This window comes from Pseudomonas sp. Sample_11 (assembly GCF_004307505.1).
Lineage (GTDB): Bacteria > Pseudomonadota > Gammaproteobacteria > Pseudomonadales > Pseudomonadaceae > Aquipseudomonas > Aquipseudomonas atacamensis.
Genome location: NZ_RCOD01000027.1, coordinates 1 through 57,671, shown reverse-complemented (window position 1 = coordinate 57,671; position 57,671 = coordinate 1). Strand labels below are relative to the sequence as shown.

Here is a 57,671-nt window from a genome sequence, read left to right as displayed (position 1 = left end):
GTACTTTGGCAACGCTGGCAGAGACGGTGGTTTTGCTGTTGCTGTTCGTTTTTCTGAGTACCAATGTGGCGGTGCTGGTACTTCGGCGGGACAGGGTAGAGGAAGACCACTTTCGCGTGCCGACCTTCGTTCCGGTGCTTGCGATCATGTCGTGTCTGGTCCTGCTCAGTCAGCAGGGGTGGGAAACGTGGTTGCGGGCGGGGGCGCTGATCATTGTCGGGATGTTGCTGCATGGCTTTTCTCGTATCAATTTTTCTGCGATCAGTAAGGCCGGGTAGTGCAGGAGCTTGGGGAATTGGTGTTGTTTGGGCGGGCGTATTCGCGAGCAGGCTCGCTCCCACAGTGGATGGGTGGTGGTTTTCAGAATGAGTCACACGTTGTCAGTCGGCGGGCGGGTGAGTAAGCTGCCGACATGAATCAATCCTCAGTTTCCCCATCCTTCCCCGGCCCGCGTGGGCCAGTCGATCATGACATTCGTGATCAGATTGTCGCGGCGGCCAACGAGCATTTCAGCCAGTACGGCTACGCCAAGACCACGGTGTCCGATCTGGCCAAGGCCATCGGTTTCTCCAAGGCGTACATCTACAAATTCTTCGATTCCAAGCAGGCGATTGGCGAAGCCATCTGCGCGAATTGTCTAGGGCAGATCGTTGCGGCGGTCGAGCAGGCGATAAACGAAGAAGACCTGACGCCCACCGAGCGTTTCCGCCGGCTGGTAAAAACCGTGATCGCCACGGGTGTGAATCTGTTCTTCAACGATCGCAAACTCTACGACATTGCCGCGTTTGCAGCGGGTGAGAACTGGCCGAGTGCGCAGCGTTACGATGCGCAGATCAAGCGCTTTATCACCGACATTGTCCGTGAAGGGCGCGAGGCCGGTGAGTTCGAGCGCAGGACGCCGCTGGACGAGACGGTCGAGTCGATCCACTTGGCGCTGCGGCCCTTCGTCAATCCACTGATGCTGCAACACAATCTGGATTTCATCGAAGTGGCGCCCACGCTGACTTCGAACCTCATCTTGCGCAGCTTGATGCCTTGACCCTCTGCTGATCCGAGGAGTCGGATCAGTCGCCCCAACCCAATCCTGTTCCTGACGCAACGACATTTCCGCTGTCCTGATGGTGACTCTTGACTGGTATGGTCACTATGGAAACATGGCCGCCGCAGTTTGGTTATTTCAGTGCTGCGTACCAGGGTTCGTACAGCGCGAAATACAAGAACAGCGCCAGCGGGCTCGGTACTTCTGTCAGCTATCGCTTCTGATTCAGCGCTGAACATCGGGCCGGTGACTCTGTGACTGTTGACGATATCGGTCACACGACCGAGAATATGATGATCATCCTATTTTCAGTAAAAGAATTCCATGCGCCGGCTCCGACCTTTCCCCCTCGCGGTATGTTTGTTGCCCTTGGCCCTGACGGCGTGCGGGGATTCCTCCAGCGCAAAAGATCCACGTACCTTGGCGCCGATTGTCAGATCGGCAACGGTGCAACCGGCAGAAAATGGGTCTCGATCATTCACCGGCGTCGTCGCTGCGCGCACCCAGGCCGATCTGGGCTTTCGCGTTTCGGGCAAGGTACTCGAGCGTCTGGTTGATACCGGGCAGACGGTCAAGCGCGGCCAGCCACTGATGCGCCTCGACCCGATCGACCTCGGCCTGCAGGCGCGAGCTCAGCAAGAAGCGGTGAGCGCCGCTCGCGCCCGAGCCATACAGACTGCCGGTGACGAAGCGCGCAATCGCAAACTCGTCGCCGCCGGCGCTATTTCGGCATCGGCCTACGATCAGTTCAAAGCCGCAGCCGACACCGCCAGGGCGCAGCTCAATGCCGCTGTGGCGCAAGCGGACGTAGCGCGCAACGCCTCGGGTTACGCGGTTCTGGTGGCGGACGCTGATGGCGTGGTGGTGGAAACCCTCGCCGAACCCGGGCAAGTCGTCAGTCCGGGACAACCGGTGGTGCGGCTGGCGCGGGCCGGTCAGCGGGAGGCCATCGTCCATCTGCCCGAAACCTTGCGCCCCGCGCCGGGCTCAACCGCTCAGGCAAAACTGTATGGCGATACGTCGGCTGCCGTGAGCGCAAAACTGCGTCTGCTTTCCGATTCGGCCGACAGCACAACTCGTACTTTCGAGGCGCGCTATGTGCTCGAAGGCAAACTGGCCAATGCGCCGATCGGTTCGACAGTCACCCTTGATATCGCCCAAGGTTCTGCACCAAAACAGGCGCTTAAGGTGCCCGTCGCCGCGATCTACGACCCGGGCAAAGGCCCCGGCGTGTGGGTCATCGCCGGCACTCCGGCGACAGTGAGCTGGCGCCCGGTCGAGGTGCTGGGCTTGAGCGATGACTCGGCCCGTGTCGCTGGCCAGCTCAACGTCGGTGAGCCGATTGTCGCGCTGGGCGCGCATCTGCTGCGCGATGGCGAAGAAGTGCGCTTGCTTGCCCGCGACGATGGCCAGGTTGCCGGGAGTCGTCCATGAGCGAGGGCCGGTTCAACCTTTCCGCCATCGCCGTGCGCCAGCGTGCGATCACGGTGTTTCTTATTTTTCTGATCGCCGTTGCGGGCGTCCTGTCGTTCTTCAAATTGGGCCGGGCGGAAGATCCGCCGTTCACGGTCAAGCAGATGACGGTGATCACTGCGTGGCCAGGGGCGACCGCGCAAGAGATGCAGGATCAGGTCGCCGAACCCCTCGAAAAGCGTCTGCAGGAATTGAAGTGGTACGACCGCACGGAAACCTACACGCGTCCGGGACTGGCATTCACCATGGTTTCGTTGCTCGACAGCACACCGCCGTCGCAAGTGCAGGAAGAGTTCTACCAGGCACGCAAGAAGCTCGATGATGAAGCGATCAGGCTGCCGGCGGGTGTTATCGGGCCGATGGTCAACGACGAGTTCTCCGACGTGACCTTCGCGCTGTTCGCCTTGAAAGCCAAGGGCGAGCCGCAGCGCTTGCTGGTGCGCGACGCGGAAACTTTACGCCAGCGCCTGTTGCACGTGCCGGGGGTGAAAAAGGTCAACATCATCGGCGAGCAGGCCGAGCGGATATTCGTTTCGTTTTCCCATGATCGGCTGGCGACGCTGGGCTTGTCGCCGCAGGACATTTTCGCCGCGCTGAACAACCAGAACGTATTGACGCCGGCCGGGTCGGTCGAAACCAAAGGGCCGGAGGTTTTTCTGCGCGTCGATGGCGCGTTCGATACGTTGCAGAAAATCCGTGACACGCCTGTTGTCGCTCAGGGCCGAACACTCAAGCTGTCTGACGTGGCCACGGTCGAGCGCGGTTACGAAGACCCGGCAACCTTCCTGGTGCGCAACAACGGCGAAGAAGCGTTATTGCTCGGCGTGATCATGCGCGAGGGCTGGAACGGTCTCGACCTGGGCAAGGCGCTGGATGCCGAGACAGTCAGGATCAACGAAGAAATGCCCTTGGGCATGACCCTGTCGAAAGTCACCGATCAGGCGGTGAATATCGACTCGGCGGTTGGCGAGTTCATGGTCAAGTTCTTTGTCGCGCTGCTGGTGGTCATGCTGGTGTGTTTTCTCAGCATGGGCTGGCGTGTCGGCGTGGTGGTTGCGGCGGCGGTGCCGTTGACCCTGGCGATCGTATTTGTGGTGATGGCGGCGACCGGCAAGAACTTTGACCGGATCACCCTCGGCTCGCTGATTCTGGCGCTCGGCTTGCTGGTCGATGACGCGATCATCGCCATCGAAATGATGGTGGTGAAGATGGAGGAGGGCTACGACCGCATCAAGGCCTCCGCTTATGCCTGGAGTCACACGGCAGCGCCAATGCTGGCCGGTACGCTGGTGACGGCGATTGGCTTTTTGCCCAACGGATTCGCGCAATCAACGGCGGGCGAATACACCAGCAACATGTTCTGGATTGTCGGCATCGCGCTCATTGCGTCGTGGGTCGTCGCCGTGGCTTTCACGCCGTACCTGGGCGTGAAGCTGTTGCCGGACATCAAGAAAGTCGAAGGCGGGCACGCGGCAATCTACGACACGCCGCGCTACAACCGTTTCCGGCGTGTTCTGGCATGGGTGATCACGCGCAAATGGCTGGTGGCCGGTGCGGTGGTCGCGCTGTTTGCCGTTGCGATTCCGGGCATGGGGCTGGTGAAGAAGCAGTTCTTTCCGACCTCTGACCGTCCCGAAGTGATGATCGAAGTGCAGATGCCCTACGGCACGTCCATCGAGCAGACCAGCGCGGCGGCGGCCAAAGTCGAAGCCTGGCTGCAAAAGCAGGAAGAGGCCAAAATCGTCACCGCCTATATCGGTCAGGGTGCACCACGGTTTTTCCTGGCAATGGCGCCGGAGTTGCCGGATCCATCGTTCGCCAAAATCGTTGTGCTGACCGACAGCCAGGACGCCCGTGAAACTCTAAAGTTGCGTTTGCGCGAAGCGGTCGCCGAAGGACTTGCTCCAGAGGCGCGGGTTCGGGCGACGCAGATCGTATTTGGCCCGTATTCGCCATTCCCGGTGGCCTACCGAGTAATGGGGCCTCATCCGGCTAAATTGCGCGACATCGCCGAGCAGGTCAGGGCGGTCATGCAGAACAGCCCGATGATGAGAACCGTCAACACTGACTGGGGGCCGCTGACGCCGACCTTGCATTTCAACCTGGATCAGGACCGCTTGCAGGCGGTGGGGCTTACGTCCAGCGCGGTCGCCCAGCAGTTGCAATTTCTGCTCAGCGGCGTGCCGATCACGGCGGTGCGCGAGGACATCCGTTCCGTGCAGGTCGTTGGCCGTGCGGCGGGCAATATCCGCCTGGACCCGGCACAGATCGAAGGCTTCACCCTGGTCGGCGCAGCGGGGCAGCGCATCCCGCTGTCGCAGATCGGCCAGGTCGAAGTGCGCATGGAAGACCCGATCCTGCGCCGCCGCGATCGCACGCCGACCATCACCGTCCGTGGCGACATCGCCGAAGGTTTGCAGCCACCGGACGTTTCCGGCGCGATCATCCAGCAGTTGCAGCCGATCATCGAAAACCTGCCTTCCGGCTACCGGATTGAACAGGCGGGCGCCATCGAAGAATCCGGCAAGGCCGGCAAAGCGATTCTGCCATTGCTGCCGATCATGATCGCCATGACCTTGCTGATCATCATCGTCCAAGTACGCTCGATTTCGGCCATGATCATGGTATTCCTCACCTCGCCATTAGGCTTGATCGGTGTGGTGCCGACGCTGCTGATCTTCAACCAGCCGTTCGGCATCAATGCGCTGGTCGGGTTGATTGCGCTGTCGGGGATTCTGATGCGCAACACGCTGATTCTGATCGGGCAGATCCATCACAACGAGCAGGAAGGGCTGGCGCCGTTCCATGCCGTGGTCGAAGCGACAGTGCAACGTGCGCGGCCAGTGTTGTTGACCGCGCTGGCGGCGATTCTCGCGTTCATTCCGCTGACCCACTCGGTGTTCTGGGGCACGCTGGCGTACACGCTGATCGGCGGCACGTTTGTTGGCACCATCATCACGCTGGTGTTTCTGCCGGCGATGTATGCGATCTGGTTCAGGATTCGGCCTGAGAACAGGGGGCAGGTTCAACCCTCGCGTTCGGTATAAGGTCAGGTTTGAAAGAGGCCCGTCAATGACGGGCCTTTTGCTATCCGCGACTAACTCTCTCTCTTGGCTATTGGAGATTTTCAAGTGTGCGGAGTTGACCCTCGTCATTAACCAGGTCCGCCGCTTATACAGGATGTGATTAATAAGCCTCACAGTTGTTTGCGAATTTTGCGGATCAGATTTTCCCATCATTGAAAGAAGGCGTTTTGCTGTGGCTAACTTGCTGAAATATAAGTGCGAAAATTCATTTATATCTGTTTGAAATAATGCGCCTGATGTTTTGCGCGACTTTCTCTTAAGAAAAACAGTTTTCATTGGCAAACAAGCTGTTAGGCGGCCATTTATTTTTTAAATTGACGCGGCGTAGATGGCGGGGCTAGTTTTTCCTCCAACTTGCTGCGCTGCTTTCTACGTTATTGCGTATCGCATGATCGAATCTTGTTCGAATGCCATGGCGAATTTAATTTGCCTGGGTATTGGACTTTGTTCGCTCTAAACTTTTTAAAGGGAGAGACAGTCGTCATGGATTGTTTAAAGGAAACACGTGTTGGCAATGTTCTATCGGGATGGAATCACTTGTCGGTAGTCGGGCCGATAAATGTGCAGAATACCGCCGGCGCGCGCGTTCAGCTGTCATCGGGCGAATGGCGCGATGATTATATTATGGGCTGGGGATCCTGCCTGTTGGGGCACGATAGTCCGGTCATCAAAAACTCCATTCTCAAGGCACTGGAGCGGGGCTTTCTTCAGCAGTATGAGACCGATGAACATCGTCTGTTGAGTGAGCGGTTCTGTGCGGTCGTCCCCTGCGCCGAAAAGTTGCGGCTGGTCAACTCCGGACTGGAAGCGACCATGTATGCGACGCGTATCGCCCGTGCCGTTACCGGTCGACGCATCATCATCAAGTTCGAAGGGCATTTTCATGGGCTTAATGACTCTTTGACCTGGAACGTGGATTCTTCACCGCGCTCTGGCGCGTTATTGGCGGGAAGAGAACTGGAACGTTTATCGGGCACTGTGGGAATTCCTGACGAATTCGGCAACTTGACGGTTTCGGTTTCATGGAATGATCTGGAAGCGCTGGACAATGCTTTTGAAAAATACAAGGACGATGTGGCAGGGGTGATCCTGGAACCTGTTGCATTGAATATCGGATGCATCAGACCGGATGAAGGTTTTCTGCAAAATGTGCGTGCGCTGACCAGTCGCAAGGGTGCGCTGCTGATCTTCGACGAAGTGCTCACCGGTTTCCGCGCAAACATTGGTGGTGCGCAAAAGGACTTCGGTGTCGTACCCGACATCGCCGCGTTCGGCAAGGCGTTCGGCTGCGGCATGCCGATCGCGGGTATTGCCGGTAAAGCCGAATACATGGACGTAATCGCACCACGCGGTCCTGTTCAGGTCAGCGGGACCAATACGGGGCGATACCTGTCCGTGTCCGCCGCGCTTGCCGCCATCGAGCATTTGCAGGATGGAACGGTGCACCGGCACATCGCCGCGCTGGAATCGCGCTTGAAGGCCGGGCTTAGGGACGTTTTCGATAAACACCACATACCCTGTCATATCGATGGATACGGCGGTCGAATCGGCGTCCACATCGGAACCTCCGAACGTCCTCGAACCATGAGGGAGATAGAGCATTTCTACCCGATCGACTTTGCCCAGAAGTTGTTCGCCCTGCTATCCCGTGAGTACAACTTGTATGGCTTTTTGATGCCCCTCAGTTATTGCCCAGAGCCTGTCACCCTGAGTGCATCGCATACGACTGAAATGTTGGCGGACGCCTGTGAGCGGCTGGATTCGGCACTCAAGAGGGTTCAGTACCATGCCAAATGAACCTGTTACGAAGATTCGCCTGCGCCGATTTGCAAAGGCGGACATGGAAGCTGTTCTGGGGTTGGTCGCCCAGATTGCCTCTGGCGAGGATCTTACCGAGTCTGCGGGTCAGCAATTTGCCAATGAACTTGCCAATCCTCAATTTGAAGGGGGGCGATTTGTCGCCACAGTAGACGGACGGGTGATCGGGACGATGGGCTGCGCCGCAGGTCCGATCCCCTCGAAGTATGTCCTGTGGGCAGACTGGTTGATTGTTGATAGCGAATACCGTCGATACGGGGTGGCTTCGTTGTTATATGACGAAATTGAAAAGTATGCTCTGGCACATGAAAAGACATGGTTATGTCTGGATATAGGAAATATTGACAAAGAACGTGCAGCCTACCGTTTTCATTTACGCAATGGTTTTCAAATCGTCGGGCAGCTTCCCGATTACTGGGGAGAACTTGAACACCTGAACATCATGGCTAAATCTCTTATCTCAAAGGAATGAATAATCATGGGCGTTTTAAGTGACATCACTGCACTGCAGGATGAGGCGGTTTATTGCCGCGAAAAAGGTTTGACTATCGGTCTTTGTCACGGCTGTTTCGACATTGTGCATCCTGGGCACCTTTATCATTTGCAACGTGCCAGAACAATGGTGGATCGATTGTTCGTGTCAGTTACCGCCGACCCATATGTCAATAAAGGAGCGGACCGGCCGGTATTCCCCGATCAAAAACGCGCAGAGTTTCTTGCCTCTATTCGCTATTGCGATCATGTCATCGTAAATCACACACCCACTGCTGAATTGATGATCAAGACGCTACGTCCCAACCTCTATTTCAAGGGTGCGGATTACAGTGACGGGTCAGACGTGAGACTTCAGGCGGAGCGCGCACTGGTTGAAAGCGCAGGGGGGCGAATGATCTTGACGGACGACAAGATATTCGACTCGACGTCCAGAATCGCCCGGCTCGTCATGTCCACGCACAGATGACAGGTAAGCAATCATGTCGAAACTTTTGCTGATTGACCTCGACGGAACAATGATCGACACGCCGCATTTTCAAGCGTGGAGCAACGTCGCTCACAGACTTGCCGGCAAACAACTGACTCAGCGCGAATACATTGACCACATTGCCGGACGTCCTCGCATGGAAGGCGCTTCACGATTGCTGGCGCTGATCACCGATGACATCGGTGCTGAAATGACCGGCTCGCTCAGCGCAGACGAACTGGCGCAGCACAAACAAAAGGAATTTCTACAGCTCTCCCAAGGCACTGAGCTGTTCGAGGACGCAAAGCGATTGCTGGAACGTATTGCACAAGCCGCACAGCCAGTGATGTTTTATACGGCGTCTCTGAATGCGCCGCAGTTGTTCGAGGCGGCTATCGAGCGCTCCAGTCTGCGGCAAGAATCCAGGTTATCGATTACCCGACAGGCGCCCGGTCAGAGCCGCGAAGCGCTGATTCAACAACTGGTCGGAAGCCGCGATCCGCAGGATGTCGAGCTGATTGACGACAGTCCCTATGCAACGGATCTGGCCTGTGGCCTGGGGCTCCATGCCTGGCAGATCCGCCGGCATGATCTTGAACCCAAGGCTGCTCATCCACAGGCATCAATACTGTCATCGCTTGATGAATACCCCCTGGCAAACCCATCCCAAGGAAGGACCATGAATAATCAATCCGCTGTTCTCGTTACAGGCGGTGCGGGCTACATTGGCTCGCGTCTGGTACCAAAACTGCTGGCTGCCGGTTACCGGGTCCGGGTACTGGATGCGCTTTATTTCGGCAACGGCCTGGAGGGCGTGATGAACCATCCGGCACTGGAATTCATAAAGGGCGATATTCGCGATCCGCTGCTCGTCGAGCAGTCGCTTCGGGGGATGCACACCGTTGTCCATCTTGCCGCAGTGGCCAATGATCCCAGTTTCAATTCGGCACCCGAACTCGGCCAGTCCATCAATATCGATTGTCTGCCGCATCTCATGAGCAGTGCAAAGCGCCTTGGCTGCCGGCGCTTTATCTATGCATCCTCAGCCAGTGTCTACGGCGTCAATACAGAACCATTTGTCGATGAGCGCCAACCCTGCGTGCCCATCACCGACTACAACCGCTTCAAGGCTGACGGCGAAAAAATACTGTTCGGGCTCACTGATGCATCCTTTGAAACCGTCGCGGTTCGAGCCGCTACCGTGTGCGGCTGGTCGCCTCGCCAGCGCCTGGATCTGACCGTCAATATCCTTACCGCCAGTGCGCTGGCGCGCGGTGAAATTACCGTGTTCGGCGGCAGTCAATACCGCCCCAATGTGCATATCGGCGATCTGACCCGGCTGTATACGATGCTCGTGGAGCGCGAATCGCTGGACGAAGTCTGCGGAACCGCAATCAACGTCGGCTACGAAAACCACACGGTGACCGAGATAGCCGATCAGGTAAAACAGGTTGTCGATCGTTACTTCCTCGTCAACGTGCCGATCACCACTACCCGCAGCGATGATGTTCGGTCTTACCGTCTGGATTCGCGACGGGTGCAGGAGACACTGGGTTTCGAGTTCATCTATTCGATCAGGGATGCCATCGTGGAAATCTGCGAGCAATGGCAATCCGGGAACTTCAACGACAGTGACGATGTGTTATCCGACACCCGCTATCACAATGTGCGCAACATGCTGCACAACGACTGGTCGTACCAGGCGTCGGGGGACACGTCGTGCTGACCATCGCTTATGGAGAGGAGTGCGAGGATATCGTCGGTATCGAGCCGCGGACATCGTCCTTCGCAGCCTGCGTGGCAATGCTGGCCAATCCCTTGATCGGCGTGCGCCCGCATGTGCCCAGTGCCTCGCCGCGCACACGGCGCACGCAACTGCTCTGCGCGGGGGTCTATGCACCCGGGGTCGGCGTTTCGCGGGAAATCATTTCTTTGCCAGCGCCGGCAGTCCTGCGCCTCTACGATGTGGACACGGGCGAACCTCTCGAGCCATCAGGCGATGGACCGGCGGTGGTGTTGGCGATGGATCAGGCGACAGTCAGCAGCCGCGAGCTGTTCCAACTGCGGGGCGTCCGTTATGAGCTGAAGATTGATCAGTTCATTGATGCCCCTGATGACAGCGCCGTGTCGACCCGCATCAGTCTGACTCGACTGGGCGAGCCGACCGGTGCGCACCGATTGCGACTGGATTACGGCGTGGATGGCAGTGCCGAGAATGAATACCTGGGCACCAGTGACTGGCTGACCGCCCGACATTACCGTTTTGGGCAAAGTGTTGTCGATCGAACGGCCTTCACTGTGGATGTCGATGCCGCAGAGTATCGGCTGCGCTACAACGTACGTGTCGAACAGTCCGGTTCCGCTGCGAGTTCCGTTGTTTGCTGGCGACACGGCCTACAGGGTTGTATTGCTTCCGTCACCATGGATTTCAACTCGGTGCTGCAGCATCGCATCGCCACGCATTGGCGGGTTGCAATCGATGGCGAGCACAGTATGCCCGACGCGCTTTCTGGCGACTTCGATGTGACCCATATCCAGAGCAGCCATCTTGACCGATGGAGCAGGATCTGGAGCGAGCATGACGTCACTGTTCAAACCGCGCAGAGACGTACCGATCTGGGCATCAAATACGCGATGTTTCAATTGCTGCAGCACGGCGTGGGAGTCGCACCCCCCGAGCGGGGAACGCTCTCGCCGGCGCGCGGCCTGACCAGTACGTATCACTCCGGAGCGACGTTTTTCGATACCGAACTGCACAAGTGCATGTTCTGGATCTGGAACGAACCCGGTGTCGCCAGGGCGTTGATCGACTATCGCTACCACTGTCTGGAACAAGCGCGGGAGTTTGCTCGGGCCAGTGGCTATGAGGGAGCGCGTTTTCCGGAAGCAGCCAATGATCGAGGGCGGGAAAATGGTCCCCATTATGTGCTGGCGTATCCCGAACAGGACATTCGACGAGAGTGGAGTGTCCATGAGGTGCTCCACATTTCGGCAGACGTTTGCTATGCCGTGAACAAATACTGGAAGGTCACCGGTGACGATGCGTTCATGATCTCTCGCGGCTTTGAAATGCTGCTCGAGTGCGCCCGTTTCGCCGCGTCCGTGTTCAAGTGGTCCGAGAGTCGTCAGGCGTATGTCGTTGAATCGGTCATGGGGCCGGACGAATACCACTATCATGTGGACAACAGCTTTTTTACCAATTACATGCTGCGCTGGTGTCTCCGGTCAGCGCTTTCCCTGTGCGACCGGCCGGGGTTTCCGGGATTGCCCGAGGGCCAGTCCAGGCGCTGGCAGTCGATAGCCGATAACGTCTTTCTGCCCTGGATCACTGTGGGTGGGGTGGTCATTCCTGAAGAGTTTGAAGGTTATGCCGCCTTACCTGACACGCAGCTGCGTTCCGACAAAAAGCGTGGGCCGCAGTTTGCGGACGAGGCCGAACGGGAGAGCGCAGAGAATCTGCAGAATTTCGCGTCGCAGGTAGTCAAACAGGCGGACATCGTGTTGTTGATGTCGATGTTTCCAGAAGATTTTTCAACGGACGTGAAACGCGCAGCGTTCGAATATTATGAACCGCGTACGGTGCATGAATCGTCATTGAGCTACGGCCCGCACGCGGTTGTCGCCGCGCACTTGGGCAAGACGTCGATCAGTGCCGATTTCATTGCTCGGGCCAGCCGCTACAACCTCGATTTCACTCCGCTCGACGACTACAGCAATGGCCTGCATCTTTCCGCCTATGCTGGAGCCTGGCAGGGCTTGGTGGAAGGGTTGGCAGGACTTGATCTCGTTGCGGACCAACTGGCCTTCCGCCCGAGGTTGCCCGCCGATTGGGATGCCTACCACTTCACCCTTGAGTTTCGGGGCCGGCGTCTGCGCATTTCCGTAATCGGGGACGATGAGCTGGAAATCCGCGAGGGCGGCCGGCAGTTGCCAACCGAACATGGCCAGGATGGATATATATGCCTCAAGGAGGGGCACCGATGATTTCTATCAAAGAACGCTTATCCCCCTATAACGATGCGCTGCGAGTCTTGCCTTTTCGCAAGTTGCTGATCGGCCAGGGTCTGTCGATGGCCGGCGACGCCATCTGTCTGGCGGCGCTGCCGATAGCGCTGATACGGGACGGTTTTGGTGGTGATGTGTTTGGCTTCATCATGGCCGCAGTCGGAATCGGAACCGTCGTCGGTGCTCTGGCCGGCGGCATGCTGGCGGATCGCAAGTCGCCTCGACAGGTGCTCATCTACACCGATACGGCCCGAGGCATGGCGCAGCTTGCGGCCGTCGCACTGCTTCTGACCGGTGCGCCTTGGGGCTGGCTGGTGCTGGCCTATCTGATCTTCGGCATCGGCATCGGCGTTTCTCGGCCCTGCGCTCAGGTGCTGCTGGTCAGCCTGTTACCCAAAAAGGCGCTGGTCGCGGGCAACGGCGCGATGAACTTCATCGATAACCTGGTCGCCATTCTGTTTCCGGCGACGTTGGGCGTGTTCATCATCTTGTGGGATCCGGTCTGGGGGATACTGATCGATGGCTTGACCTTCTTCGGCGCGGCGATTTACACCGCTCAGTTACCGAATGTCGGCCGTCATGAATCCGAAGAAGAGTTCTCCCTGCGCGAGGCGTTCAAGGGCATCACCGTGGTCAGCCGTAACGCCACGCTGCTGCTGGGGTTTGCGGCGACGCTGGTGGTGAACGTGCTGTGTTTTCCGATTTTTCTGGTCGTTGCACCCTACGCGATCAGTCTTCGTTTCAGCGAAGAAATGTGGGGATATTGCCTGGCAGCATCAGGGTTCGGCGCTTGTCTCGGGTCGGTTGTCACCGTGCTGGCCTCGGGGCACGAACGCCTGGTGGGCCTTGCGGTGGTATGCGGGTTGTTCCTGGCCGGAGCGATGGCGTTACTCGGGCTGGGGACGGCGGCATGGATGGCGGTTCTGGGGGCGACGTTCGTCGGTATCGTCGAAGCGTCCTGGCTCACCGGCTGGGCAACCGCCATGCAAACACTGTCGCCCGAAAAGGATCTGGGCAAAGTCGTGGCGGTGGATACCTTTGTCACCAGCGGTGTGCACCCGTTCATTTATCTGGGCAGCGGCGTAGTCGGCGGGATGATCGGCTATTCCCAGACGCTTGCGTTGACCGCCGTCATCAGCGCGGTTGGCACTCTGCTGATCGTCCTGACGTCCATCATGTTCATGCCAGGGAGTGCGCGTAATGATCAAGTGCAATAACGTACAGGAACAGGCCCAGGATCTCTGTGGCGAGATCTTTGAACGCTGGCGGGAGCTGTTGCAATCGGGCGAGTTCATTCTCGGCGATCAGGTTCTGGCGTTCGAGTCATGGATGTCGGATCGTTGTGGCGGCGCGCACGCCGTTGCCCTCAATTCAGGCACGGATGCGCTGTTTCTGGCATTGCGCGCGCTCGATATCGGCCCCGGTGACGAGGTGATCACCTGCGCCAATACCTTTGTTGCCACAGTCGGAGCCATTGTTGCTGTTGGTGCCCGGCCGATCCTGGCAGATGTGGGTGACGATGAACTCCTGAGCGTCGAGACGATTGCGCCACTTGTGACTGATCGGACCAAAGCCGTGATTCCTGTCTATCTGCGCGGACGCCCTCTGGATATCGACCCAATCATCGACCTGTGCCGCTCGCGCGGGGTTGCCGTGATCGAGGATTGCGCTCAGGCGATCGGCACTACGATCGATGGCCGGCAAGTCGGCACTCGCGCTGATGCGTCAGCGTTTTCCATGCATCCGTTGAAGACGCTCGGTGGTCTGGGTGACGGCGGGATGCTGGTGACTCGCGATCCGGGAATTGCCGAATACGCGCGGATGGCACGCAATCACGGCCTGGAAAACCGTAACGAATCGATCCGGTTCGGCATCAACTCCAGACTCGACTCGTTGCAGGCAGCAGCACTCAACATCAAAGCGCAGTATCTGGATCAGTGGCTGAAGCGGCGCGTGGAAATTGCCGCATTCTATGATGACGTCCTCTCGACAACCCGCACGGGCACTGACCTGGGGCGCGGCAAACCGGGAAATGCCTACTATCACTATGTCGTGCAATCCACGCATCGTGACGAGCTGCAGGCTTATCTGGCAGAGCATGATGTGCAAGCGGCCATTCATTATCCGTTGCCCATTCATTGGCAGAAGGCATGGTTGAGCAGTCAGCCACGCATCGCGTTACCCACAACCGAACGCCTGTCCCGGCAAATGATCACACTTCCTTGTCACCATCATTTGTCGGATGGCGACGTGGAAAAGGTCGTCACGCTGATCAAGCAATTTGAACGCGCGGTGAGGTGGTGAGCGTCGATATCGAATGTGTCGTGATTGGCGCCGGAGTGCTCGGGCTGGCTGTCGCCCGGGCCCTGGCCGTGAGCGGCCGTGAAGTGATCGTGGTGGAGGCGGGTGAACGCATTGGAACCGGCATCAGCTCGCGCAATTCAGAAGTCATTCACGCCGGCATCTACTACCCCACTGGCAGCCTCAAGGCGCAAATGTGCGTCGACGGCAGGCATCGCCTGTATGCCTTTTGCGAAGCGCACGCAGTAGCGCGCCAACCTCTGGGCAAGCTTGTTGTCGCAACCGATGAGGCGCAGTGCGGGGCATTGCAGCGGTTATGGCAGCAGGGACGGCGCAATGGCGTCAACGACCTGCAACTGCTCAGCGCCCGGCAGGCGCTGGAACTGGAGCCTGAGTTGTCATGTAGCGCGGCACTCTGGTCGCCCTCTACCGCAATTGTCGACTCCCATGCCTTGATGCTTGCCTTGCAGGCAGACGCCGAGGCGGCGGGCACCTCGTTTGCCTTTAACACGCCGTTCGAATCGGCCTGTCGTCGCCCGCAGGGTTTTGAGTTGCAGATCGGCGGTGCGCAACCCATGAACGTCAGCTGTGGCGAACTGATCAACTGTGCGGGCTTGTCTGCGCCCCAGCTTGCGGGTCACATTGTCGGTCTGTCTTCACGATACGTCCCGTTGGCCAGGTTGTGCAAAGGCAGCTACTTCAGCTTCAGCGGTCGGATACCTTTTCGCCATCTCATCTATCCCGCGCCCGAAGCCGCGGGTCTCGGCGTGCACATGACGCTTGACCTGGGGGGGCAGGCGCGTTTCGGACCGGATGTCGAGTGGATCGATCAGGTTGATTACCGTGTGGATCCTCAGCGGGCCGAAGGCTTCTATCAAGCGATTCGCCGCTATTGGCCCGGCCTGCCCGATGGCAGCCTGGAACCGGCCTATAGCGGCATCCGCCCGAAAATCAACGCCGTACACGAACCGGCGGCGGACTTTGTCATCAGTGGCCCATCGGCGCATGGAGTGCCGGGGCTGGTTAATCTGTTCGGCATCGAATCTCCTGGGTTGACGAGCTGTCTCGCCATCGCGGAGCGTGTCGTACAGGCGCTCGGGCAAAATTGACCAGCCTTTGTCCAGAGGGGTCACACGTCCAATTCGATCAGCTCGCCATCGTCTTTTTCCAGCCGCTGTAAAAACACCTGCGCGTCCAGCAACTGATACGGAAAATACAACCCGGGCCTCACAGGCGCTTGCCCATCCAGCCCAACCAGTCGCTCCAGCAGCATGGCCACGCTGAGCCCGGTCAACGCCGCTGCGCCTGATCGGTGAACCACGGCGTGCCGGGTGCGCAACGGCTGTCCATCGTGATCCGTGCCTTCGAGTTCAATGAGTATTTCCGTCGACATCGGCTGACCCTGCCGCCGGGTCGAGCTGACGCCGCTGGCGAGGTTGAACTCGACGTTCGGGGCGCCGGTGGCGGCGGCCAGGCCGGTGACGTCGATGGAGGAAAAGCCGGCGCCCTGCATGATTGTGCCGTCGACGGCGCGGAAGCTGACCTTGGCGTCGTCGCCTTCACGCCAGATGAATTCGCCGTCACGGCGGGTCAGTGCGGCGGGCAGCATTTTGTTCAGGTGCTCGAAATCGACGGCTACGGTCGGGCCGCCGCCGTCCTGTTCGTCGACCAGCGCATGAATGCGGATGTCGTGCACGCGGGCGAATGCCTTGGCGATGTGCAGCGTTGCCACGGTTGTGGCACCGACCATCCATTCGTAGCCGAGGACAATGGGCGACGCGTGGGGCGAGTGGATGAAACTGGCGATTTGCGGGGCGATTTCGAACACGCCGGAAGAGATGCTCAGGTGCGGCACCTTGCGCTTTTGCGCAAAGCGCAGCCCGGCGAGGGCGTGGTCCATGTAGAACAGGGCGATGGCGCTGACCGGGCGATCACCCAGCCCCAGATCTTCTGCGCGAGCATCGATGACCACACCCTGGGCATTGCCGATTTGCTCGGCGGTTTGCTGAGCCTTGGCGAGGTCGCGTCCGCCGATCAGCAAGGGGACGTCGGGATGCGCTACGCGCAATGCGCGGGCCGTCTGATGGCCGATGGCGCCGGAGCCGCCCATGAACAGAATGGGATGAAGTGGCATGAATCCTCCTCATTTTTTTGGATTGAAACGTGCGTGGATTAGAAGCTTCAGGCCGTCTGCCGTCGCCGGGTTCAGCCCACCAGATGAAGAAACTGCATGTGCCGCTCGTATTGATCGAGGATATCTCCGATCACCTCTTCGCGTGACCAGCCCATGATGTCCTTGTCTTGCCCACCTTCTCGCAAATGCACTTCGGCCCTGAAGTACTTGCGATCCTCGTCCTGTGTGTCACCCATGACAAAGCTCGGCATCGCGTAGGGGTGAGGGCGCACTTCATAGATGAACTGCGGATTGTCCGCACCGCCGACGCTGAGTCGGACGCTGTTGTCTTCCAGGTCTTCGACATTGCACACATAGCCCTGCTTTCGCCATTCCTCAGCCACCGATAGACAAGCCGGTTTCGCCGTCTCGCTTATGAAGCGAAGCACATGTGAACGCCGCGGGAACATGGCCATTGTCCGCAACCTGCGTTGCCAGCTGCCCGGGCTGCGGCTGACGCCGGGGGACATTGCCTGATAACGCAGTCCGCGTTTGGTCGCATCGAGTTTCAAGGCCTTGAGCAGACCTCGCATGCTGAAAAGCAGGGTGATTGTGAAAGGCAATGCGCTGGCGATGGTCGCGGTCTGCAAAGCCTTCAGACCATCTGCCAGAAGCAGAGCAATGGCAACCAGGCCCATGCTCGACGCCCAGAACACGCGCTGCCATACCGGCGTGTTTGCCGATCCGCCCGAAGCCAGCATGTCGACCACCATCGCACCGGAGTCTGCCGAGGTGACGAAGAACACCACAACCATTACTACGGCGACCAGCGAGATCACGCCGGAAAACGGGAAATGCTGCAGGAACGCAAAGAGCGCGAGGGAGGTGTCCTTATCAATGGCTGCGCCCAGGTCAGTGATGCCTTCGGTGAGAATCATATGAATGGCGGTGTTACCGAACACGGTCATCCACAACAGAGTGAACGCTGCGGGAACGAGCAACACACCCATGACGAATTCACGGATGGTGCGGCCTCGGGAAATCCGTGCGATGAAAAGTCCGACAAAGGGCGACCAGGCCAGCCACCAGCCCCAGTAGAACAATGTCCAACCGCCGATCCAGTCGGTAGGTTGGTAGGCATATAGGTTTAGCGTTCTGCTGACGATTTCGGTGAGATAGCCACCGGTGTTCTGCACGAAAGTCTGCAGGATCAGCACCGTAGGCCCGAGGACGATCACCATCAACAACAGCAGCACCGCCAATCCGAGGTTGAGTTCCGAGAGGCGGCGCACGCCTTTGTCCAGACCGGTGACAACCGAAACAGTGGCGAGCCCGGTTGTGACGACGATCAAGATGATCTGCACGGTGGTGTTGATTGGGACGCCGAACAACGCGTTGAGCCCCGTGTTGATTTGCGCAACACCGAAGCCCAGGGACGTCGCGACCCCGAGCACCGTGCCGATGATGGCGAAGATGTCGACGGCATGACCTATCGGTCCGTAGATACGATCTCCGATCAACGGGTACAGCGCTGATCTGAGCGTGAGCGGCAGCCCGTGACGATAACTGAAATAGGCAAGGATCATCGCCACGATGGCGTAGATCGCCCAGGCATGCAGGCCCCAATGGAAGAAGGTGATCTTCATTGCTTCCCGTGCAGCCTCGACAGTGTTGCCGTCGCCGACTGGCGGGTTGAGAAAATGCATGACCGGTTCGGCCACGCCAAAAAACATCAGGCCGATCCCCATACCGGCCGAGAACAGCATGGCAAACCAGGTTGTGCTGCTGTAATCGGGGCTGCTGTGGTCGGGGCCGAGTTTTATATCGCCGTATCGGCTGATACCGAGAAACACCACGGTCCCAAGGATGATCGCTACAGCAAGAATGTAGAACCAGCTGACATTGGTGATGATCCAGCTTTGCACCTCGGCAAACACCAACTGAGCGTTGGCCTGGAAAACACTGGCATAGATAACCAGCAGTAGCAGGATGATCCCCGATGTATAAAAAACCGGTGGGTTGAGCGTAGGCGTGGTTTTTGGGTCGGCCTTGTCTGTCATATGAATCTCCTCAGGACGATCTCAGCGAATCGTGTTCCTCTGTGCGCTGATGCAGGGCGTTGCAGATGACTCTGCACATCAGTGGTCGTTCCGTTCAGCGGTGATATCAAAATAGACGCTCGCAACACTTTCATTTCGGATCCGGGATCCAATCATTAACTAACTATATCGCATGCCGACAAGCGGTAGGCTGAGCCTATTGCTAGAAGTGATGGCGCAATGACATATTGCAGCACCTTTCCCCACTTCAAGATGTACCGAAAATGCGCCCCCTCAAGTCACTTGTTGCAGCGTCGTTGCTGCTCAGCGGGTGCAATGGAATGCCAGTCGCTTTTGTTCAGGATCCTGTTTTAGACCAAGCCTTTGTCGTCCACTCCGGCGCGCCTTTGCCTTACCTGCTGATGGGTTCGGCTGTGCAATGGAACGAAGACTTCGCCGTAACGGTGAAGCACATTCCTTACTTGTCGGGCACGGTTTTCCAAGGGCAGGCAGACGTGCAGTTCTTCCGCCACAAGGCCAATAGCGTGCCGGCGTGGCGCGGCTACAAGCCGGGCGAGGAGCTGACTTCGGTGGGCTTCAATTCGCTGTACATGTCGGTCAAGGGCACCGGCCAGGCGCTGCCGGCGATGGTTCGCCTCGACGTCAAAGAGGGCAACGTGCTCTACGGCACCCATAATGGCGCGCTGGCCAAAGGCATGTCCGGCGGGCCGGTGTTTTCCGCCGATGGCAAAGTGGTTGGCATCAACGTGGCGTTTCTCACCCGTGACGACGTCAGCCGCCTCAAACGTAAAGACTTGCTCGATCAACCGCGCGTAAGCATCTTTTTGCCGTACGCGGAGATCAATCGCGAGTGGTCGCGCTATCAGGCCAGCATCACCCCGACAGCGCCACCGGCGGCCAAACTGGCCAGTCGCTGATCAGCGTTCGCGCAACGCTTCGCGGGCGCGGTTGAGTGGTTTGATCAGGTAGTCGAGCACGGTTTTTTCGCCGGTACGGATGTCCACCGTGGCGATCATCCCGGGCACGATGGCGAAGCGTTTACCGGCCTTGTTGCGCAGTTCATCCGAAGCGGTGCGGATGAACACGCGGTAGTAGAAGATCTCCGGCTTGGCTTCGTCCTGGATGGTGTCCGGCGAGATCGTCACCACTTCGCCGTCGAGGCTGCCGTAGATCGAATAGTCATAGGCGGTGATTTTCACTTTCGCCGCCTGGCCCGGGTGAATGAAGGCGATGTCGCGCGGCGAGATGCGCGTCTCGATCAGCAGTTGTTCATCGAGCGGCACGATCTGCATGACCTGGCCGTTGGGCGCAATGACGCCGCCAATCGTGCTGACCTCGATGTCCTTGACGATGCCGCGCACCGGCGAGCGCAGGGTCAGGCGCGACAGTGAATCGGTGCGCCCACGGATCACCGCTTCGAGCATCTGCGCTTCGGCGTTTGCCTTGGCCAGGTCTTCGCGGGCGCGAACCATGTAATCGGAGCGGGCTTCGGTGGCCTTCAATTCCAGCTCCGAGCGTTGACGGGTCAGTCGCAGCACTTCGACCCGGCTCGAGGCGCCGATCTTCGCCAGGTTTTCAGTGATCGCCAGTTCGCTGCGCACCAGTTTCAGCGAGCTCTGAATACCGTCGAGGGTTTCCGCCAGACCTTTGCGCCGGGTCTGGTAGAGCTCGGTTTCGGCGCGGATCAGATCGGGAAACTCCTGCAGCGATGCGTCGAAGGTCAGGGGCTTTTCGGCGACTTCGGCCTGCAAGCGGTTGACGCTGGCCAGCGCCGCGCGGTACTTGGCCGCGCTTTCGCCGACGTTGGACTGGTTCTTCACCGGGTCCAATTGCGCGAGGATCTGCCCGCGCTCGACCAAAGCACCTTCGCTGACATTGAGCTGTTCAAGAATGCCGCCCTCCATCGACTGAATCACCTGTTCGCGCGAGCTGGGCACCACTTTGCCGGTACCGGTCGAGACCTCGACGATTTCAAACCACGCCGCCCAGGCAATGAAGCAGGCGAGCATCAGCGCGCAACCCCAGATCACCTTTGCGCCACCGGCAAGTGCGCGCTCATCGCGGCCGTCGAGGTAGGACATCGGGTCCGGCACGTCGGTCATCATCGGCTTCATACCGCCACTCCTTTGCCCGGTGCGCGCAGCCGCGCGAGAGCCGCGTCGCGATGGTCGTCAATGACGATACGCCCGTTGTCGAGGACGATGATCCGCTCGACCAGTTGCAACACACTGACCCGATGCGTGGCGACCACCAGCGTTCGGCCCTGGGTCCAGGTCGCGAGTTTTTCCAGCAGCAGACGCTCGGTGACGTCATCGAGCGCGGCCGTCGGTTCGTCGAGCAACAGCACTTGTGGCTGACGGATCAACAAGCGTGAGAGCAACAGGCTCTGACGCTGACCGCCCGACAGGCCCAAGCCACCTTCAAGCACTAAATGATCCATGCCTTTGGGCAGCTGACGAACGAAATCCAGCGCGCCAGTGACAGTCAGCGCGGCGATGATTTCCTGATCGCTGGCCTGACCGGCGCCGAGGGTGATGTTGTCGCGCAAGGTGCCGTGAAACAGTCGCGCCTGTTGCGACAGCAGGCCGACGTCGCGGCGCAGGTCGGCCGGATCCAGATGTGCCAGGGCGATGCCGTCCAGAGTGGTTTCACCGCTGCTCAGATCCATCGCGCCGCCCAGTGCTTGCAGCAACGTCGACTTGCCAGCACCGTTGCGGCCGAGCAGGGCGATGCGCTCGCCGGGCCGAATGCTCAGGTCGATGTTGTTGAGCGCCGGGGTCGATTCCTCGCTGTAGCGGAAGCTGGCCTGACGCATGCGGTAGTCGCCACGAATCGCCGGCAGGTGCACGCGCTGACTGCCTTCGGGATGATCCACCGGCATCTGCATGATCCGGTTCAAGCCTTCGAGCGCGACCTTGGCCTGCTGCCATCGCGTGAGTACGTGAGTCAGTTGCGCCATCGGCCCCATCATCCGCGACGACAGAATCGACGCCGCGACCAGACTGCCGGTGGTCAGGTCGCCGGCAATCACCATCGGCGCGCCGAACACGATGACCACTGCGAACACTCCGCCCTGCACGTTCTGCGTCCACGCCACCAGGCTGTTGGTCAAGGTGCGCAGGCGCAGGCTGCTGTCGGCCGAGGCGGCGTTGTACTGGTTCCACTGTTGCTGGAAACGCTGCTCGGCCTGCAATGCCTTGATGTCGTCGAGGCCCTGAATACTTTCCACCAGCATGGCGTTGCGCAGCGCCGCTTCACGCATTGATGCATTGGCCAGTCGCGCCAGACGCGGTTGCGCGATGATCCCCGGCAGCAACATGAATACCAGCGCCACCAGTGGAATCAGCACCAGTGGCCCCCCGATCAAATAGAACACCAGCAGGAACAGCAGGAAAAACGGCATGTCCGCCAGTGCCGTGGCAGTGCTGGAGGTAATCAGGTCGCGGATCTGCTCCAGCTCGCGCAACTGCGAAATGAACGAGCCGGTGGATTTCGGCCGCGCCGAATTACGCAGACGCAAGGCGTGGCCAAAGACCAGATCGGAGACGCGCAAGTCGGCGCGTTTGCCCAGCACATCGGTGATGCGCAGACGCAGAATGCGCATGACGAAATCGAACAGCAGCGCCAGCATCACCCCGCCGAACAACACGTACAGGGTCGGCAGCGACTTGGCCGGAATCACCCGGTCGTACACCTGCATGGAAAACAGCACCCCGGCCATGCCCAGCAGATTCGCGACCAGTGAGGCGATCATCACTTGGCTGTAAGGCCGCAGATCGGTGAGGACGATGCGCCGGAACCAGTGCTCGTCGTAGGGCTTGATGTAATCGTTGGTGCGCACGTCCGCCACCGGTTGCGTCGGACGCAGAATCACCGTGCGCAGGGCCTGCTCGGCGAGTGCGCCAGCCTCCATGCGACTCTGCAAACCTTGATCGCCACTGAAGGAGATGCCCAGCTCTCCGGTCTCACCGATGCTTTCAAGCACGCCGACCTGACCGTCGCGCAGTTGCACCACCAGCGGCGTGCGCCAGCGGCTCAGGCTCTTGTTGTCGAATGCCGCGAATTTCACGCTCAAACCGGCCTGACGCGCCATGTGCCGAACCACTTCTTCGACGCGGCCTTCGCTGTGCACCGAGGCCAGGCGCACGCTTTCCGGCGAGACGTCGAGGCGATAGTGACGGGCGACCTTCAACACCGCTTCCAGCCACGGTGAATAGTCTTCGCGAGCTTCGGCAGCAGCGGGTTCGGGAACAGTGATGCTGGCATCGGTCATGGCAGTATCTCGACATTCTGGATGGCGCTGTGGTCGATGCCGAAGACCCGGCGAATCGCACCGCTGTTGTAGAAGCAGTCGATCTGCAGGCGTTGCAGATCAGCCTGGGTGTTGACCAGATCGAAGCGCGACTGATGGATTTCCTGCTCGGCGTTGAGCAGGTCGAGCAGCGGCCGCGTGCCCAGTTCCAGGTACTGGCGGCCATACAACATGCGCGCCTCGGTGATGCTGGTCTGGCGAAATTCCAGCGAGCGCAGCCGCCGGTTCAGGCCCGAAGTTTGCGCCTGGGCTTCGGCCAGACCCTGGCGCGCTTGCAGACGGGCGAAGTCTTCGGCCGAATCCGCTGCGGTCAGCGCATGCCCGGCGGCGCGGCTGCGCGCACTGATCGCGCCGCCCTGATAGATCGGCACTTCGAGGTTGAGGAAGATCCCGACCTGAGTGCGATCGGCGCGCGAGTTCTGATCGTCGTAGTGGTCGTCCAGGTATTGGTTGACCGACGGTTGCAGCGACAGGGTCGGGTAGGCCTCGGCTTTGGCCTGGGCCAGCTCGGCCTGGGCCTGAGTGCGTTGCGCGGCGGCCTGGAGGACGGCGGGCAGGGTGTCGGAGATCTGCGAGGCGTCGCAGGCCTGAGTCAACGTCGGCGCGGCGGCGTCGCTGACTGCCGGCGGCGTGCGCCGTCCAAGCAAGCTGGTCAGCGTTGCTTGCCAGCGTGCGTATTGCGCCTTGAATTCCTGCAACGTCGCAGTCGCGCCTTCGGCCCGGGACTGCGCCTGAACCATATCGGAGCGGGTGCTGGCGCCCATGTCGCTGCGCTGTTTGGCCAGATCAACGATGCCGCCGATGCCCTGAATCTGCTCGCGCGCAACCTCAAGCAGACGCTGATAACGCTGCACCTCGATGTAGGCCCTGGCGGTGTCGCGGGCGATGTCGTCGATCGCCAGCAGAATCCCGGCCTGACTGCGCGCCACCCGGGCGCGGGCGGCGTCGACCGAACTGGAAACCTTGCCGAAGTCATACAGCATCTGCTTGAGGGAAATGTTCACCGATTGGCTGCCGGCATCGCTGCCGTAACCGCTGGTGTAGCCACCCTTGATGCCGCCGGTGACCTGCGGGTAATAACCGGATTCGGCGACGTTGACCCCTTCGCCTTGCTGGAACAGGGTGCCGATGGCTTCGCCGATGCGTGGGTGCCAGTCCACGGCCAGCCTGACCGCTTGTTCCAGCCCCAAAGTATCTGCGTTGGCGGCCGTTTTTGAAGCAGGGGCAGGGCGCTGACGATTGTCATTGCCTGCCGGTTGTTGCAGTTGCGACGGGCTGATGCTGCGCAAGCTGCTGTCGAGATTGTCGTCGGCGCGAACGTCGACGGTGAAAGCGGGGTAGAGGCCGATGGTCAACAGGACCACCGGCCATTTCTGGCGAAAAACTGACTCCACAGACTTCCCTTACTGTTGAGAGACCAACGTTTGATGTCTTGTTTCAAACCACTTGAATGCCGTTCTGTACCCACAAGTGGTGGCTCGGATCCTCCTGTGCCGTGTATTGAACATAGTCGATGCCGTCGGCCTGTTGCGTGCCATCGGCGACCCAGCCATCGGTCATGTGCACGCTGTCCCTGTCGTCACCCTTGATCAGCAGGGTGTTGTTGTCCGAGGACGTGATCGCCAGCAGATCGCTGAGATTCAGTGTCAGCGCAACCGCACTGGAATGGTTGAGATCGAGGATCTCGACGTTGTGGATCTTGCTCTGCAGATCGCCGAGGTTGATCGACACGTCGCCACCGGCCCAGAGCAGGGTGTCGGTGCCGCTGCCGCCGTCCACCGAGGTGAACTGCTGATCGGCGATGATCAGCGTGTCGTCGCCACCGCCACCTTGCAGGGTCACGGCGCCACTGTGCGAGCCGTCGAGGGTGTCGTTGCCCTCGGTGCCCTGGATCAAGTCACTGCCAGTGGCATGGGCCAGACCGAGGTCATCGCTGGCCAGTGCCGAGAACGCGGTGCTGGCGAATGCGCCGGCATTGTTCAGGTCGATGGTCAGCGTCGCAGTATCCACGGTGCCGTTGGGGTGGGTGAGTTGGTAGGTGAAGGTGTCTTCCTGGCCGATCACCGCATCGGTCAGGCCGGCCTTGAGCGTGTAGGTGTAGTTGCCGTTGGCCTGGACCACCAGGGTGCCGTAGTTGCCGACCAGCGAGACGCCGTTGTAACCCGGCGCGACGTAACTCCCAGCGACCAGCACGCTGAGCAAGGTATAGACCGAGCCCAACACATCGGCGCCGCCGCCAGCGGTGTCGGTGAGCAGATTGCCCGATACCGGCGTGTAGCTGCCGACCACGAACTGATTGTTGTAGGTCGCGACGTTGATCAGGCTGGTGTTGACGCTGGTCAGCAGGCCGAGGCCGCCCACTGCCACCCGCACCTGATAACTGCCGGCGGTCTGGTCGTCGAACTTGATCCCGTAGTTGCCGCCGCCGAGATTGACCAGCGCGTTGCCGCCGTAACTCTTGACCAGCACGTACTGGTTGGTCGCCGTGTTGAGCTTGTACAGGCCCACCGTCATCGAACCGAGCAGCGCCAGCAGGTTGCTCGAATTGACCACCACGGTCAGGTCACTGACGGTATCGGCCGCGACCACGGTGTTGTAGTTACCACTGCCGCCGCCCAGCAGCACATTGAACGTGCCAAGGGCTGAGTTGGTGGTGACTTCGCGGTTGATCAGGGTGACGTCGGTCGAAGCGACGTCTGGCGTGGCATCCACCACCAGCGCCGGGCTGCCAAGGTTGGCGTCGTTCCACACTTCGCTGGCTTGCGGGCTGTCGATGCGCACGTACAGATTGGCGGTGTCGCTCAAGCCGTTCGGGTGCACCAGTTGGTAGTTGAACACGTCGACCTTGCCGACGCTGCCGACACTGCCGTTCGGTTTGTAGCTGTAGTTGCCGTTGGCGTCGATGGTCAGCGTGCCGTACAACCCTTGCACCGTGGTGCCGGCCCCGGCGCTGACCCAGGCGCCGTTCTTGAAGATCTGCAACTGCGCGCCGTTGTCCGGGCCGGTCTGATCGGCCGTGCCATCGACACCGACGTTGGTGATGACGTTGCCGGTCACCGCTGGCCCGGCAATGCCGTTGAACTGGGTCAGGCTGCTGACATCCAGTTGCAGCTGGGTATTGACCGTGGTCAGCACGCCGATGCCGGTGCTCGACACCGTCAGTCGATAATCGCCTGACAGCAGGTTACCGATGTCGACCCGTACGCCCTGGCCGGCGAGCGCGATCAGGTCAAGCAGGCCGCCGCTGCCATTGACATCCAGAGTCACCCAGTTGCCGCTGGCATCTTTGACTTGCAGGGTGTAGACCACGCCATCGATCAGCGAAATCAGACTGCTGGTGGTCAGCGTCAGGGTCGGATCAAGACGCGTGCCGCCGGCGACGGTGAAGGTGAAGGTTTTCGAGAATCCGGCAAGCAGCGTGGTGAACGAGTCGTTGAAGGTCTGCGAGGCGGTGACCGGTGCCAGCGTGACGGTGCCGACGGCGAGGTTATCGCTGGCGATCACTGGCGCGTTGACGTCGACGTCCGGCGCAATGACGTTGGCGGCCACCGAAACGTTGCCGCGTGCGTCGCTAAGGTTGATGGTGAGGTTTTCACCGTTGATCTGCGCGCTGTTCAGGGTGACGGTAAACACGCCGAGGTTGTTGACCGTGCCGGTTCCGAGAACGGCGCCGCTGGCCGACTTGATGGTGACGGTTGCGCCGACTTCGCCGGTACCGGTGACGGTCAGGCCGTCGGCGCCGACCAGCAGCGCCGTGGCGGCAGCGGGCGGTGTCAGGTCTGGCGCCGTCGCGGTCGCCGCAGCCGATACGTTGCCGCTCGGATCGGCCTGGGTGACGCTGAGCACCTGGCTGTTGATCTGCGCCGAGGCCAGTGCCACGGAGAAACTGCCGTTAGCGGCGACGGTGGCGGTGCCGAGCACCACGCCGCCGACGCCTCGCACGCTGATGGTCGAACCGGGCACACCGACGCCAGTGAGCAAGGTGCCGCTGCCATTGACGCTGACGCCAGTCGGCGCGCCAGGGGCGGTAATGTCCGGCGCCGTCAGGCTGGCATTGGGCGACAGGTTGCCGGCCGGGTCGACCAGACGCACGGTCAACAGCTGCCCGTCGAGTTGTGCGGTGTTCAGGTTGAAGCTGAACGTACCGCCACTGCCCACGGTGGTGGTGCCGATCAGCGCACCGCCCGGGCCGTAGACGTTGACCGTCGCACCGGCTTCGCCCGTACCGCTGAGGGTCAGACCGTTGGCAGCGAGCGTCAGACCGCTGGCCGCGATCGGCGCCTGTACGTCAGCGGCCGTCAGATTGAAAACCGGCGACAGATTGCCCGTCGGGTCGGCCTGTTGGACGTTGAGCTGTTGGCCATTCAGTTGCGCGCTGGACAGTTGCACGGTGAAGGTGCCGCCAGCATTGACCACAGCGGTGCCGAGGACGGTACCGGCTGCGTTGGTCACGCTGACGGTCGCGCCGGCTTCACCCGTGCCGCTGACCGCCAGGCCGGTGCCGTTCAGGCTGACATTGCTCAGCGGCGCCGGCGCTGTGGTATCGGCGACGCTGAGGTTGGTAACCGGCGAAACGTTGCCCGCCGCATCGCTCTGCGTGACGCTCAGTTGCTGGCCGTTGAGTTGCGCCGATGACAAGGTCACCGAGAACGAGCCATTGCCCGCCACCGTCGCCGTGCCCAGCACCGCGCCACCCGCACCGCGAACAGTGACGGTGGCGCCGGCTTCACCGAGCCCGCCGAGCACCAGACCGGCACCGCTGAGTACCAGCGCCGTCGGAGCGGCCGGGGGAGTGATGTCGGGCGCGGTTACGTTAAGCCCCGACGAAGTGTTGAGTGCCGCATCGGTCTGAGTCGCATTGAGCACCTGACCGTTGACCTGCGGCGTATTGAGCTGTGCGCTGAAAGTGCCATTGGCGCCAACCGTCGCACTGCCCAGCACCACGCCGCCAGCGCCGGTGATGGTCACCGACGCGCCGACTTCGCCGCGACCGGTAACGACTGTGCCGTTGGCATTGACCGCCAGATCGCTGAGTGGCGCCGGCGCCGAGGTGTCGCCTGCGGTGATTTCAGTCGGCAGCGAGGCACCACCCAACGCAGTGTTGGCGGTGACTTCGAGGCTTTCGCCGTTGGTTTGCGCTGGCGTCAGCACCACGCTGAACGTGCCATCCCCGCCGGTGACGCCGGTGCCGATCAGGCTGTTGTCCGGCGCGTAGACGTTGATGGTGGTGCCGATCGCCGCCGTGCCTGTCAGCGTCACGCCGTCGGCTGTCAGTACAAGATTGTCCGGCGCAGCCGGGGCTGGCACTGCCGGAACAGTCAGGTCGGCGTCTGCGGACACGTTAGTCGCGACGTCTGTTTGATTCACTGTCAGCACTTGCCCGACGGTGATGCCGGGGTCCAGATCGATCAGGAATGTGCCGTTGGCCGCGACCGTGCCGCTGCCGACGATATTGCCCAGCGCATCGGTCACTTCGACACTCGCGCCGGCTTCGCCACGACCGGCGAGCTGGCTCAGATCGCCGCTGATGGTCAGACCGGTGACGGCATCTGGAGCGGTAGTATCAGCCGCCGGGTAGAGCAGCACTGGCGATGCGTTTTGCGCTTCGTCCGTCGCGATCACTGACAACAACTGACCGTTGGCCTGAGCCGGATTCAGCGTAACGGTGTAGGTACCATCGCCCAATGCCACCGCTGTGCCGAGCACGGTGCCGGTGGCGGACAGCACAGTCACGGTGCTGCCGGCTTCGGCGGTCCCGGCGAGCAAGGTGCCGGCGCCGGTCAGCGATGTCACCGTTGGTGCGATAGGTGCTGTGCTGTCCGGCGCGTCGACCAGTACGGGGTCGGACTGGTTGTTTTGTGCGTCGGCCTGCACGACCGACAGTGCGCGGCCATCGAGTTGCGCAGCCGACAACGTGACGCTGAAATTGCCGTCTGCGGCCACGGTCGCTGTACCGAGCACCACCGTGCCGTCACGCACGGTGACGGTCGCGCCGGGCTCGCCGGTACCGGTGACGGTCAAGCCGTCCTGGCTGACATTGAGGTCGGCCACTTCCAGTGGATCGGTGATATCGCCTGCTTGCAGAGGTGCTGTGGGTGAAATGTTTGAAGCCGGATCAGTCTGATTGACGCTCAACAGCTCGCCATTCACCTGCGGCGGATTAAGGGTCACGCTGAACGAGCCATTGCCGGTCACGGTTGCCGAGCCCAGTACCGTGCCAGTCGCGCTGAGCACGCGCACCGTGGCGCCGGCTTCACCGGTACCGGTCAGTGTCAGGCCATCAGGCGTGAGAACGAGGTCGGTGGGCGCAGCGGGCAGGGTGATGTCCGGCGCAGTGACGGGCACGATCGGCGAAGGGTTGCCCGCCGCATCACGCTGGATCACCGACAAGGCTTCACCGTTGAGCAAAGGCTGATCCAGTGTCACGCTGAAACTGCCATCTGCCGCCACGGTGCCGGTGCCGATGATGGTGCCCACCGCATTGGTGACGACCACCTGCGAGCCAGCCGCACCGGAGCCGGTGATGAGGCTGCCGCTGGCGTCGATCTCGACATCCGTCAGTGCGGCAGGAGGCGTGCTGTCAGGTGCCGTCAGGGTTCCGGCAGGCGAGGCATTGCCGGCCGCATCCGCCAACACCACGAACAGCGCTTGGCCATTGGTCTGCACCGGGGTCACGGTGATCTGGAAACGACCATCGCTACCCACGGTGCCGGTGCCCAGTTCGGTGCCATCGGCCGACGTCACACGGACAGTGGCGCCGACTTCGCCGGTACCGGTGAGAAGGCCGCCATCGGCATTCAGTTGCAGATCGGCCGGCGTCGCTGGCGGGGTCAGATCCGGGGCGGTGACCGTCACCGGGGCGCTGACGTTGCCGGGTGGATCAGCCTGCTGCACGCTTAGAATCTGTTCATTGATCTGCGGCGGATTGAGGGTGACGCTGAAGGTGCCGTCGCCGAGTACCACGCTGGTGCCGAGCAAGGTGCCATTGGCATCGCGCACGGTCACGGTCGCGCCGGGTTCGCCAGTACCGATGACCAACGCGCCGGACGAGTTGATATCGACGTTGTCCAGTGGATCAGGCGGGGTGAAGTCCGGTGTGGTCAGGTTCACTGCCGGCGAGTCGTTGCCCGCCGCGTCGGCCTGCACCACGGTGATCACTTCGGCATTGGTCAACGCCGGGTTCAGTGGCAGGGTGAAGGTACCGGTCGCGCTGACCACGGCGGTGCCAAGCACGTTGCCGTCGCTGTCGATGACGCGCACCTGCGCGCCGGGTTCGCCGCGCCCGGTCAGGCTTGCGCCGTCGCCGCCGATGCTCAGTTGCGAAACGGCCGCTGGCGGTGTGCTGTCGACCGAAGTGAACGGCGTGGCTGCCGAGGTGTTGCCCGCCGCATCCGTCAGCGACACGGTCAGCGCCTGGCCGTTGGCTTGCGGCGTGGTCAGGGTGATCGCAAAGGTGCCGTCGATACTCACGGTGCCGGTGCCGACCAGCGCTCCGGCGGCGTTGTACACGTTGACCGTGGTGCCGGCCTCACCGGTACCCGACAGCAAGGTGCCGTCAGTGCTTGCCACCAGCGCCGCCGGCGCATTGGGCGCGAGCAGGTCCGGGGCGATCAGGTTGACGCTGTTGGATTCGTTGCCGGCGGTGTCGGCCTGGCTCAGGCTCAGGGTCTGCCCCGAAGTCTGCGCCGGGCTGAGGGTGACGCTGAACGTGCCATTGGCCGCCACCACCGCGCTGCCGAGAACCACTCCGCCGGTGCCGAGCACGGTCACCGTGGCGCCGGCTTCACCGCGCCCGGTCAGGGCCGTGCCGTTCGGTGCCAGACTCAGTTCGCTGAGCGGCGTTGGCGCGGCGATGTCGGCAGCGGTGTAGTCGGTCGGTGACGAATTGATACCGGTGCTTGAGGTTGCCACGGCAGACAGCTGTTCGCCGTTGAGTTGCGCGGCGTTGAGGGTGACGCTGAAAGTGCCATTGGCCGCCACCAGCGCGCTGCCGAGCAACACGCCCGAGGCATTGCGAATGCTCACGGTGCTGCCGGCGGTGGCCGAGCCGGTGAGGGTCAGACCGTCGACGCTGAGGGCCAGATTGGTCGGTGCACTTTCCGCCAGATTGCCCGGTGCAGTCACCGGCGCCGCCGGTCCGGTGTTGCCGGCAGCATCGATCTGCACCACGGAAAGATTCGATCCAGCCACCGCCGCCGGGGACAACGTGACGCTGAAATTGCCATTGCTGGCAACGGTCGCAGTACCCAGCAAAACACCGCCGGTATCGCGGACTTCCACGCTGGCGCCGACCTCGCCGATGCCGGTCAGAGTGGCACCATCGGCGCTCACCGCCAGATCGCTCGCCACCAACGGCGCCGTGCTATCGACCGCATTGACGATTGCCGGGGCCGACGGATTGCCCGCCGCATCGGTGGCCGTCACGTTCAGCGACTGGCCGTTGGTTTGCGGGCTGTTGAGGGTGATCTGGAAAGTGCCGTTTGCCGCCGCCGTGGTGGTCCCGAGAAGATTGCCCTGACTGTCGCGTACGGTCACGGTACTGCCGGCCTCGGCGTTACCGGCCAGTTGCACGCCGGCAGCATTGAGCGTCAATGCGCTCGGAATCGCCGGCGCGGTCAAATCCGCGGCGATGACTTCAACCGCCGTCGAAACGTTGCCCGGCGGATCTTCCTGAGTGACGGTCAGCACTTCGGCATTCAGTTGTGCTGCGTTGAGGGTGACCGTGAACGCGCCGCCACTGCCGACCTGCGCGGTGCCGAGCAAGGTGCCGTCGGCGCTGCGCACGGACACCGTTGCGCCCGGTTCGCCATGACCAGTGACGGTGACGCCGTCAGCATTCACCGCGACTTGGGTCAGTGCAGCTGGTGGGCTGATGTCGGGCGCATTGACGCTGGTCGACGGCGAGACATTGCCTGCAGGGTCGGTCTGGCTGATCGCCAGCGCCTCGCCGTTGGTCGGCGCGGGCGCCAGGGTCACGCTGAACGCGCCGTCCGCGCCCACCACGGCGCTGCCCAGCAGGGTGCCGTTGGCGGTGGTGACATTGACTGTTGCGCCAGCCTCACCAGTGCCGCTGAGGGTGCTGCCATCGGCGCTGATCAGTGGGTTTTGCACAGCGGCGGGCGGGGTGCCGTCGACGGTGATCACGCCAGTGGAAGTCGAGGCGTTGCCATTGGCGTCGGTCAGAGTGACCTGCAGGGTTTCGCCGGTGTTCTGCGCATTGGGCAAAGTGACCTGGAAGTTGCCGCTCTGATCGACCACGCCGGTGGCCAACACGTTACCGGCGGCATCGCGCACGGTCACGGTGCTGCCGGCTTCGCCCTGGCCTTTGACCACGGTGCCGACGTCATTGATCGTAACGCCAGTCGCTGCGGCGGGCGGTTGCAGATCGCTGGCAATGATGCCGGCGGGTTGCGACAGGTTGCCGGCGGCGTCGCTCTGGATCGCGGTAAGCGCCTGGCCATTGAGCTGCGCCGGCGTCAGCGTCAGGCTGAACGTGCCATTGCTGGCGACCAGTGCAGTACCGAGCACGGTACCTGTGGCGTCGGTGACAGTGACCGTCGCCCCGGCCTCTCCGCGTCCAGTGAGTGTCGTGCCGTTGGTATTCAGCGCCAGATCGGTCACAGCGTCCGGCGCCGTGCCATCGACCGCCGTCACCGTGCCCGGAATCGACACGTCACCGTCGGGACTGGTGGCCGTCACCTGGAGAACTTGCGCGTTGATCTGTTTGCTACTGAGCAACAGGGTGAAGCGGCCGAAGCTGTTGATCAGCCCGGAGCCGAGCACAGCGCCGCTGCTGCTGGTCACCGTCACGGTGCAACCGGGCGTACCGGCGCCAGTCAGGGTGAAACCATCGGCACTCAAGGCCAGATCGGTCGGGGTCGCGACCTGGCTACCGTCCAGTCCTGCCAGCGGCACGACGGGCGAATCATTGCCGCCGCCATCCGTGCTGATGACTTCCAGATTGCCGCCAGGCTCGGCCGGTGGACTGAGGGTCACGACGAAGCGGCCGTCCGCATCGGCCGTCGCGGTGCCCAGCACAGCGCCACCGCCGGCAATGCTGACGGTGACCGTGGTGCCCGGTTCGGCGAGGCCAGAGACCTGCGTGCCGGCCGGGTTGAGCGCGAGATCGCTGACCGCTGCCGGCGGGGTGCTGTCCGGCGCGGTGACGCTGCCGGGAAGCGAACTGTTGGCGCCGTCCGACACCACGACTTGCAAGGCTTCGCCATTGGTCTGCGCAGTATCGAGGTCGACCGTGAAGGCGCCCGTGCCGTCAGCGGTCGCGGTGCCGATGACGTTACCGTCGGCATCCAGCACCTGCACCGTGTTATTGGGCTGCGTGGTGCCGGTGACCGTGGCCCCTGCAGGATCGACGACCAGCCCGGTCGGTGCAGGCGGGGCGGTGATGTCCGGTGCGGTGACCGGCGTGGCCGGCGAGGGCAGGGCGCTCGCATCGGTCTGGATCACACTCAACACCTGACCGTCGAGCTGAGCCGGGCTCAGGTTGACGCTGAAACTGCCGTCGCCGGCGACCACCGTAGAGCCGAGCACCGTGCCGTCGGGCGCGCTGACGGTTACGGTGCTGCCCGCTTGCCCAGTGCCGGTCAAGGTCACGCCGTTACTGGCGAGCACGACATTGTCCGGCGCCAGCGGCGCGGTGGTGTCCGTCGCCGTCAATGGTGTGCTGGGGGAAACGTTCACGCCATCCGATTGGCTGACTTGCAGTTGCTGGCCTTCGATCTGCGGGCTGTTCAGCGGCACTGTAAAGGCGCCGCTGCCGTCGACGATCGCGGTGCCCAACACATTGCCGGCCGAATCCTTGACCGACACCGTGGCACCGGGCTCGCCGGTGCCACTCAGTTCAGTGCCACCTGCATTCAGCGTCAGATCCGAAGGAGCCGTTGGGGCCTGGATATCCGGCGCTTCAACTGGAACTGCCGGCGAGCCCGACGGCGAGCCATCGGTCTGCACGACGCTGAGGTTCTGGCCATTGGTTTGTGCTGAGGACAAGGTGACTTCGAAACGGCCGTTGCTGCCGACGACAGCTGTTCCCAGCACGGTCCCATTGGTGTCAGTGACAGTAACGGTGGCGCCGATCTGACCCGCGCCGGAGACCACGGCGCCATTGGCGGAAATGCTTACATCGGTCACAGCTACCGGTGTGGTCAGATCGGGTGCTATCACGTTGACCGGCGCCGAAGGATTGCCGTCCGCGTCGGTCTGGATCACTTGCAGCTGTTGCGCATCGGTCTGTGGTGTGGAAAGTGGAACGGTAAAATTGCCATCGGCACCCACCGTGCCGGTGCCGATGATGTTGCCGGCCGGATCGCGCACGGTGACTGACGCACCCAACTCACCCTTACCGGTAAGCGTCTGCCCCTGAGCGTCGAGCGCGAGATCGGAGACGGCCGTCGGCCCTTGGGTGTCAGGTGTGACGTAGCTCAGCGGCGCGGAGGTGTTGCCAGCGGCGTCGCTGGCACTGATCTGCAGTGTTTCGCCGTTGTTCTGTGGACTGCTCAGTTGCAGGCTGAACGTGCCGTCCGCCGCGACAACGGCCGAACCGAGCACATTGCCGTTGGCGTCGCGCACCGTTACGGTCGAACCGACCTGGCCGCGCCCACTCAACTGCGTGCCATCGATGCTCACCGCGATGTCGCTGGGTTGAGTCAGGCCATCCAGATCAATGGCGATAACGGTCGCTGCTGGCGAAGGGTTGCCGGCGGCGTCGGTGACCAGCACGCTCAGCGCCTCACCATCGATTTGCGCGGCGCTCAGTTGCACGGTGAACGAGCCGTCGGCTGCGACTAAAGCCGTGCCGAGCAGTGTGCCTTGGGCATTGGTGACGCTGACTGTGCTGCCGGGTTCGCCACGGCCGGTGACCGAGAGGCCATCGCTGCTCACGGCCAGATCCGTTGCAGCGGCGGGGCCGGTGATGTCCGGCGCATTGAAGGTGATGGCCGGCGATTGCGCACCGGCGCTGTTGACTGCCACGACACTGAAGGTTTCACCGTTGGCCTGCGCGCGAACCAGCGTCAGCAGGAAAGTACCGTCAGCGGCCACCGCCGCGCGCCCGAGCAATTCGCCGTTGGCGGCACGGACTTCGATCGTGGTGCCGGCCCGGGCGGTGCCGGTCAGCTGGCTGCCGTCGCTGCTCAAACCGAGATTGCCTGGCGTCGTCGGTTCGACGATCTCCGGCGCGCTGACCGTTGCGCCGGTCGAGATATTGCCTGCCGCATCGGTTGCATTCACGGTCAGCGGCTGGCCGCCGGTTTGCGCGGGGCTGAGGGCGACGCTGAAAGTGCCATCCGCCGCCACCACAGCGCTACCGAGTAGCGTGCCATCGGCGGCGCGCACCTGGATGGTCGAGCCGGCTTCACCGGTGCCGCCGAGTTGCGTGCCATCTGCGCTCACGCTGAGATTGCCTGGCGCGGTGGGCGCGGTGGTATCCGGCGCAGTGACCGTACCCGGTGTCGAAACGTTGCCCGCAGGGTCGGTGAGCGTGACGTCGAGCGGCTGACCATTGTTCTGCGGCGTACCCAGGTCGACCTGGAAACTGCCATCGACGCCAACGGTTCCGGAAGCCAAAAGGTTGCCGGCTGCATCGCGTACCTGAACGACACTGCCAGCTTCGCCAAAACCACTCAGCACCCGGCCATCGGCCGACAAGGTCAATCCGGTCGCGGGCGCAGGAGGCGTCGCGTCGCCACCGCCACCACCACCACCGCCGCCGCCCCCACTTCCGCCGGCAGCGGCTGCCGCACCACCCGCGCCCAACAGGCCAAGCCCGGCAATCGCCCATGCCGGCGTTGCCCCATCCACCACACCGACGCCAGCGATCAGCTCGTCCAGCGAATTGATTTCGTCAAAGGTAAAGCCATTGAACGGCTCGGCGCTGTAGCGCGCCTGCCACAGCGTCGCGTCGTCACCCTGAAAGACAATGTCATTGGGCACGCCGTCAGGGCTGGTGACAAAGAAATTGGAGATTTTGATTTGCTCGCCAGACTTCAGATTGACGATCAAATCCTGACCGCTGCGACTGGTCGACGCCAATTGATCGGGCCGGACCGGCATTTGTACAACTGAAGGCTGACTGAGCTGAACATTGCCCCAGTTCTGGGCAGTGAGCTGAGAATTGGCTTTGTCGGCAATGACGATGTTGTCCATTACTACTCCCTGTAAATGGGTGGGGCGGACGTCCACGGGTGGTTTTAAAACCATAGATAGGGAGTGTCAGATGGGGCTGCCTGATTTTTGACGAGCGTCTGGATGGGCCATTTGCCCACGTTTATCTACTTGAAAATCCGTTCTATTCAGGTCGTTACCGTTTGTCGGGACGTTGGATCCAAGCGCTTTTTGGGTGCAACAAAATGTGTCGTTTTCGACATTATCCAAAGACACCGCGGAATAAGTCCGGGCGGAATCGACGAGGGTGATGGCTAAGCGATATTGAATTTTTCAAAGCGCAGGCCAGCCTCGGCAGCTGCCTGTCTGCGAAGGTGTTAATCAATAAGCGTGGGAGGGGGGGGAAGGCTTTGTATAAGAAATCCTGTTGTACCGTTTCAGCTGTTCTTTCTATCCCTCAGCAGTTAATGCGCTAGCTATCGATCGCCGAAGTGATCGGACGATATCCAGCGCAGACTGATCGCTAACGCTGCCGGGGCACTGATCAAACATATGCGGCGCCCCAGGGTAGACATGCAGTTCGACGGCAACCCCGGCGCGGGACAGACGCAGGGCAAATGCAACGTCCTCTTCCAGAAACAGATCCAGCGCGCCAACGGCCAGAAACGTCGGTGGCAAGTCACGCAGATCGTCTTGCAGGGCCGGCGAAAACCAGCCGATTGGCAGATCATCCAGCGCTTGGTCAGCGCGCAGGCAATCCCAGCAGAACTGGTTGGCTTGCGCTGGCCAGCCAATCACGCCGGTCGTGCTGTTCTGCTGAGGCGAGGCTGCGCTGCCCGAACGGTAATCGAGCATCGGATAAACCAGCACCTGACTGGCGATGGAATATTCGCCGCGATCCCGCGCCACAATGGCCAGCGCTGCTGCCAGCCCGGCGCCGGCACTGTGACCCATGACGATTACTTTGTCGGCGTCAATATTGAGCGTTTGCTGGTGGGCGAAAACCCAGCCGAGGGCGGTGTAACAATCCTCCAGAGGAACAGGGAAGGGGTGCTCTGGCGCGAGACGGTAATCGACGGCGACGATGATCGCCTTAAGTGCTTCGGCGAGGTCAGCCAGATAGTCATCGGCCATTTCGGGGCAACCGAGGACGAAACCTCCACCGTGGATGTACAGGATCACCGCTAAATTACCGTCCGGTGCTGCGCCTGCGGACCGGTAAAGACACAGGCGCAAATCCTCACCGTCGTGGGCCTTGGTCCATAGGCTTTCACCGCGCGCTTGTTCTCGGGATTTGAATGTCGCATGGACACGCTCCCTGATCGCGGGCAGCGTTTCCAACGTCCAGGCTTCTGCGCCGGGAGTTAAAAAGCTTTTGAAGTCGGGATCCAGCAGTTCATGTGCTTTCACGTTCTGCCTCCTGTTTTCGAATGAACGAGCGCCTCGGATGGAGGCGCCGCTCACGGTGGAGTTACAGCCAGGCTTTGATCTGCGCGCAAACGGCCGGCGTCGAAATGCCGTAGCGATCATGCAGCGTCGGCAGGGCGCCCGCGTCGAGGAACGCGTCGGGCAACGCGATCTGCCTGAAGGTGGGCGTCACGCCATTGCGCAACAACAACCCGGCAACCGCCTCACCCAAACCGCCGATGATCGAGCTGTTCTCGGCGGTGACCACCAGACGCCCGGATTTGCGCGCTTCGGCGAGAATGGTTTGTTCATCCAGCGGCTTGATGGTCGGCACGTGCAGCACGGCCACATCAATGCCGTCGGCCTGCAATTGCTTGGCCGCTTCCAGTGAGCGCATGGTCATCAGCCCGGTGGAGATGATCAGTACGTCGTTGCCCGTGCGCAGGGTCTTGGCCTTGCCGATCTCGAATTTATAACCGTACTCGTCCAGCACCAACGGCACATTGCCGCGCAGCAAACGCATATAGACCGGGCCTTGGTGAGCGGCGATGGCCGGCACGGCCTGTTCGATTTCCAGCGCATCGCAAGGGTCGACAATCATCAGATTGGGCATGGCGCGGAAAATAGCCAGGTCATCGGTGGCCTGGTGGCTCGGCCCGTAGCCCGTGGTGAGGCCGGGCAGCCCGCAGACGATTTTGACGTTGAGGTTTTCCTCGGCGATGGCCATGCAGATGAAGTCGTAAGCACGCCGCGAGGCGAACACCGCGTAGGTGGTGGCGAAGGGCACGAAACCTTCACGCGCCATGCCCGCGGCCGCGCTCATCAGCAACTGTTCGGCCATGCCCATCTGATAGAAACGCTCCGGGTGCGCCTTGGCAAAAATGTGCAGGTCGGTGTACTTGGACAGGTCCGCAGAGAGACCGACGATGTCCGCACGCTGATCTGCCAGCGCTGCGAGCGCATGGCCGAACGGTGCCGAGCGGGTCGCCTGGCCCTCGGAGGCAATCGAGGCAATCATCGCCGAGGTGGTCAGGCGCTTTTTCACCGGCGCGCCAGTAGCAGTCGAAGGCGCAGTGTTGGCGGCGTTGCTCATTGGTCTTTTCCTTCTTCAAGGTTGCTCAGTGCCAGGTCCCACTCGTGTTCTTCAACGCGAATGAAGTGGGTCTTCTCCCGGTTCTCCAGAAACGGCACGCCTTTGCCCATTTTCGTGTCGCAGATGATCACGCGCGGTTGCCCGCCGGGGTGATTGCGCGCGGCATCGAATGCAGCGACCAGGGCGTCGAGGTCATTGCCGTCGACGCGCTGGGTGAACCAGCCAAAGGCTTGCCAGCGATCGACAATGGGTTCGAACGAGAGAATCTCGCTGGAATGGCCGTCGGCCTGCTGGTTATTCACGTCGACGATGGCGATCAGGTTGTCGAGCTGCCAGTGCGAAGCCGACATCACCGCTTCCCAGGTCGAGCCTTCATTGAGTTCGCCATCGGACAGCAGGTTGTAGACGAACGAGGCCGAGCCTTTGCGCTTGAGGCCCAGGCAGGCACCGACCGCGATGCCCAGGCCCTGACCCAGCGAGCCGCCGGTGATTTCCATCCCCGGGGTGTAGGCGGCCATGCCCGACATCGGCAGGCGGCTGTCATCCGAGCCGTAGGTTTCCAGCTCGTCGAGCGGAATGATCTCGGCTTCGATCAGCGCTGCGTACAGCGCGATGGCGTAGTGGCCGATGGAGAGATAGAAGCGATCGCGCTGCTCCCATTCGGGATCTGTCGGGCGATGGTTCAGCGCATGAAAGTAAGACACCGCCAGCAGGTCAGCCGCGCCGAGGGCCTGGCCCACATAGCCCTGGCCCTGAACCTGGCCCATGCGCAGTGCATGGCGGCGAATGTTGTGCGCGCGCTGGGTCAGGCTCAGCGATGCAGCGTGTGCAAGATTAGTCGTCATGATGAAACTCCGTTGACTCAACGATTGACCAAAGCGGCGGGAATACGCAGGACCAGGCTCGCGCCGAGGAACAGCACGCCGGTAATCAGGTACATGCCGATGGCACTGGAACCGGTCAGGGTGGTGATCCAGCCGATCAGATAAGGCGAGCAGAAGCCGGCGAGGTTGGCGAAGCTGTTGACCGCGGCGATGCCAGCGGCCGCAGACACCCCGCCAAGCAGCGTGGTGGGCAGCATCCAGAACAACGAGGTGGCGGAGAGAATGCCGGAGGCGGCCAGGCACAGGCTGAGGATCGACAAGGTCGGATTGCCGCCCATCAGCGCTGCCAGGCTCAAGCCGATCGCACCGGCGATCATCGGCACGATCAGGTGCCAGCGGCGCTCGCGATGTTTGTCGCCACTGCGGCCGACCAGGAGCATGGCGGCGATGGCGCACAGATAGGGCAGGCTGGTCAGGAAACCGATGTGCAGCGGGTCGGAAACCCCTGCATTGCGCACCAGTGTCGGCAGCCAGAAGGTGATCGCATATTGGCCCATGACCACACAGAAGTAGATCGCCGCCAGCAGCCACAAGCGCCGGTCGCGAATGAACTCGCCGACCGAGGCGTGGGTGACCTTTTGCTGGTCGTCTTCGGCCAGCTCGCGAGTGATCAAGGCTTTTTCCTCGTCATTGAGCCAGGTCGCCTGATGCACGCCGTCCTTCAGATAACTCAGCACCAGCAGGCCGACGACCACGGTGGGCACCGCCTCGAGAACGAACATCCATTGCCAGCCGGCCCAGCCGTGCACACCGGCAAAGTGGTTCATGATCCAGCCCGACAGCGGGCCTCCGACCATGCCTGACAGCGGAATGGCGATAAACCACAACACGGTCATGCGCGCTCGCCGATAGGACGGAAACCAGTAGGTGAGGTAGAGCAGCAGGCCCGGCGCCAGACCGGCTTCGGCGATCCCCAGGAGAAAGCGCAGGGCATAGAACTGCCACGCGGTTTCAACGAAGGCGAACAGCGCCGAGACGATGCCCCAGGTGATCATGATCCGCGCAATCCACACTCGCGCGCCGACCTTGTGCAGGATGATGTTGCTGGGCACTTCGCAAAGGAAATAGCCGATGAAAAACACCCCGGCGCCCAGTCCGTAGACCGTTTCGCTGAGGGCCAGATCGTTCATCATTTGCAGCTTGGCGAAACCGACGTTGACCCGGTCCAGATAGGCGCACAGGTAGCACAGCATCAGGAACGGCATCAGCCGCCAGGCCGTTTTGCGATAGGCAGAAGAACGCACGGTCGAAACCGCTTCGAGCGACAGGGTAGTCATGATGGTCTGATCTCTTGTTTTTATTGACCGCCAGGCCATCAGGCCCGGCTGCGTCATCGATCCAGAACCGCACGGGCCACGCAGGCCCGCCCAGAGTTACTCAGTGAATCAGCATGCCGCCGTTCACATCGAGGGTGATGCCGGTCAGATAAGCGGACAGGTCGCTGGCCAGAAACAGCGCGGCGTTGGCAACGTCCTGCGCTTGACCCAGGCGCCCCAGCGGAATGCCTTCGATGATGGCGTGGCGGCGTTCATCCTGCATCAGGCCGCCGGTGATGTCGGTGTGAATCAGGCCGGGAGCGATGGAATTGACGCGGATATTGTCCGGCCCCAATTCCCGCGCCATGGCCTTGCCCAGCCCCAGCACACCGGCCTTGGCCGCGCTGTAATGCGGGCCACCGAAGATGCCGCCGCCGCGCTGGGCCGACACCGACGACATGCAGACGATGCTGCCGGAAGACTGTTGGCGCATCAGCGGAATCACCGCCTGGGACATGAGCAAAGTGCCGCGCAGGCTGACGTCCAGCACCTTGTCGTAGTCCGAAGGGCGAATATCCAGAGTCTTCAGTGGCTGGGTGATGCCGGCGTTGTTGACGAGAATATCGATGCGCCCGAAGTGCTCGATGATGGCGGCGACGGCTTGCTGAACCTGCGCTTCGTCGGCCACGTTGGCCGCCAGGCCCAGATGACCTTCGCCCAGTGCTGCGGCGGCGTCACGTGCTGCGGAGGCATCCAGATCGAGGATGACCACGCGAGCGCCGTGTTGCGCAAATGTGCTGGCGGTAGCGCGGCCAATGCCACGGGCAGATGCGGCACCGGTAATGATTGCGACTTTGCCTTGAAGAAGCATGGAGGATTCCCTCGAATTGTTTTTATTGGGTCGGTGTGTAAGTAACCGATGACTTAGCTTGTCCTCCGGGGCGAGCGTGAGCAATAACGCGGAAGTCACTCAATGCTGAAAAAAATTCAGCACTCGTCAGGCCGTTTCGCAAATGCTTGAATGAAACCGGTCCGTACATCACAAGAAATCACCACGGAGTCCCCATGCGCTCTGACACTGAGGCATCGATCATCCTGCCACCGCTGAAAGCAATTCAGGCCTTCGAACAAACCGCGCGCTTCGGCAACGTCGCCAGGGCAGCAGAAGTGCTGGACCTGACACCCTCGGCAGTCAGCCATCAACTGGCGAAACTGGAAGGGATGATCGGCCGGCAATTATTCGTTCGCGCTGCTCGGGGCGTCTCGCTGACTCCGGTCGGCGAGCAATACCTCAAGGAAGTTTCCGGGATTTTGCACAGTCTCGCCGTCGCCACCGAGCGTGCGGCCAGCGATGTCAGCCTCGATTGCCTGCGCTTGCACTCGTCGCCAAGCTTCGGCCTGCTCTGGCTGATGCCGCGCCTGGAAGCGTTTCGCGCCAGTCACCCGGACATACAGATCAATCTGTCGTGCTCCTATGAATCGCTGCACTTCAGTCGCGACAAGATCGACGTCGATATCCGTCACGGCCTGCCGAACTGGCCCAGTTATGAGGTGCGCACGGTCAGGAACGAGACGTTCGCGGTGCTGACCTCACCGAAACTGCTCGCACAACGCCCGGTACGCGGCGCGGCGGATCTGTTGGAGTGCGATCTGATTCTGTCGGAAGCCACTCTGCTCAAATGGCCGCAATGGTTTGCCCAACATGGCTTGGCGCGTCCGGAACGGCCTTATGCATTGAGCTTCGATCGTTCCTACATGTCGCTGGAAGCGGCGAGTCATGGCTTGGGTTTCGCACTGGAAAGCACATTGCTGGCGCAGAAGTATCTGGCCGCGGGCACGCTGGTTGAAGTCGCGCCTGAATCTCTGAGTGCTGCGGTGGCTGCGCACCATTTGGTATTCCCCAAAGCGCATTCCAGCTTCCCACGGGTCAGGCGTTTTCTGGCGTGGATGGAGAGCGAGTTGGGGCACGAGTTCGCGTATTGAGTCGGGCTCAATTCTTTCAAACTCTCTGAACCGGCCAGGGTCAATCCATTACCGGTCACATATTCACGTCAGAGGTGAAGGAATGGATAACTACCACATCAACAAAAACCAGCAGCGCTGGGAACTGGTCAAAGAGGGCGCGCAGCGTGCGTCGAAAACGGCTGCGACCAAAGCCGAGATCACCCAGATCGCCAGTGACTATCTGCAGGACAAAACCGCCTCGCTGAAAATCCATAAAGAAGACGGGACGATTCAGGAAGAACGCACCTTTCCGCGCGCAGCCGACCCGCGAAAAACCAAAGGCTGAGCAGGCTGTTCTTTTCTGTGTTCATCGTTTCTTCAGAAGGGTCTGATTTATGGTCATTGCATGTCTGGGATGGGGCTCGCTGATCTGGAAGCCGGACGGCTTGCCGCTGGCCAGCGAGTGGTTTGCCGACGGGCCGCAGGTACCGATCGACTTCGTTCGCGTCAGTGACACTGGCGAGTTGACTACAGCCATAAGCGCGAACGCGCCGCCGTGCAAAGTGCTGTGGTCGGTCCTGGACGTGACCGATCTCGATCAGGCCCGCGAACGCCTGCGTATTCGAGAAGGCGTGCCGGAGGGCAGGGAGGATGGCATCGGCAGCTTCACCGTCGGTACCTCGCCGATGGGCGTGCTTGCTGAATGGGCAATTCCTCGGCAACTCGATGCGGTGATCTGGACGGCGCTGCCCGGCAGATTCAAGAACATCGAAGGTTTGGTGCCGAATGTCGACGACGCAGTTTCTTATCTGGCCGGGTTGAGCGGCGCGGCGCACGAACAAGCGCGCGACTATATCGAACAGGTGCCGGGGCAGATCGACACGCCGTATCGCCGTGAAATCATTGCCAGGCTTGGGTGGAAATGATGAGCACCCGCAGCCAGGCGCAGATTGCCGCGATCTTCGATCAGCTGTTGGCACTGCGAGAGAGTGTCGACATTCTCCAGCACGTGGAGAGCGCCAGCGTCGAGTCGCTGCGTGGCCATCAGACCGTGGACGCCCCCGAGTCGTTGGATCTGGTGTTTCAAAAGCTGCATGAAGACATCGCCAGCATGGAGGAAACTTTGGCGACGATAGCTGAGGCTACCGGTGACGTGTCGAAGTTATGAGGGTGTCGCGGGGGTGGCATGCAGAGATGATGTGCCTGGTCTGGCGCCTTCGCGAGCAGGCTCGCTCCCACAATGGATTTGTGAATCTATGATTTCCGGGGTCTGACGCAAAAACCTGTGGGAGTGAGCCTGCTCGCGAAAGCGCTGGGTCAGGCACTTACCCTGTTGGATGTGCCGACGTTATCGCGAGCAGGCTCGCTCCTACAACGGGGCTGGATCTCTCACCACGCGCAACGCATCCACCACCAGAGAAAACGCCGGCGACGGTTGGCGGCGGCTGGGGTAGTAGAGGTGGAAGCCACCGAACGGTTCGCACCAGTCTTCCAGCACTCTGACCAAACGCCCTTCAGCCAGATGCGCACCGAACTCGTCTTCAGGCAGGTAGGCAATCCCCAGCCCGTTCACAGCGGCGTCGGCGATGTGCACGGTGGAGTTGAACACCAGTTGACCGTCGACCCGCACTTTCAGCTTTTTGCCCTGCCGCTCGAATTCCCAGGCATCGACACCGTCGTAGGTCGGAAATCGAATGTCGATGCAGCGGTGCGCCGCCAGGTCGCGCGGATGTTGCGGGGCGGGGTGCCGGGCAAAGTAGTCGGGCGAGGCGACGACGGCCATGCGCAGCGGCGGGCCGATCGGTACGGCGATCATGTCCTGGGCGACGGTATCGCTGAAACGCACGCCGGCATCGAAGCGGTCGGCAACGATGTCACGGAAACCGTAGTTGATATCGAACTCGAGCTTGATGTCCGGGTATTGCAGCAAAAGTGGCGTCAGCTTGGGCAGCAGAGTGGTCTTGATGATGTTGTCACCGCAGGTGATGCGCACCGTACCGGCAGGCTTGTCGCGCAACTCGGTCAGGGCGTCCAGCTCGGCTTCGATTTCATCGAAACGATGACCCACGGTGTGCAGCAAACGTTCGCCGGCCGCCGTCAGTGACACGCTGCGTGTGGTGCGGGTCAGCAGGCGAATTTTCAGACGCGCTTCCAGCGCCGAGACTACCTGGCTCACCGCCGATTGCGTCACGCCCAGTTGCACCGCCGCGCGGGTGAAGCTACCGCTGCGGGCGACGGTGACGAAGGCGAGCAGGTCGTTGAAATTGGGTTTGGCCATGGGCGCGCGCTCGGGTTTATTGATTAGCAGAGTTTATAACCGCATTAAGCACTCATTAGCTAATCAAAGTCTCGAGCCTGCGCAACAATACCTTCATCCCGGCCACGCCTGGCTTCTCGATCAAGGACGCCCCCATGAAACGACTGTTCATACTGCTCGGGTTTCTCCTGAGTTCATTCACTGCATTCGGAGCTGACATGTCCCACGGTGCCGACAATTTCTTCAGAAGCGACAAGGTGACCGTGCAGAAGGTCAGCTTCAAAAACCAATATCAACTCACCGTGGTCGGCAACCTGTTTGTGCCCAAAGGACTCGACCCGGCAGCCCGCAGCGCGGCGATTATCGTTGGCCATCCGATGGGCGCGGTAAAGGAGCAGAGCGCCAATCTGTACGCACAGAAACTGGCGGAGCAGGGTTTTGTCACCTTGTCGCTGGATCTGTCGTTCTGGGGCGAAAGCGAGGGCGCGCCGCGCAACGCGGTGTTGCCGGACATGTATGCCGAAGACTTCAGCGCGGCCGTCGATTACCTCGGCACACGGCCATTTATCGACCGCGAGCGCATCGGCGTGTTGGGCATCTGCGGCAGCGGCAGCTTCGTGATCAGCGCGGCGAAAATCGACCCACGCATGAAAGCCATCGCCACCGTCAGCATGTACGACATGGGCGCGGCCAACCGTGATGGCCTCAAGCACTCGCAAAGCCTTGCGCAGCGCAAGCAGATCATTGCGCAGGCGGCCGAGCAGCGTTACGCCGAGTTTACTGGCGGCAAGGTCGAATACACCGGCGGCACCGTGCTGGAACTGAAGGCCGACACCCATCCGATCCAGCGTGAATTCTTCGATTTCTACCGCACCCCGCGCGGCGAATTCACCCCGGCCAGCTCGACGCCACAACAGACCACGCGGCCGACGCTGAGCAGCAACACCAAGTTCATGAACTTCTATCCGTTCGTCGATATCGAGAGCATCTCGCCGCGCCCGATGTTGTTTATTGCCGGTGCCGACGCGCACTCCCGTGAGTTCAGCGAAGAGGCTTTCCGGTTGGCGGGTCAGCCGAAAGAACTGGTGATCGTGCCGAATGCCGGCCATGTCGATCTGTACGACCGGGTCGAGCTGATTCCTTTTGCCAAGCTGACGCAGTTCTTCAAGAGCAACCTGAAGTAACTTTCAACGCGACGGAGCAAAGCGATGCGGTTTTTTGCCAACGGCTGGAAGGGATTCGTACTGATGGCATGGCTGCCCGTTGCTCTGTCTGCACCGACCGCTATGGAGGCCAGCAGGATGTGGATGACCGTCGGAGAACAGCGTTTTGCCATTGCTCTGGAGGACAACCCGAGTACGCGGCAATTGCTCACGCGATTGCCGCTGAGCCTGGACATGACCGACCTGCACGGCAATGAAAAATACGCCACCGTGCAGCCGCCATTGCCCACCCAGCCCTACCGGCCGGGCACGATCCACAACGGCGATTTCCTTTTGTATGGCGACGATACGTTGGTGGTCTTCTACAAAACCTTCGATTCGTCCTACCGCTATTCGCGTCTTGGTCGCATCGACCGGCCGCAGGACTTGGCCGAAGTCTTGGGGCGTGGCGATGTGCGGGTGACGTTCACTCTGCATGAGTGAGGAGAGTCATTGATGAACCAGAAATCGTTAAATCAAGGGCGTCTTCTGCGCATCGTCGCCCTCGGCTGCGCGGTCCTCGCCAGTGCAGCCTGCGTGAATCCCCTCTGCGCCAATCCTTCCCGATCACCGGAGAAACCGATCATGAAAGAACAGCCTCTGACGCCTGAACAACTGGCGATCGCCCCGATTGCCGCCAACGCTGCAATCGGCGACATGCCGCGTCTGCGCGACGCACTCAATCGTGGTCTCGATGCCGGGCTGAGCATCAGCGAAACCAAGGAAATTCTGGTGCAGCTGTACGCCTACGCCGGGTTCCCGCGCAGCCTCAACGCCTTGTCATTGCTGATGAAGGTTTTGCAGGAACGCGCCGCGCGGGGCATCGAAGACGTGCCGGGACGCGAGCCGGGTCCGGTTCCGTCGGGGTATGCGCTCACCGAACTCGGCACCGACAATCAGACTCGCCTGGTCGGCGCGCCAGTGTCCGGCCCACTGTTCGAATTCGCCCCGGCGATCGATCAGTTTCTGAAAGTGCACTTGTTCGGCGACATCTTCGCCCGCGACAACCTGGCATGGACGGATCGGGAACTGGCAACTGTTGGTGCGCTGGCAGCGATGGCTGGGGTGGAATCACAGCTGGAGTCGCATTTGAAGATCAGTCTGAATGTGGGATTGACGATTGAGCAGTTGCGGCAAGCGGCGCAGGAGTTGGAGGCGCGTGGGGATTTGCAGGCTGCTGAGCGGGTGGGCGCGGGGCTGGGGAAATTGGGGGGCTGAAGTCCATAAGGTCAGTCATCTGGATTTTGCCTTTCAACAGCTCAGCGATTTTTGCGGGTTTGATGGTCCATCTGACATCCTTCGACAGATGTCCAAGTCGTAACGCCAGCTTACGTTTACTTCGCAGTCTGGAGTGCAGCTCTTTGCGAAATGCCGCCTCCCTGGACCTGGAAAAATCCACAGCTTTTTTGCTTATTGGGTTGTGCTGTTTGGTGTCCAGTGGGGGGCAGTCATAAAAGAAGATACGGTAAAGCTCTTTCCTGGCTCGTTGTCGTAGCTCTCGAATGGCGCCCGTTGGACGGGTCAAGGTTTTATTGAGGAGGTGGGCGGTTGCCCATCGATGGACCAGATCGGCCGCGCGTTCAGCGTTGAAGGCGTTTTGAGGTTCGATTCGTCGAAAGCGTTTGATGAAAAAGGCGCCATCGACTAACACCGCAGTGGGCATGTTTTTTACCTAAAAAAACGCCCAAGGGTTTGGCACGTTCTGGATGATTAGAACGGCGTACTGCCTTGGGCGGGATGGGAGCAGATTAGGTAGGAGTGACGGATACGTCAACAACACCTTTTTCGTCTGACCTGTTTGCATAAAGTTGAATGCGCCCAGCGCTTTCAACTCTCAGGTGGCGACGGGGAAACGATAAATTGCGGAGGGTAAGCGGGCAAGACAGCGACTTCCGTAAGATTTGTAGGCAAAAGCGCTGTGTCTCGTAGGCTCGGTTATCCGGGAGCGGGCGAGCGCGGGGTTGGGCAGAATCCGGGGGGCACATAATGAGAGCGGCTCTGTTAGGCCGATTCTCGTCTTCAGCGCTGGCGCCGACTCGCTCCCGGCGAGCTTCCCGTTATCCGCTTGAACGCACGACTGAACGCCGCTTGGGAGGTGTAGCCCAAGCGCTGCGCCACTTCTTCGATTGGCAGTCTTTCCAGCGTCAGCCACTGACTGGCCAGGCGCATGCGCAGTTCGGTGGCGTAGCGCAGCGGCGGGGTGCCGAGGGTGGTCTGGAAGCGTTCGGCGAAGACCGAACGTGAGGTGTTGCACAGCGTTGCCAGTTCGGCGACGCTCCAGTCGCGCCCCGGTTGTTGGTGCAGGGCCAGCAAGGCCTGCGCCAGGCGAGGGTCGCGCAGGGCGGCGACGAGACCGGAGGCATTGCCGCAAGCGCATTCGACCCAGCCGCGAACAATCATTGCCGCCACTACGTCGGCAAGGCGCGCGAGAATGCCGGCAAAGCCAATGCGCGCTGCGCTGACTTCGCGTTCCATGGTCGCAAGGATTGGCATAAGTCCCGGATAACGCTGGCCGCCAGCGTCGATCAGCATAAGACCCGGCATCAGCCGACCGAGGCCTTGCAGGCTGCCGAGTTCGAACTCCATACAGCCACTGAAGAGCAGGGCGCTATCGGGCGAATCGGCGCTGTGTCCGACCTGCACCGCGCAGACCGTGTCGCCGAGCGGTGCGGCGACGGCGCTGTCAATGTCCTGCACCTCGGCGCCTGCATGAGACAGCAACTGGTGCGCAGCACCATGGGCAATGAATACCGCATTGCCTGCCGACAATTCGTACAAGCTGCCGTCCTCCAGTCGCAACACTGTCGATCCGGCGGCAACGAAATGGAAATACGCATGGCCGGGCTTGTCGCTGAAACCCAGACCATACGGCGGACCAGCGTGGATCCGACGATATTGCACGCCACGCAAACGCATGCTGCGCAGCAATTCAGTGATCAGGTCTGATGACAGTGAAAAGGGATCGGTGCTGCTCATGTTCGGGGTTTCGATCAAAAGTTCAAGACTGCGCATCATAGATCATCCGGTTTGCCGCCAATAGACTGCCCTCTCGAAATGTCCGAGGGAGTCTTGAAATGAATGAACGTGTAGGTGATGGGCGAACTGAAGGGGAGCCGCTGGTGCCTGCGTGGATGGCGGTGTTTTCACTGGCGATGGGGGTGTTTGGCCTGCTCACGGCGGAATATCTGCCGGCCAGCCTGCTGACACCGATGGCGCTCGATCTCGGCGTCAGCGAAGCGCTGGCCGGGCAAGCGGTGACGGTGACCGCAGTGGTGGCGCTGTTTGCCGGATTGCTGGTGCCGGGGTTGACGCGCAGCATTGATCGGCGCCTGGTATTACTCGGCTTTTCGGCACTGATGATTGCTTCGAATCTGCTGGTGGCGCTGTCGTCCAGCCTCGCAGTGTTGCTGATCATGCGCATCCTTTTGGGCATAGCTCTGGGTGGATTCTGGAGCATGGCGGCGGCCGTGGCGATGCGCCTGGTGCCCGCGGCGCTGCTGCCCCGCGCGTTGTCGATCATCTTCAGCGGAATCGCCGTGGGTACCGTGGTGGCGGTGCCGTTGGGCAGCTATCTCGGCGGCCAGTTTGGCTGGCGCAGTGCGTTTTTCGCAGCAGCAGCGGTGGGCGTGGTGACGCTGGTCTTTCAGATGTTCACGTTACCCAGTCTGGCGCCGCATCGTCCGTCACGCCTGCGTACGGTGCTTGAGGTGTTGCTGCGACCGGGCATTGCCATTGGCATGTTTGGCTGTGTATTGGTGCACACCGGTCACTTTGCGTTGTTCACCTACATCAGGCCATTTCTGGAAAGCACCACCGGCGTCGGCCCGCAGACGCTGGCACTGATGCTCCTTGGTTTCGGCGTGGCGAACTTTGCCGGCACGCTGTCCGCCGGCTGGCTGTTGCAGCGCAATCCACGCGCAACACTGGTGCTGATGCCGGTGTTGGTGGGGGTTGCCGCTCTGGCGTTGGTCGGGTTACCGGCCTCGCTCACCGGGCAGGCGTTGCTCTTGGCGCTGTGGGGGATGGCCTTCGGTGGCGTGCCGGTCGCATGGTCGAACTGGGTGGCGCGCTCGATACCCGATCAGGCCGAAAGCGCAGGCGGCATGGTCGTCGCATCGGTGCAGTCGGCGATTGCCGCAGGCGCCGCAGCCGGCGGTTCGGTGTTCAGTTTCAGCGGTATCGATGGTGTGTTTGTAGCGGCTGGAATTCTGATGTTGCTGGCCGCGCTGCTGATTGCACTGAAGGTCAATGTCGATGTGCCGGAGCCGGGTTCGGCGCCGGTGGCACCGGTGCATTTGTGATTTGATCAATCCGCCTTACGCGTGGCGGCAATGTCCCAGGTTTGCATGACCTGAGTGATAGCAGCATCAATGTTATCCAGCGCGGTGTTGTCTCTGGCGAGGATGGATATGCCCTGCAGGAAACTGTCGAATACCGTCGCCATCGCCGCCGCACTTGTGCCGCTGGCCAGCTCGTCGGCATTCACAGCGCGTTCGACGCAGGCTTGGATGCCGGCACGGGTGCGCTGCCGTGAGTGGGTCAGGGCTTGCGCCACATGGGCGGTTTCCGGGCTCGGTGCGCTCATGACGCCGAGGGTAACCATGCAGCCCTTGGGGTGTGTGTCGTCGCACTGCATGCGTGCCGACTGGCGCAAAGCGGTCTCGATCGCCTGGCGTGGTGGCAGGCTGTCGTCCCACAGGCACTCGGTGACTTGCGCATAGGTGGTTAAATAACGCTGCACGCATTCATCGAACAACGCTTCCTTGGAACCGAACGCGGCGTAGAAGCTCGGCGCAGAGATACCGCCACCCAGGCCTGCCTTCAATTGGGCCAGCGATGTCGCGTCGTAGCCGTGTTGCCAGAACAGTTGCAAAGCCTGATCGACGGCGTCGTCGCGATCAAACTGACGGGGGCGACCGGTTCTCGCCATGACCTGACTCCTCATTGATTTAATATAAAGACTAGTCGATACAGAAATTGTTGACAACGCTGCGCATGCACCCTCAGGATCTAGATCGATCGGTATTTAAATCTGAGTCGTTTTTTTCGAGGAGCTTCCAGTGACACCTTCAATCACGTTAACGGCTACGCCAAAAGGTCTGCCCATCGGCGCTTTGCTGGCGCTGGCCATGACTGGCTTCATCTGCATCGTCACCGAAACCCTGCCGGCGGGCCTGTTGCCGTTGATCAGTGAAGGCCTGGCGATTTCGCCGTCCATGGCCGGGCAAATGGTTACCGCGTACGCATTGGGTTCCGTACTGGCGGTGATCCCGATGACCATCGCCACCCGGGGCTGGCGGCGCCGCAACGTGCTGCTGCTGACGATTGTCGGTTTCCTGCTGTTCAATTCGATTACCGCGCTGTCGTCGCATTACGGCGTGACGCTGGTCGCGCGGTTCTTCGCCGGGGTTGCGGCGGGTCTGGCATGGAGTCTGCTGGCCGGCTATGCGCGACGCATGGTTGAGCCCGAACAGCAGGGCAAGGCGTTGGCGCTGGCGATGGTCGGCACACCGATTGCGCTGTCGCTGGGCGTGCCTCTGGGTACGTGGCTCGGTGGGCTGGTCGGTTGGCGCACTACATTCGGTCTGATGTCGGCGCTGACCTTGGTACTGATCGTCTGGGTACTGGTGAAAGTGCCCGACTACCCGCCGCAGCCGGCCCATCAACGCCTATCGCTGAGCAAAGTCCTGACTACCCCGGGCGTGCGTCCTGTGCTAGCAGTGGTGATCAGTTGGATGCTGGCGCACAACATTCTCTACACCTATATCGCTCCGTTCGTGGCGCCGGCGGGCATGGCCGAGCGGGTGGATGTGGTGTTGTTGAGCTTCGGCATCGCCGCTCTGGTCGGGATATGGCTGACGGCGAAGCTGGTCGAGCCGCTGCTGCGTTCGACGGTTCTGCTGAGTTTGGCGACCTTTGCCGCCGTCTGCGTGGCGCTGGGATTTGGCGGAGGCAGCCCAGAGGTGATTTATCTCGGCGTGGCGGCATGGGGTTTAACCTTTGGCGGCGCGGCGACGCTGTTGCAAACGGCGCTGGCTGATGCGGCGGGCGACGGAGCGGATGTCGCCTTGTCGTTGAACGTAGTGGCGTGGAACAGCGCGATCGCTGGCAGCGGTGTCGTCGGCGGCGTGCTGCTCGATCAGTGGGGCGTTACCTCATTTCCGTGGGCCATGCTGGCACTGGTCGCTATCGCCTTCGCCATTGCCTGGGGTGCCCGGGCCCACGGTTTCAAGTCGGGCCCGCGCTCTGTAGAAGCTTCGGTGGTGACGGGGCATTGAACCCCGCTAGCAGTTTCTTCAACCGCGCTTCGGCAGTTTCCAGTTAGGCCGGATGAAATGGCAAGTGTAGCCATTCGGAATCCGCTCCAGGTAATCCTGATGCTCGGGTTCCGCTTCCCAGAACGGCCCCGCCGGTTCGATTTCCGTAACCACTGGGCCCGGCCACAATTTCGATGCGTCGACATCGGCGGCGGTGTCCTCAGCGACGGCGCGCTGCTCGTCGTTGAGGTAGTAGATCGCCGACCGGTAGCTCGGGCCAAGATCGTTGCCCTGACGGTTAGGCGTGCTCGGGTCGTGGATCTGGAAGAAGAACTCGAGGATCTGCCGGTAGCTGATTACCGCCGGATCGAATTCAATCTCGATGGCTTCGGCGTGGTTGCCGTGGTTGCGATAGGTCGCATTCGGCACATCACCGCCGGTATAGCCGACGCGGGTTTTCAGCACACCCGGGTAGCGGCGCAATAAATCCTGCATGCCCCAGAAGCAGCCGCCGGCGAGAATGGCAGTTTCGGTTTGAGTGGTCATGGTGTGTGCTTCCTCTCGAGACGATGTGGGGATACCCACTGTTATGAGGGCGGGTTGAGAGAATCCAAGGTCACGCTCATCAGAATCGACCACTGGCCTGCTGATCAAGCGGCCTGCAGGCGACTGTCAACCAAAGCCAAAGAACGAACGCAGCTTGCTCGGTGACTTGCGCTCGTAGAACGGCTTGGTCTCCTTGAGGAAGTAATCACTCAGCCCGGCTTGTCCCGTCAGCACGCGGCAAAAATCAACCGGCCCGCCATCAGGGGCTGTATCCCCAGCGACATTGCCGGCCTCGCGCATGACCTGCTCGATATCGCCATCCGCTTCGATGCCGACGATCAGGTGCGGTTTTTCATCAACCGAGGCGTCGTGCATCAGCGCCAGGAATGCGCGTTTCACATTGGCGTGTTTGCCAAGCAGTTGCGAGAGCGAATGGACCATCGTCGATGGGTAGTCGGATGGCTGGCCGAGCAAGACGTTGGTTTCTTTTTCAACGGTACGCTGCGTGGCGGGCCGGCCGATTTCGCCTGAGAGCAGGCGTTGCACTTCCTCCGGAAGGAATTCCTTGCCGTACGGCGACTTCGGATTCAGAAAAAGCAGCGCGCCCAGAGTGATTTCGAACAATGATCGTGCCGGTATCTCCACATAGCTCTGCTCGCTGTCGATGGATTGTTGCAGCGTTGGCAGCGAGGAGAAGAACGGAATGACCGGCGTGCCATCGGGCTTCTGCCAATGGGCGATGCTGATATTGCTGCCGGCTTCGAGATTGACATGACCCTGCGCCGCACCAGCGGTGCCGAGGATGTAGACGGTCGAGTCCAGCAGGGTGCGATAGAACTCAGGGCGATGCGCGGGTTCGTCCGCGGCCAGCCGGAGTGATGTTTCCAATGGGTTTTCTTGGGAAGTATCCATGAGACTAATCCGTTATTTTCTATGGGACGCGATGATTACCTGGCCGGTTCGAGGAGACGTGCTTTCACGAAGATACTCGTCCAAAGATTCGAATCTTGCGCCGTTCTAACCAACACCACAAAGCCAACTGTGGGAGCGAGCTTGCTCGCGAAGGCGTCGTGTCAGTTGAAATAACTCACGGCTGATAAACCGCTTTCGCGAGCAGGCTCGCTCCCACATTTGAATCTCGCGTTGGGTCTTATAGCAAACTCCACGAAACCCCAACATAAACCCCCATCCCTTCACCCGGGGTCGACCGCGCAGCATCCAGACCTTTGTCGTCATACCCCGGCGTGACTGTTGCCGCATAACGCTTGCCGGTCAGGTTGCGCATGTCGACCCAGCCTTGCCAGTCGCCCTTCGGCGCGTTGTAGCCCAGGGTGGCGCCAAACAGGGCGTAGGGATCGGCGTAGTAGCTGTTGGCGTAGTCCACGGCAACTTTGGACACCAGTTGTGTGTTCGCGGCGGCGAAGAAGCCCTGCGGCCAGTCGTAACGCAGTTCGCCCTGGTAATAATGCATTGGCAGGCCCGGCAGGCGGTTGTCGCCGAAGCGTTCGTCGTCGCGGTAGTGGAAGTCGCTGAAGGTGTAGGCCTGGCGCAAGCTCAACTGGCGGCCGTCGGCGGCGGTCCAGAGTTTGCTGTTGAGGCTGGCCTCGATGCCCTGGTGCACGGTCGGGCTGGCATTGAGTTCGTAGGGCGTGACGGCGTTGGCGTCCGGCAGTACCGAGAGCAGTTCGTGACGAACTTGCGCGTAGTACCAGGCCAGGCTCCATTCGCCCAGTTTGCTGTCGCCACGGCCACCGAGTTCCAGAGTGGTAGCGGTCTGGTTTTGCAGTTCGACCGGGTCGCGCTGGGTGCCGGTGGCGGCGCCGTTGCCGGCAGGGAAGCGCACGTTGGAGCTGTAGATCAGCGACCACGGGTGCGGTGCTTCGACGGAGCGGCTGAGGTTGCCGAACACTTGCACGTCGGAGGTGATCTGATAGCGCAGGCCGATGCGCGGTGCATAGTCCCAGTCGCTGAGACTGGTCTTGCCGCCGCCCTGCGGATAGGTCACGGCGCTTTCGCGGCGGGTGTAGATCGCGGCGAGGCCGGTGGTCAGCCAGAGGTCGTCGGCAATTTCCAGGTCGTTACCGAAATGCAGCACGGTATCCGAACCCTGATAGGTGAAATTACGCATCCGCGTGCCCGGGGCATAGCTGGCGGTGTTGCCACTCGGGATGCGCACGAACTCGCTGGCGCCATCGTTGGGCAGGTGCTTGGTCACGCGCAGGCCGACATTGCTGCGGCTTTCCATGCCGAACAAAGTGTCGCGGCGCTTGTAGTCGAAGGTGCCGCTGACGTCGGTGTAAGCCACCTTCAGCCGGTTCGGGCCTTCGCGCAGATCCATCGGGTAGTCGTGGTAGACGAGGCCGGTCTGGATGCTCGAATCGTCGTCGAGGTAGAACGTGGTCTTGTTGCCGATGAAGGTACTGCCGGGCTGCTTGCGGCTGTCATCGCGGGTCACATACGCCGGGTTGGCTGCCCGTGGGCTGTGTTCGATGGAATGCTTGGTCACGCGACCGGCGAGGTCGTTGTCGGTCTCGCGATAGCGGAAATAGAAGCGGGTTTCCAGATTCGGGTTGAAGCGATAGCCGAAGTTGGCGATCAGGCCTTTGCTCTCGCTGGCGGTGTGGTCCTGATAGCCGTCGGCGTTGGCATCGGTCAGCGACACGTAGTAATCGAAATCCCCCAGCACTTGCCCGGAGCTGACCTGGCGCTGCTGATAGCCATGGCTGCCGGTGGCGTAGCGCACTTGCAGCTTCGGCGCGGTGTAACCGGTGTGGCTGACGTAATCGATAGCGCCGCCCAGCGCCAGCGCGCCGCGATCGAAACCGTTGGCGCCGCGCAGCACTTCGACATGGTCGACCCACAACGGCTCAAGCAATTCATACGGCGTGCCGCCGGGGCCGGTGAGAGGCAAGCCATCCAGCATCGTGTACAGCCCCGAGGCGTGGGCGCCGGGCGCGCGGTTGATGCCTGAACCGCGGATGGAAATCTTCACGCCTTCGTTGCCCGCCGACTGGGCATACACCCCCGGCTGATAGGCCAGCACATCCTGATTGCTGGCAACACGGCCCTGCAACGGCTGGCGCATGTCGACCACGTTGGCGCCGCCGGGAACCTGCTCAAGGCGTTGCCGCGCTTCTTCGACCACTGCATCGCTGCCACTGCGCTGATCTGCCGAAATCAGCACTTGCCCCAGCTCCAGACCTTGGGTCTCGGCCATCACCGGGCAGGCCAGGGCCAGACCGAGCAGGGCAGTGGGCAATGATTTGGACGACGGCATCGAAAAAACTCCAGCAAACAGGGGATCGGGCAATGAACAGTGCGACGTCGGAACAAACCCAGGAAACACATGGCGACAGGGCTTTTTTGCCCGACGATGGCAAACAATCGGGCGTGAACTAACCTCACGGATCAGGGCCATCGGGTCAATAAACAAATTCAGCGGGCTGTTGAAGCGCGAGGACAGGTTCATGGCGAAAGACAAGAAGAAACCTGCAAAGGCAATCGAACGTCCACGCTTGAAAAACAAGGACTATCTGCAACAGCTGCGCAAGCTCCACGTTGAGCTGGTCAAGCTGCAGGAGTGGGTCATCGCCAAAGGTGTCAAGGTGTGTATTGTTTTCGAAGGGCGCGACGGTGCGGGCAAGGGCGGGGTGATCAAGGCGATCACGGAGCGCGTCAGCCCACGGGTTTTCCGGGTGATGGCACTGCCGGCGCCAACCGATCGCGAAAAGAGCCAGATGCATGTGCAGCGCTACCTGCCGCATCTGCCGGCAGGCGGTGAGGTAGTGATTTTCGACCGCAGTTGGTACAACCGCGCCGGCGTCGAACGGGTCATGGGCTTTTGCACGGAAGAACAGGCTGACAAGTTTCTCAAGTCGATCCCTTGGGTGGAGAACGCTATCGTCGATTCGGGGGTGATCCTGCTCAAGTACTGGCTTGAGGTCAGTCCGGAGGAACAGACCCGCCGGCTCGAAGCGCGAATCAATGACGGGCGCAAGACCTGGAAACTGACACCAATGGATCTGAAATCCTACAGTCGCTGGTATGACTACTCACGGGCGCGGGACGAGATGTTCAAGCATACCGACACCGATTGGGCGCCGTGGAGGGTTGCCGACTCCAATGACAAGCGTCGTGCACGGCTGAACATCATCACTGATTTGCTCAGTCGCATCCCCTATGAAGAGGTCAAGCGCGACAAGGTCGAGTTGCCGAAACGGCAGAAGCCGGGCAAGTATCGGGAGCCGGATTATCCGTACAAGCGGGTGGCGGAGCGGTTTTGACATTTGCGGGTTTTTTGGGGCTTGGCGGCCTTTGGGCCGACCAGGCTCTTGGGGTTTTGGGTGTATATCCGTTTTTTTGGGTGTTGCGGCTGGCGGTTCCGCTCTTACAGCGGGTCACTTTTGCAGACGCCCAAAAGTAACCAAAACGCTTTGCTCCTACGTTCGGCCCTCGCAGGCTCGGGTTCCTTCGCTACGGGACTGATCCGGGCGCAGCGGCTACGGTTTGCTTCGCTGCACCTCCTTCCGCTGTGTTCG

The 57,671-nt window shown here is 61.1% G+C and carries 40 protein-coding genes (1 of these 40 running past the window's edge); 23 read left to right on the top strand and 17 right to left on the bottom strand.

Going from position 1 to position 57,671, the window contains the following annotated elements; all coding sequences use genetic code 11:
- The 12 genes from D8U60_RS05795 to D8U60_RS05740 all read left to right on the top strand — a co-directional run.
- Positions 1-278, top strand: partial view of an APC family permease gene (locus D8U60_RS05795; RefSeq protein ID WP_130899683.1) — the 3' end only. It extends 1,045 nt beyond the left edge of the window; the window shows 278 of its 1,323 coding nt (coding positions 1,046-1,323); its start codon lies beyond the left edge, outside the window; it ends in the stop codon at positions 276-278.
- A gap of 134 nt (positions 279-412) precedes the next feature.
- Positions 413-1,039, top strand: a complete 627-nt coding sequence (locus tag D8U60_RS05790) for a TetR/AcrR family transcriptional regulator (RefSeq protein ID WP_016774383.1) — start codon at positions 413-415, stop codon at positions 1,037-1,039.
- A 324-nt stretch (positions 1,040-1,363) separates the two neighbouring features.
- Positions 1,364-2,473 carry an efflux RND transporter periplasmic adaptor subunit gene (locus tag D8U60_RS05785; RefSeq protein ID WP_130899682.1) on the top strand — a complete coding sequence of 370 codons (1,110 nt, stop codon included), beginning with the start codon at positions 1,364-1,366 and terminating at the stop codon, positions 2,471-2,473.
- Positions 2,470-5,559 (top strand): efflux RND transporter permease subunit, encoded by a 3,090-nt coding sequence (locus D8U60_RS05780; RefSeq protein WP_130899681.1) that lies wholly within the window; start codon positions 2,470-2,472, stop codon positions 5,557-5,559. The genes D8U60_RS05785 and D8U60_RS05780 overlap by 4 nt, the downstream gene beginning before the upstream one ends.
- Positions 5,560-6,081: 522 nt before the next feature.
- Positions 6,082-7,395, top strand: a complete 1,314-nt coding sequence (locus D8U60_RS05775; protein ID WP_130899680.1) for an aminotransferase class III-fold pyridoxal phosphate-dependent enzyme — start codon at positions 6,082-6,084, stop codon at positions 7,393-7,395.
- A complete protein-coding gene (locus D8U60_RS05770; RefSeq protein ID WP_130899679.1) occupies positions 7,385-7,888 on the top strand; it encodes a GNAT family N-acetyltransferase in 504 nt (167 codons plus the stop codon). Before D8U60_RS05775 ends, D8U60_RS05770 begins: the two co-directional genes overlap by 11 nt.
- A gap of 6 nt (positions 7,889-7,894) precedes the next feature.
- Positions 7,895-8,377 carry an adenylyltransferase/cytidyltransferase family protein gene (locus D8U60_RS05765; protein ID WP_039758830.1) on the top strand — a complete coding sequence of 161 codons (483 nt, stop codon included), beginning with the start codon at positions 7,895-7,897 and terminating at the stop codon, positions 8,375-8,377.
- Positions 8,378-8,390: 13 nt separating this feature from the next.
- A complete protein-coding gene (locus D8U60_RS05760) occupies positions 8,391-10,103 on the top strand; it encodes an NAD-dependent epimerase/dehydratase family protein (RefSeq protein WP_130899678.1) in 1,713 nt (570 codons plus the stop codon).
- Complete coding sequence (locus D8U60_RS27765; protein ID WP_206663307.1) at positions 10,097-12,361, top strand: glycoside hydrolase family 65 protein; 2,265 nt, start codon at positions 10,097-10,099, stop codon at positions 12,359-12,361. Before D8U60_RS05760 ends, D8U60_RS27765 begins: the two co-directional genes overlap by 7 nt.
- On the top strand, positions 12,337-13,599 hold the full coding sequence (locus D8U60_RS05750; protein WP_241663514.1) for an MFS transporter: 1,263 nt from the start codon (positions 12,337-12,339) through the stop codon (positions 13,597-13,599). The genes D8U60_RS27765 and D8U60_RS05750 overlap by 25 nt, the downstream gene beginning before the upstream one ends.
- Complete coding sequence (locus D8U60_RS05745; protein ID WP_130899677.1) at positions 13,583-14,686, top strand: DegT/DnrJ/EryC1/StrS family aminotransferase; 1,104 nt, start codon at positions 13,583-13,585, stop codon at positions 14,684-14,686. The genes D8U60_RS05750 and D8U60_RS05745 overlap by 17 nt, the downstream gene beginning before the upstream one ends.
- On the top strand, positions 14,683-15,792 hold the full coding sequence (locus tag D8U60_RS05740) for an NAD(P)/FAD-dependent oxidoreductase (protein ID WP_130899676.1): 1,110 nt from the start codon (positions 14,683-14,685) through the stop codon (positions 15,790-15,792). Before D8U60_RS05745 ends, D8U60_RS05740 begins: the two co-directional genes overlap by 4 nt.
- Before the next feature lie 20 nt (positions 15,793-15,812).
- On the opposite strand, the gene D8U60_RS05735 is transcribed toward D8U60_RS05740, so the two are convergent.
- Together D8U60_RS05735 and betT are read right to left on the bottom strand one after the other, a co-directional pair.
- A complete protein-coding gene (locus tag D8U60_RS05735) occupies positions 15,813-16,817 on the bottom strand; it encodes an NAD(P)-dependent oxidoreductase (RefSeq protein WP_130899675.1) in 1,005 nt (334 codons plus the stop codon).
- Positions 16,818-16,888: 71 nt separating this feature from the next.
- A complete protein-coding gene (betT, locus tag D8U60_RS05730) occupies positions 16,889-18,856 on the bottom strand; it encodes a choline BCCT transporter BetT (protein ID WP_071171993.1) in 1,968 nt (655 codons plus the stop codon).
- Positions 18,857-19,176: 320 nt separating this feature from the next.
- Here betT and D8U60_RS05725 point away from each other — a divergent pair, with 320 nt between their 5' ends.
- Positions 19,177-19,773 (top strand): trypsin-like peptidase domain-containing protein, encoded by a 597-nt coding sequence (locus D8U60_RS05725; RefSeq protein WP_130899674.1) that lies wholly within the window; start codon positions 19,177-19,179, stop codon positions 19,771-19,773.
- Here D8U60_RS05725 and D8U60_RS05720 read toward each other — a convergent pair whose 3' ends face one another.
- From D8U60_RS05720 to D8U60_RS05680, 9 genes are all read right to left on the bottom strand, one after another.
- Positions 19,774-20,958, bottom strand: coding sequence for an HlyD family type I secretion periplasmic adaptor subunit (locus D8U60_RS05720; RefSeq protein ID WP_130899779.1), 1,185 nt, complete (start codon positions 20,956-20,958; stop codon positions 19,774-19,776).
- A gap of 8 nt (positions 20,959-20,966) precedes the next feature.
- Entirely contained in the window at positions 20,967-23,129 is a 2,163-nt protein-coding gene (locus tag D8U60_RS05715) for a type I secretion system permease/ATPase (RefSeq protein WP_130899673.1), read from the bottom strand.
- Positions 23,126-24,532 (bottom strand): TolC family outer membrane protein, encoded by a 1,407-nt coding sequence (locus D8U60_RS05710; RefSeq protein ID WP_125926192.1) that lies wholly within the window; start codon positions 24,530-24,532, stop codon positions 23,126-23,128. The genes D8U60_RS05715 and D8U60_RS05710 overlap by 4 nt, the downstream gene beginning before the upstream one ends.
- 73 nt (positions 24,533-24,605) lie before the next feature.
- Positions 24,606-36,329, bottom strand: a complete 11,724-nt coding sequence (locus tag D8U60_RS05705) for a BapA/Bap/LapF family large adhesin (protein WP_130899672.1) — start codon at positions 36,327-36,329, stop codon at positions 24,606-24,608.
- Positions 36,330-36,737: 408 nt separating this feature from the next.
- Positions 36,738-37,697: an alpha/beta hydrolase gene (locus tag D8U60_RS05700; RefSeq protein WP_130899778.1), complete on the bottom strand. Its 960-nt coding sequence runs from the start codon at positions 37,695-37,697 to the stop codon at positions 36,738-36,740.
- Positions 37,698-37,758: 61 nt separating this feature from the next.
- The gene (locus D8U60_RS05695) at positions 37,759-38,787 is read right to left on the bottom strand and encodes a transketolase family protein (protein ID WP_071171997.1); all 1,029 of its coding nucleotides are present in this window, start codon (positions 38,785-38,787) and stop codon (positions 37,759-37,761) included.
- Entirely contained in the window at positions 38,784-39,632 is an 849-nt protein-coding gene (locus D8U60_RS05690; RefSeq protein WP_130899671.1) for a transketolase, read from the bottom strand. The genes D8U60_RS05695 and D8U60_RS05690 overlap by 4 nt, the downstream gene beginning before the upstream one ends.
- A 17-nt stretch (positions 39,633-39,649) precedes the next feature.
- Positions 39,650-40,948: an MFS transporter gene (locus D8U60_RS05685; RefSeq protein ID WP_051600433.1), complete on the bottom strand. Its 1,299-nt coding sequence runs from the start codon at positions 40,946-40,948 to the stop codon at positions 39,650-39,652.
- Between the two features lie 100 nt (positions 40,949-41,048).
- Complete coding sequence (locus D8U60_RS05680) at positions 41,049-41,798, bottom strand: SDR family NAD(P)-dependent oxidoreductase (protein WP_024012667.1); 750 nt, start codon at positions 41,796-41,798, stop codon at positions 41,049-41,051.
- Between the two features lie 194 nt (positions 41,799-41,992).
- On the opposite strand from D8U60_RS05680, the gene D8U60_RS05675 reads away from it, so the two are divergent.
- The 4 genes from D8U60_RS05675 (at position 41,993) to D8U60_RS05660 (ending at position 44,039) form a co-directional block, all read left to right on the top strand.
- Positions 41,993-42,910, top strand: coding sequence for a LysR substrate-binding domain-containing protein (locus tag D8U60_RS05675; RefSeq protein WP_024012668.1), 918 nt, complete (start codon positions 41,993-41,995; stop codon positions 42,908-42,910).
- 82 nt (positions 42,911-42,992) lie between these two features.
- Positions 42,993-43,217: a DUF2188 domain-containing protein gene (locus D8U60_RS05670; protein ID WP_016774410.1), complete on the top strand. Its 225-nt coding sequence runs from the start codon at positions 42,993-42,995 to the stop codon at positions 43,215-43,217.
- A gap of 49 nt (positions 43,218-43,266) precedes the next feature.
- The gene (locus D8U60_RS05665; RefSeq protein WP_130899670.1) at positions 43,267-43,797 is read left to right on the top strand and encodes a hypothetical protein; all 531 of its coding nucleotides are present in this window, start codon (positions 43,267-43,269) and stop codon (positions 43,795-43,797) included.
- The gene (locus tag D8U60_RS05660) at positions 43,797-44,039 is read left to right on the top strand and encodes a hypothetical protein (RefSeq protein ID WP_110645864.1); all 243 of its coding nucleotides are present in this window, start codon (positions 43,797-43,799) and stop codon (positions 44,037-44,039) included. The genes D8U60_RS05665 and D8U60_RS05660 overlap by 1 nt, the downstream gene beginning before the upstream one ends.
- 201 nt (positions 44,040-44,240) lie before the next feature.
- Here the strand turns inward: D8U60_RS05660 and D8U60_RS05650 are convergent, their stop codons facing one another.
- The gene (locus D8U60_RS05650; protein WP_130899669.1) at positions 44,241-45,149 is read right to left on the bottom strand and encodes a LysR family transcriptional regulator; all 909 of its coding nucleotides are present in this window, start codon (positions 45,147-45,149) and stop codon (positions 44,241-44,243) included.
- A gap of 134 nt (positions 45,150-45,283) precedes the next feature.
- Between D8U60_RS05650 and D8U60_RS05645 the strand changes: the two genes are divergently transcribed.
- The 3 genes from D8U60_RS05645 (at position 45,284) to D8U60_RS05635 (ending at position 47,548) form a co-directional block, all read left to right on the top strand.
- Complete coding sequence (locus D8U60_RS05645; RefSeq protein ID WP_130899668.1) at positions 45,284-46,312, top strand: alpha/beta hydrolase; 1,029 nt, start codon at positions 45,284-45,286, stop codon at positions 46,310-46,312.
- Positions 46,313-46,435: 123 nt separating this feature from the next.
- Entirely contained in the window at positions 46,436-46,774 is a 339-nt protein-coding gene (locus D8U60_RS05640) for a cyclophilin-like fold protein (RefSeq protein ID WP_241663512.1), read from the top strand.
- 141 nt (positions 46,775-46,915) lie between these two features.
- Complete coding sequence (locus D8U60_RS05635; RefSeq protein WP_241663511.1) at positions 46,916-47,548, top strand: carboxymuconolactone decarboxylase family protein; 633 nt, start codon at positions 46,916-46,918, stop codon at positions 47,546-47,548.
- Positions 47,549-48,349: 801 nt separating this feature from the next.
- Here D8U60_RS05635 and D8U60_RS05625 read toward each other — a convergent pair.
- Positions 48,350-49,342: an AraC family transcriptional regulator gene (locus D8U60_RS05625; RefSeq protein ID WP_130899666.1), complete on the bottom strand. Its 993-nt coding sequence runs from the start codon at positions 49,340-49,342 to the stop codon at positions 48,350-48,352.
- Positions 49,343-49,404: 62 nt separating this feature from the next.
- Here D8U60_RS05625 and D8U60_RS05620 point away from each other — a divergent pair, with 62 nt between their 5' ends.
- Entirely contained in the window at positions 49,405-50,631 is a 1,227-nt protein-coding gene (locus tag D8U60_RS05620) for an MFS transporter (RefSeq protein WP_130899665.1), read from the top strand.
- 5 nt (positions 50,632-50,636) lie between these two features.
- Here the strand turns inward: D8U60_RS05620 and D8U60_RS05615 are convergent, their stop codons facing one another.
- Positions 50,637-51,260, bottom strand: a complete 624-nt coding sequence (locus tag D8U60_RS05615; RefSeq protein ID WP_076563248.1) for a TetR/AcrR family transcriptional regulator — start codon at positions 51,258-51,260, stop codon at positions 50,637-50,639.
- A 130-nt stretch (positions 51,261-51,390) separates the two neighbouring features.
- On the opposite strand from D8U60_RS05615, the gene D8U60_RS05610 reads away from it, so the two are divergent.
- On the top strand, positions 51,391-52,608 hold the full coding sequence (locus D8U60_RS05610) for an MFS transporter (protein WP_130899664.1): 1,218 nt from the start codon (positions 51,391-51,393) through the stop codon (positions 52,606-52,608).
- 18 nt (positions 52,609-52,626) lie between these two features.
- Here D8U60_RS05610 and msrA read toward each other — a convergent pair whose 3' ends face one another.
- The 3 genes from msrA to D8U60_RS05595 form a co-directional block, all read right to left on the bottom strand.
- Positions 52,627-53,133 carry a peptide-methionine (S)-S-oxide reductase MsrA gene (msrA, locus tag D8U60_RS05605; protein WP_130899663.1) on the bottom strand — a complete coding sequence of 169 codons (507 nt, stop codon included), beginning with the start codon at positions 53,131-53,133 and terminating at the stop codon, positions 52,627-52,629.
- Between the two features lie 126 nt (positions 53,134-53,259).
- Positions 53,260-54,045: an enhanced serine sensitivity protein SseB gene (sseB, locus tag D8U60_RS05600; RefSeq protein WP_130899662.1), complete on the bottom strand. Its 786-nt coding sequence runs from the start codon at positions 54,043-54,045 to the stop codon at positions 53,260-53,262.
- Between the two features lie 238 nt (positions 54,046-54,283).
- Positions 54,284-56,410, bottom strand: coding sequence for a TonB-dependent receptor (locus D8U60_RS05595; RefSeq protein ID WP_130899661.1), 2,127 nt, complete (start codon positions 56,408-56,410; stop codon positions 54,284-54,286).
- Positions 56,411-56,600: 190 nt separating this feature from the next.
- Here D8U60_RS05595 and ppk2 point away from each other — a divergent pair, with 190 nt between their 5' ends.
- Positions 56,601-57,416, top strand: a complete 816-nt coding sequence (gene ppk2, locus D8U60_RS05590) for a polyphosphate kinase 2 (RefSeq protein ID WP_073474893.1) — start codon at positions 56,601-56,603, stop codon at positions 57,414-57,416.
- Positions 57,417-57,671 lie beyond the last annotated feature (255 nt).

Excerpts from the sequence above, each read along its gene's own strand:
- D8U60_RS05790 (WP_016774383.1), top strand. The coding sequence starts at position 413 with ATGAATCAATCCTCAGTTTCCCCATCCTTCCCCGGCCCGCGTGGGCCA.
- D8U60_RS05785 (WP_130899682.1), top strand. The coding sequence starts at position 1,364 with ATGCGCCGGCTCCGACCTTTCCCCCTCGCGGTATGTTTGTTGCCCTTG.
- D8U60_RS05780 (WP_130899681.1), top strand. The coding sequence starts at position 2,470 with ATGAGCGAGGGCCGGTTCAACCTTTCCGCCATCGCCGTGCGCCAGCGT.
- D8U60_RS05775 (WP_130899680.1), top strand. The coding sequence starts at position 6,082 with ATGGATTGTTTAAAGGAAACACGTGTTGGCAATGTTCTATCGGGATGG.
- D8U60_RS05770 (WP_130899679.1), top strand. The coding sequence starts at position 7,385 with ATGCCAAATGAACCTGTTACGAAGATTCGCCTGCGCCGATTTGCAAAG.
- D8U60_RS05765 (WP_039758830.1), top strand. The coding sequence starts at position 7,895 with ATGGGCGTTTTAAGTGACATCACTGCACTGCAGGATGAGGCGGTTTAT.
- D8U60_RS05760 (WP_130899678.1), top strand. The coding sequence starts at position 8,391 with ATGTCGAAACTTTTGCTGATTGACCTCGACGGAACAATGATCGACACG.
- D8U60_RS05750 (WP_241663514.1), top strand. The coding sequence starts at position 12,337 with ATGCCTCAAGGAGGGGCACCGATGATTTCTATCAAAGAACGCTTATCC.
- D8U60_RS05745 (WP_130899677.1), top strand. The coding sequence starts at position 13,583 with ATGATCAAGTGCAATAACGTACAGGAACAGGCCCAGGATCTCTGTGGC.
- D8U60_RS05735 (WP_130899675.1), bottom strand. The coding sequence starts at position 16,817 with ATGCCACTTCATCCCATTCTGTTCATGGGCGGCTCCGGCGCCATCGGC.
- betT (WP_071171993.1), bottom strand. The coding sequence starts at position 18,856 with ATGACAGACAAGGCCGACCCAAAAACCACGCCTACGCTCAACCCACCG.
- D8U60_RS05725 (WP_130899674.1), top strand. The coding sequence starts at position 19,177 with ATGCCAGTCGCTTTTGTTCAGGATCCTGTTTTAGACCAAGCCTTTGTC.
- D8U60_RS05720 (WP_130899779.1), bottom strand. The coding sequence starts at position 20,958 with ATGACCGACGTGCCGGACCCGATGTCCTACCTCGACGGCCGCGATGAG.
- D8U60_RS05715 (WP_130899673.1), bottom strand. The coding sequence starts at position 23,129 with ATGACCGATGCCAGCATCACTGTTCCCGAACCCGCTGCTGCCGAAGCT.
- D8U60_RS05705 (WP_130899672.1), bottom strand. The coding sequence starts at position 36,329 with ATGGACAACATCGTCATTGCCGACAAAGCCAATTCTCAGCTCACTGCC.
- D8U60_RS05695 (WP_071171997.1), bottom strand. The coding sequence starts at position 38,787 with ATGAGCAACGCCGCCAACACTGCGCCTTCGACTGCTACTGGCGCGCCG.
- D8U60_RS05690 (WP_130899671.1), bottom strand. The coding sequence starts at position 39,632 with ATGACGACTAATCTTGCACACGCTGCATCGCTGAGCCTGACCCAGCGC.
- D8U60_RS05685 (WP_051600433.1), bottom strand. The coding sequence starts at position 40,948 with ATGACTACCCTGTCGCTCGAAGCGGTTTCGACCGTGCGTTCTTCTGCC.
- D8U60_RS05680 (WP_024012667.1), bottom strand. The coding sequence starts at position 41,798 with ATGCTTCTTCAAGGCAAAGTCGCAATCATTACCGGTGCCGCATCTGCC.
- D8U60_RS05675 (WP_024012668.1), top strand. The coding sequence starts at position 41,993 with ATGCGCTCTGACACTGAGGCATCGATCATCCTGCCACCGCTGAAAGCA.
- D8U60_RS05670 (WP_016774410.1), top strand. The coding sequence starts at position 42,993 with ATGGATAACTACCACATCAACAAAAACCAGCAGCGCTGGGAACTGGTC.
- D8U60_RS05665 (WP_130899670.1), top strand. The coding sequence starts at position 43,267 with ATGGTCATTGCATGTCTGGGATGGGGCTCGCTGATCTGGAAGCCGGAC.
- D8U60_RS05660 (WP_110645864.1), top strand. The coding sequence starts at position 43,797 with ATGAGCACCCGCAGCCAGGCGCAGATTGCCGCGATCTTCGATCAGCTG.
- D8U60_RS05650 (WP_130899669.1), bottom strand. The coding sequence starts at position 45,149 with ATGGCCAAACCCAATTTCAACGACCTGCTCGCCTTCGTCACCGTCGCC.
- D8U60_RS05645 (WP_130899668.1), top strand. The coding sequence starts at position 45,284 with ATGAAACGACTGTTCATACTGCTCGGGTTTCTCCTGAGTTCATTCACT.
- D8U60_RS05640 (WP_241663512.1), top strand. The coding sequence starts at position 46,436 with ATGACCGTCGGAGAACAGCGTTTTGCCATTGCTCTGGAGGACAACCCG.
- D8U60_RS05635 (WP_241663511.1), top strand. The coding sequence starts at position 46,916 with ATGAAAGAACAGCCTCTGACGCCTGAACAACTGGCGATCGCCCCGATT.
- D8U60_RS05625 (WP_130899666.1), bottom strand. The coding sequence starts at position 49,342 with ATGCGCAGTCTTGAACTTTTGATCGAAACCCCGAACATGAGCAGCACC.
- D8U60_RS05620 (WP_130899665.1), top strand. The coding sequence starts at position 49,405 with ATGAATGAACGTGTAGGTGATGGGCGAACTGAAGGGGAGCCGCTGGTG.
- D8U60_RS05615 (WP_076563248.1), bottom strand. The coding sequence starts at position 51,260 with ATGGCGAGAACCGGTCGCCCCCGTCAGTTTGATCGCGACGACGCCGTC.
- msrA (WP_130899663.1), bottom strand. The coding sequence starts at position 53,133 with ATGACCACTCAAACCGAAACTGCCATTCTCGCCGGCGGCTGCTTCTGG.
- sseB (WP_130899662.1), bottom strand. The coding sequence starts at position 54,045 with ATGGATACTTCCCAAGAAAACCCATTGGAAACATCACTCCGGCTGGCC.
- D8U60_RS05595 (WP_130899661.1), bottom strand. The coding sequence starts at position 56,410 with ATGCCGTCGTCCAAATCATTGCCCACTGCCCTGCTCGGTCTGGCCCTG.
- ppk2 (WP_073474893.1), top strand. The coding sequence starts at position 56,601 with ATGGCGAAAGACAAGAAGAAACCTGCAAAGGCAATCGAACGTCCACGC.